The organism is Isoptericola jiangsuensis (assembly GCF_002563715.1).
Taxonomy (GTDB): Bacteria; Actinomycetota; Actinomycetes; order Actinomycetales; family Cellulomonadaceae; genus Isoptericola; species Isoptericola jiangsuensis.
Genome location: NZ_PDJJ01000001.1, coordinates 2,726,788 through 2,783,229 on the forward strand (window position 1 = coordinate 2,726,788; position 56,442 = coordinate 2,783,229).

Here is a 56,442-nt window from a genome sequence, read left to right on the forward strand (position 1 = left end):
CACGTCGTCGGGGAACAGTGCCACGGCAGGGTCGTAGCCGGTGTCGTTCGGCGAGTACAACCAGCCATGCGCCGCCAGGTACTCGGCGATCTCTACCTCGAGCGCGAGCTCGGCCGCCGCGTCTGACATCAGCCGGCCCTCCCTGCCGACACGCCAATCTGGCCTGTGACAGCGGCCGTAATCAGCGCTGACCGCCGCTCCTTCGACAACGCGATGTTGTGCGCGGCCTCGTCCATCAGGCGGTCAATCCTCTGTGTCTGCGCACGCACAAGACCAACGATCTCCTGCTGCTCCTCCAGAGCGGGGACGTGCACGGGAATTCCGGCCACGTCACCCAAGTAGATGCCGGGCTGCGCAGATACTTTGGCACGGAGCCGTAGCTCGTCCTGGAACTTCCGCCCTTGGATCTGAAGCCACAAATAGTACGGGTCAAGCGCCTCCGCTGGACGGAGAAACGCCACGCTCCGCTGAAACGACAGACGCTCATCGCGTTCATGGACGGCAGTCTTGCCGATAGTTGCCCCGACGATAACGAGGAGCACATCACCGCGGCGGGGGTACCCATTCGAAACGATCGAGTCATGATCCGCCTGAGAGATATACGATTCAGCGCCGTCGATCACTACCTGACTACCCATTACGTTTCGCGCACCAAGTAGGGGGAAACCACCTTCGGGACCTGTGCGTTCAAACGAGCCGTGTGTCCCATCCTTCATGCCTTCGAGGACGAGCCCGAGACTCGCCACGAGGGGACCTGTCTCGACCGCGCGGGACACGACCGCGTCCCGGCGTTCGCGGAGGAGGTCGATGAAACGTTCCTGCTCGGCGATGAGGGTGTCGATCTCGGCGGTCTCAGCGTCCAGGAAGTCCGCGATCCGCCGCTGCTCGTCCACCGGAGGCAGCGGCAGGGGCACCTTGGCAAAGGTGGAGTACTTGATGGACTGACCGTCGCGGAGCTGGTCCGTCGTCGACCTGATCTCTTGGATGTACCCCTCAGACTTGAGCACCCATCGAAAGAACTCAGGGACCACCTCGTGGTTCCGCGGCGTCAATACGGTGTAAGCCATTGACACCTTTCCGGCAACACCTGACCACTCGATTCCACCCTGGAAACTGCGAAGGTGGATCACGAAGTCATCTGGCTCGACGTGCTTCATGTTGTCCTGGCCCTCAAGGTTGAGAACCACGCGGTTGCCCGTAATCCTCATGTACTCGTTCTGCGGCAAGACGCCGTAGCTCTGCGACGGCGTGAGGTGGACGTCGTCGGGGCCGCTCTTCTCGCGGCGTTCGATGAACGCACCCTTCGCCGGGACGACCCTCCATCCAGCGGGCACGGTCGCTGGCCACTTGAGACCTGTTGGCCGAAGGTCTCTCACTGTTCGACCTCTCGGAGGAGGCTGAGGATTCGAGCCACGGAGGCTTCGAGGTCGGCGTCGATCTCGGCGAGCGGGCGCGGGGGCACGTACTCATAGAAGTGCCGGGTGAACGGGATCTCGTAGCCGACCTTGGTCTTGCTCCAGTCGATCCAGGCGTCGGGCACGTGGGGTGCGACCTCTTCGTCGAAGTAGGCCTGGATGGTGGTCTTCTCAGCGTCGTGGGTCTTGGGGTTGTCGCCCCAGCCGAAGGGGACGATCTCGGTATCTCGCAGGCTGGTGTCGGGCTCTGGGCGGCCCTTGGTGTCGGTGCAGATGTCGGCGGTCTCGTCGCGCTCGCCGAGCGCGGTCCACAGGGCCTTGCGCTGCGGCGTCGACAACGCGACACTGTGGGAGCCGAGGTGCTTGCCGACGTCGCGCAGGAACTCCTCGCGGTTCAGGTACAGCCTGTCGCCGAACGAGCCGAGCGCCTCGACGAGGCCGTCGACCTTGGCCAGTGGTTTCGACGCCGACAAGTTCTCGAGCCGCTCGGGGGTGACCTGGAAACTGAGCCGCAACGAGCGCTCGACGGTGACGGACCAGTAGGCGAAGTCGAGGTTGTCGAACGCCTTGGACCGCGGACCGCCATCGGCGGCGTCGGAGGGTGCGGCGTCGAACTGATCGTAGGCGCGGACGATCTGCTCGCGGTCCCTGACGCTGATCTCCACACGCTTGGAGCCGAGGGACTTGCGCATCTTGGTGCCGAGCTTGGTCGCGTCGATGAGCTGGACCTTGCCGCGCCGTTCGGGCTGCTTGGTGTTGTCCAGGATCCACAGGTAGGTAGCAATGCCGGTGTTGTAGAACATGTCGTTCGGCAACGCGACGATCGCGTCGATGAGGTCGTTCTCCAGCAGGTGCCCCCGAATCTCGGACGGACCGGAGCCGGCGCCGCCGTTGAACAGTGGGGAGCCGTTGAGCACGATACCGCCGCGACCGCCGTTGCCCCGCGCGTCGGCCGGGCGCAGCTTCGCGAGGAGGTGCAACAGGAACAGCATCGAACCGTCGCCCACGGAGGGCAGACCTGGGGCGAAGCGGCCGGCGGTGCCGCGGGCGGCCTCGGCGCGCACAGCCTTCTCCGACGCCTTCCAGTCCACGCCGTAGGGCGGGTTGGAGAGGACGAAGTCGAAGGTCTCGCCCGCGAACAGGTCCTCGGCGAGGGTGTCGCCCATGCGGACGTTGGCGATGTCCTGGCCCTTGATGAGCATGTCGGACTTGGCGATCGCGTAGGACGACGGGTTGATCTCCTGCGCGTACAGCGCGAGATTCGCCTTGGGGTTGAGGTCGCGCAGGTGCTCCTCGGCGACGGAGAGCATGCCGCCGGTGCCAGCTGCCGGGTCGTACACGCTGCGGGTGATGCCGGGCGCTGCGAGGGCGTCGGTGTCCTCGGCGAAGACGAGATCCACGAGCAGCCGGATGGCGTCGCGTGGAGTGTAAAAGTCTCCGGCCTCGGCGTTGGAGGCTTCGAAGTCCTTGAAGATCAGGTGCTCGAACAGGTCGCCCATGCCCGCGTTGGACACATTGCCGGTGGACAGGTCGACCTTCGCGAAACCTTGGGTGACGGGGATGAGCCGGTCAGCAGCGTCGAGGTGGTGGATGCGTGCCTCGAAGTCGAAGTGCTTGAACACGTCGACTTCGGTGGAGAACCCGTTGACGTAGTCGATCAGATTGGCCGCGAGGTTGTCTGGATCCTCGAGGGCCGTGGCGAGGGTGTACTTCGAGGAGTTGTAGAACGGCAGCCCTGTGGCTCGGCGCACGAGGGCTCGGCGCATTGTCGGGTCCTCGGACTTCGCCACGGCTGCGGCCATCGCCTCCCGCTGCGGGGCCATCACGCACTCCATGCGCCGCAGGATCGTGAACGGCAGGATCACCGTGCCGTACTGGTGCGGCTTGAACGGGCCGCGCAACAGGTCCGCGATCGACCACACGAAGTTGCTCAACTGGCTCAACGACGTAACTCCTTCGGCCCACCCGCGCGGGCAACAGTGCTCTTCGGCGACGGGCGCACGCCTGTCACTCGCGGCACGAGGCCGCAGCAAGGAACTTACCCGGGGCGACCGGCATCGGTGCAGGTGGCGCGCGAACGCGTGGGTGAAACTGGCCGCGATGCCGTGAAGGTGATCGACCGGAGGCGCGCGATGTCCCTCATCCCAGCCGATGCGTACTGCGCCGTCGGGTAGACGGTCGATCTCGGGTTGGTCATTTTGGATGCGACCGCATGGTCGCCCTTTCCCGAGAGTAGGGCGGGGCCGCGCACGGCGCTGGCGACAGCCGCCCTCCTGGGTCTGTCCAGTTTTCGGTGTAACTGGGTGTTTTGAAAGGGTCAGCGGCGGTGCGCGCTGAGGCGCCCGTCGAAGGTGATGTCGAACGCGTTCAGGGCCTGCTTCCACCGCATGGTCCACCTGGCCCTGCCGGTCCCGGTCGGGTCGAGGGCCATCACGGCGAGGTAGATGCACTTGAGCGCGGCCTGCTCGTTGGGGAAGTGGCCGCGGGCCCGGACCGCCTTACGGATCCGGGCGTTGACGGACTCGATCGCGTTGGTCGTGCAGATGATCCGGCGGATCTCGCGGTCGAACGCGAGGAACGGCACGAACTCGGCCCACGCGTTGCGCCACAGCCGCACGATCGCGGGATAGGTGTCTTGCCAGGCCTCAACGAAGTCCTCGAACCTGGCCTCGGCCTCGGCGAGGGTCGCGGCCTGGTAGACGGGCTTCAGGGCGCGGGAGATCGCGTCCCAGTGCGCTCGGGAGGCGTACCGGAAGCTGTTGCGCATCAGGTGCACGATGCAGGTCTGCACGATCGTGTCCGTCCAGACGGTGTTCACCGAGTCAGGCAGCCCCTTGAGGCCGTCGCACACCACCATCAAGATGTCTTCGACCCCGCGGTTCTTGATCTCGGTCAAGACCTGGAGCCAGTACTTCGCACCCTCGCCCCCGTCGCCGGCCCACAATCCGAGGATGTCGCGGTTCCCGTCGACGGTCACGGCCAGGGCGACGTAGATGGGCCGGTTGGCGACCTGCCCGTCGCGAACCTTGACGTGGATGCAGTCGATGAACACCACCGGGTAGACCGGGTCCAACGGACGAGACTGCCACTCGGCCATGCCGTCCAAGACCTTGTCCGTGATCGTCGAGATCGTCGTCTTGGACACCTCGGACCCGTACACGTCTGCCAGGTGCGCCGAGATGTCACCGTGGGTCATCCCCCGCGCCGACAACGACAGCACGATGTCCTCGATACTGCCCAGCCGGCGCTGACGCTTGCGAACCACCGCAGGCTCGAACGTCCCCGCCCGATCCCGAGGCACCTCGATCTGCACCGGGCCGCCCTTGGTCAGCACCGTCTTGGCCCGGGTGCCGTTCCGGGCATTGCCGTCCCTCGATGCGCCCTTCTCGTGCTTGTCGTAGCCCAGGTGCGCGGTGATCTCACCCTCGAGCGCGGACTCCAGCACCAGCTTCGTCAGCTGAGCCAGCAGCCCGTTCTCCCCGTTGATGCCCAGCCCGGACGCCTGAGCGTCATCGACCAGAGCGGCGATCAACGCCTTGTCCAACTGCGGCGCCTGCGGCGTCCTCGTCACCGAGTCCTGCTCCTCCACCACGACCGCTCCCGCGGTCGTCTCCACCTGCATGTTCAACGCGTTCCTCCTGGTCAGGAGTTACACCGAAAACCGTACAGACCCGCCCTCCTTGCCAGAGACGAGTGGCTGGGACTGCTGCAGGGCTGGTTGACACTTCATCTGTCCGATGAGGAAGTGCGAAAGAGCCACTGATCGAACAGACCCATGTGAGGTGCACGGTTGACACCATTGCGGTTCGCGACGAGTCTCACGCCTCGTCATAGGGGATGAGGAGCGCGTCGCGGACCTCGCCGAGGTTCACGCGAATGGCCCGGCCACCGCCGAGCCGGTACGCCGGCAGCACATGCGCGGCGATGCGGCGTCGGAGCGTCTTTACCGACACCCCGACGAGCTCGGCGGCGACGACGAGGGAGACGAAGTGGCCGTCGGTCGGAGCCTTCTTGGCGGTGGGACGCCCTTGACGCCGGGCGTTGCCGTAGCTCGACGCGGCTCGCGGACCGGACTTCGACGCGCCCCGCTCGCCGGTGCGGTCGCGGGCTTCCTGCTGTGCGTTCATCGGAGTCTCCTCGGTGACGGCGGTGCCCATCGACGGTCGCTGGTCACCAAGCACATCGCCGGAGAAACACTCAGGCCCACGCCGATATCGACAGGGGCGTACTCACCTACTGCGCGTGATCGATCTGGACGATCCACTCGTTGACTGCTGCGACGGCATCGTGGAGCGAGATCGACAGGTCGGCGTCCCGAGTCTGCCGCCGCGTAATCGCGCGCCCAGTGTTCATGAGCAGTCACGGTCGGCGGCCAAACACGCTCAGTGCGGCCCAGCGCACGCGCATCCTGAGCGCGCGTCTCCAGTACCGCCACTGCGGCCGGACGAATGTCGGCCAGGGTCGCTTCGCCGTCCGCGTTGAAGCAGGAACCGCAGGAGCACGAGATCGACGACGTCTCGCGACCGGTGCATCCGGGGGATCGCGCGGATGATGAACGCATTCCGAGCCAGAAGTTGTCGGTTGCCTTCGATACGGTGCGTACATGGCTGACGAATGGGACATTGCGACGGGCACCATCACGACACGAAGTGAGGTGTCAGCGCGTTTCGGTGGGTCGATCCAAGGTGGCATCGAGCCTTCCGCCAGGACTCCAAACATCATGGTCTACTCCGACCCCGCGGTCGGGCGCCGCCATGGATACAACTTCGACGGCTTTGCTGCAGACGGCGCCTTTTACTACACCGGTGAGGGTCAGACCGGTGACCAGCGCGAGAGTTCGCGGGGAAATCAGGCGATCATCAAGCACGCGCAGGACGGCCGGGCGCTCCGGGTGTTCGATGCACTCTCTACACCTGCCGGCATGAGGGGCGGGAAGCGCCAGCGATACCTGGGCGAGTTTCGACTCGATCCCCGCAACCCGTTCCGACGCGAGGACGTCCACAGCAACGGTCAGCTACGGACCGTGCTCGTCTTTCGCCTCATCCCGCTATCTGCTGAAGATCCCGAATCCGGTGTCGTCCTCGCTGACGTGCCAGACACGCGACTGTTGCAGGAGTTCGTGCCCGCTGAGAGCAACGAAGTGCGAGCGTTCGACGTCAAGGCTAGAGAGGCGGGGGTTGCCGAACGTCGGGAAGCCGAGCTGATGGCTGAGCTTGAGGCGATCCTCGGCAAGCGAGGACACGAAGTGGGTCGCCTACGGCTTCATGTGCCCAAGTCGAGCACACGCCTCCTCACCGATACCTACGATGCCACGGCACGCGTCTTGTATGAAGCAAAGGCCACCGGGGCTCGTGTTGCCGTACGGCAGGCGATAGGGCAGCTTCTCGACTACAGGCGCTTCGCCGAGCAGCCGGTCACCTGCACGGTCGTCCTTCCCGCAGCACCCGCGACGGATCTCGTCGAGCTCGTGCACGACGTCGGATTCGAACTGGTCGTCCGGGGGCGAAGCGGCAATCTCGTCCGGGTCGCCCCGAACGGCGTCGAATCCGACCTGAGGTAGGTCGTCGATGCCGTGCAGATCAAGCTTCCTGCGCTGGGAGGCGGTGCGTGCCAACGTGACCCCGTTCAGCTGGGTCGTGGAGAGCGCAGGCGCGGACCATCGGGGCGCGGGCCCCGACCTTGTAGTGCTCGTTGTTGGCGCATAGCAGATAGGGCCCTCGATAAATGCCACAAGACAGGAAGCCGCCCACCACGAGCGACGAGTCAAGTTCCTACCACTAGCGGGGGCGTTTTGCCGCCCGCCCTTGTCCAGGGTCGTGCCTGCTCCGGCAGTACACGTCAGAATACTGCCATTTCGGTAAGGTTTTGACACCGCATGACTGAGGCCTCGATTCTCCTCCGCTGCGCGTCAACGCTCGGCGAAGGCACGCGCCAGCTCGTCGTCGACACTTGCGCTCATGCGGGCGGCGAGCTCGATGTCGCGAGCCATCGTCGCCTTCTGGTAGCGCAGCACGACCTTGATGTCGGCGTGGCCGCCGCGGCGCATGAGCTCGGCGAGCGTCGCGCCCTCCTGCGCGAAACGCGTCAGGCCGGTGTGCCGCAGGTCGTGGAACCGGTAGTTCTGCGGCAGCCCGGTCACGGCGACTCGATGCTGGGCCCAGATCGTGTTCCACCGCGATGCCGCCATGTGCACCGAGCCTTTGACCCGGGTCGGGACGACCGGCGATGACGGGGCCGATCCCACACGCTCGTCGATCTGTTCGCGCAGGCGGTCGATCATCAACGGCGGCACCGCCATTGAGCGCACGCCCATCTCGGACTTGGGTTCGGTGAGTGTCCCCGTCGAGCCGTTCTTCTGTCGCCGCACGTGCAGCGTCGCCGCGGTGCGGTCGTGGTTCCACACGATGTCGCGGCGCTGGAGCCCGAGCACCTCGCCGCGGCGCAGCTGGCACCACGCGGCGAGCAGCACGGCGATGCTCCACGGCTGCGGGATCGCCGAGTAGAGCGCTTCGACCTGGGTGGGCGTGGCGACGTCGTCCTCGGGCGCGTGGTCCTGGTCGTGGCGCACGGACTTGCGCTGCGGCGTGGCGACGTCGGGCATCGCGGCGAGCACGCCGTCGCGCACTGCGGCGCGCAGGATCATCTTGAGCACGTCGATCGCGTCGCCGGCGATGCCGTTGTGGGTCGTGCCGGGACGCAGCCGTGACGGGATCGCAACGAGGTCCCGCGTCAGGTCCCGGACGGCGGCGGTGTCGATCTCACGCACCAGCGTGTCCCCGAGCGGCTCGCGCAGGTAGTTGTTCACCCGGCCCCGGTACATCATCACCGTGGCGGGCTTGCGCAGCCTGCCGCCCTTGCCGGGCTCGGTCGCGATGCGCTCCAGCCACCGGTCGGCGTAGTCGGCGAAGGTGACGTCGCGTGCGGCGGCCTCGGCCTCCTCGCGTGCCCGCCGGGCCACGGCGTCGGCGGGTGGCTCCCACTCCCCGCGGGCGATCGAGTCGTGGACGCGGTTGAGCCAGGCGCGCGCGTCGCTCTTCGTCAGGAAGGTCAGCGGGCGGTCGTCCTCAGTCCGCGCCGATAGCAGCGTCCCGTCGGGAGCCGGGTACCGCGCCTGCCACCGCTTGGAGGGGAGCTTGCGCAGCCGGCCCCACGCCTCGCGGCGCCCCGCCGTCGTCCGCTGGGCCATCGTCGCCTCGACCATGAGTGCCCCTCCCCCGAGCCCTTCGTTTGGCCCCGGACGAGATGGGGCACGACACGACGATACGCGCCGTCGTGCCCCCTGCGTGCCCCCCAGAATGAACATTTCTGTCCTCGGCCGACCCCGGATGTCCACCCTGATCGAGGCGCAGAAAGAGGCCTTGACCTGCGGCGATACCGCAGATCAAGGCCTCTCAGCAGGACGGACGAACCTGTCCGTTTTGTCCCTGGTCTCAGAAGTTGATCATGTGCCCCGCGATGCCGTGGATGGCCTCCTGGATGGCCTCGGACAGCGTGGGGTGGGTGTGGACGTTACGGGCGACCTCGTCGGCGGTGAGGTCCCACTTCTGCGCGAGGGTGAGCTCGGGCAGCATCTCGGAGACGTCGGGGCCGATCATGTGGGCGCCGAGGAGCTCGTTGTACTTGGCGTCGGCGACGATCTTGACGAAGCCGGTGGGGTCGCCGAGGCCGTGGGCCTTGCCGTTGGCCATGAAGGGGAAGGATGCGACCTTGACGTCGTAGCCCTCGTCCTTGGCCTGCTGCTCGGTGAGGCCGAACGAGGCGACCTGCGGGGAGCAGAAGGTGGCGCGCGGCATCATGCGGTAGTCGCCGAGGGTCATGGTCTCGGCGCCGCCGATGGTCTCGGCGGCGACGACGCCCTGGGCCTCGGCGACGTGGGCGAGCATGAGCTTGGCGGTGACGTCGCCGATGGCGAAGATGTGCGGCACGTTGGTGCGCATGTGGTCGTCGATGGCGATGGCGCCGCGCTCGGTGAGCTGGACGCCGGTGTTCTCCAGTCCGAAGCCCTCGACGTTGGGGGCGAACCCGACGGCGGAGAGGACCTTGTCGACGACGATCTCGCCGGGCTTGTCGTCCTTGACGCCCTTGTAGGAGACGGTGACGGAGCTGCCGTCGTCCTTGATGGTCTGGACGGCGGTGGAGGTGAGGAGCTTGATGCCGAGCTTCTTGTACTGCTTGGCGATCTCCTTGGAGACGTCGGCGTCCTCGTTGGGCAGGGCGCGGTCGAGGAACTCGATGATGGTGACGTCCACGCCGTAGTTCTTGAGGACGTACCCGAACTCCATGCCGATGGCGCCGGCGCCGACGATGGCGATCGACTTCGGCAGCTCGCGGGTCATGATCTGCTTCTCGTAGGTCACGACGTTGTCGCTGAGCTCGACGCCGGGCAGGAGGCGGACCTTGGAGCCGGTGGCGATGATCGCGTTGTCGAAGGTCACCGTCTCGGTGCCGCCCTTGTTGAGCGTCACCTCGATCGTGTTCGCGTCGCGGAACGTGCCGCGGCCGTCGTACTCGGTGATCTTGTTCTTCTTCATGAGGAAGTGGACGCCCTTGGTCCGGCCGTCCGCGACGTCGCGGGACCGGTCCCAGGCCTTGCCGAAGTCGAAGCTCACGTCACCCGACATGCCGAAGAAGTCGGCCTGCGTGTGGAAGATGTGGGCGAGCTCGGCGTTGCGCAGGAGAGCCTTGGAGGGGATGCAGCCCACGTTGAGGCAGACACCACCCCAGTACTTCTCCTCGATGATGGCGACGGACTTGCCGAGCTGGGCCGCACGGATCGCGGCGACGTAGCCGCCGGGGCCTGCTCCGAGGAGGACGACGTCGTAGTGGGAAGCCATGGGGTCCAGCCTATTCTCGTGGGGGGACTGCTGCGTTGTGACGTCTATCGCACGGAGTCGACGCCGTCGTTGGCGAGCTGGTCGGCGCGTTCGTTGCCGGGGTCGCCGGCGTGGCCCTTGACCCAGACCCAGCGCACGTCGTGGCGGGCGACCTCGGCGTCGAGGGCCTGCCACAGGTCGACGTTCTTGACGGGCTTCTTCGCGGACGTCTGCCAGCCGTTGCGCTTCCATCCGGCGATCCACGTCTTCATGCCGTTCATGACGTAGGAGGAGTCGGTGTGGACGGTGACGGCGCTGGGCCCTTTGAGAGCGCGCAGGCCCTCGACGACGGCGGTGAGCTCCATGCGGTTGTTGGTGGTGAGCTTCTCCCCGCCGAACAGCTCCTTGCGGTGCTCGCCGGAGCGCAGGAGCACGCCCCAGCCGCCGAGGCCGGGGTTGCCCTTGCACGCGCCGTCGGTCCAGATCTCCACGGTGGGGGTGTCGTTCACGCGGGATACCCTATGCCGCTCCCCCGCCACACGGCCCGGTCGGCCGTCGTGCGTGCTGGTTCGATACCCCAAGACGGCCGATGACGTACCGAGCCAGCACGCTCGTTCGTCCGGCGGGGCTTTCACGGGACGTCGGGAGCCTGTGCCGTCGGGGCCGCCGAGTCGGGGCGAGGGCGGTGGCCGTGCGGGCGGATGTCGGGGGCGGCCCGTACGGTCGACGGGCAGGACGACGTGGGCCGACGACGGTCGGACGTCGCGTCCCTCGACGACGGAGGTCGGTATGCGGTTCGGGTTCATCGGCAGCTTCGGGTCGCCGGCGCAGCACGTGCGGCTGGCGCGCGAGTGCGAGGAGCACGGCTGGGACGGGTTCTTCACGTGGGACGGCGTGTCCCTGGACGAGCCGGGGTTCGACGTCGCGACGTGGGACCCGTTCGCGCTGCTGGCCGCTGTCGCCGCGGTGACGGAGCGGATCACGCTCGGCGCGATGGTGTTCGCGCCGCCGCGTCGTCGACCGTGGGAGCTGGCGCAGCAGGTCCTCACCGTTGATCACCTGTCGGGCGGACGCCTGGTGCTCCCGGTGGGCATGGGCGTGCCGAGCGATCGGGCGTTCTCGTCGGTCGCCGGTCAGCCGGCGTCGCTGCGCGACCGTGCCCGCGCGCTGGACGAGGTGCTCGACTGGATGGAACGGTCGTGGTCGGGCGAGGTGTTCGAGCACGACGGCGAGTGGGCCGCCACGGGTCCGTTCCGCTTCCCGGAGCCGCCGGTGCACGGCCGGGTCCCGGTCTGGCCGGTCGGGGTGTGGGACGCGCAGTCCCCGCCGCGCCGCAGCCTGGACCGGGCGCTGCGCTGGGACGGCATGGTGGTGCAGGTCCGCGGGGGCGAGACCCCCGAGGACGCCGAGCCCGGCACCGACGACCTCCGCAGCCTGTCCGCGTGGATCGCGGAGCACCGCAGCCCGGACGCCGGCCCCTTCGACATCGTGCACCAGGGCCGCCTCGACGCGGACCCGGACGTCGCCCGCGAGCAGGCCGCCGAGGCAGCGGCAGCGGGTGCGACCTGGTGGATGGAGTCCTGGTGGGACCCGTCGACCACCCCGGAGTCCCTCCTGGACCGCGTCCGCCAGGGCCCGCCCACGCTCTGAGCACCCGGAGGCGACTCGTCTTCGGCTGGCGCCGTCATCGAGCGCCGAGCCGCGGCAGGTCTGCGCTGAGTCACCGGAACCTGCCCTGACTCACCGGATCCGAGCATTGACTCGACCAAACCAGCGCTGACTGGCGAGGACCTGCGCTGACGGGCGCCCTCGTGCGCTGACTCGACGAGACGTGCGCCGACTCGCGGGAGTTGGCGCTGACTCGCGGAAGCCTGCGCTGGCTGGCGCCGTCGTGCGCTGACTCGACCAAGCCTGCGCTGACTCGCGGGAACGAGCGCTGAGTCACCAGAACGTGCGCTGACTCGCGGATACCCCCGCTGGACAACGAAGAGAGGCCGGTCCGGCAGCTGTTGCTGCCGAACCGGCCTCTCGTCACCGATCAGAACCTGCGCTGGCCCGAACCGCGTGTCCGCGACGTGCCTCAGAGAACGCGAGCCGCCCACGGAGCGAGGGATGGTGGGACTCCGCGCGCGGTCGTCAGACGGGAAGCGCAGGTCGCGCAGCGACCGTGAGCGCGACCGCGCGCGGAGTCCCACCAGCCCTCGCGAACGCACCAGGGCGCGTCCACACGAGCCGAGGGTCAGGACACCGGACGTGCCGGCTCGATCTCCACCTTCGGGAGGTGCTTGGCGGGGAGGGTCTTCGGACGCCATCCGGCACGCTTGGCCTCGAACGCGGCGATGTCGTCCTCGTGCTGGAGGGTGAGGCCGATGTCGTCGAGGCCCTCCATGAGGCGCCAGCGCGTGTAGTCGTCGATCTGGAAGGGCACGGTGACGTCGTCGGCGTGCGCGGTGCGCGCCTCGAGGTCGACGGTGATCTCTGTGCCGGGCTTGGCCTCGAGGATCTTCCAGAGGAGCTCGATGTCCTCCTGCGCGACGATGCCGGCGACGAGGCCCTGCTTGCCGGAGTTGCCGCGGAAGATGTCGGCGAACCGGGAGGCGAGGACGACCTTGAAGCCGTAGTCCTTGAGGGCCCAGACGGCGTGCTCGCGGGAGGAGCCGGTGCCGAAGTCGGGGCCGGCGACGAGGACGGAGCCGGCCTTGTAGGCGTCCTGGTTGAGGACGAACTCGGGGTTGCCGCGCCAGGCGGCGAAGAGGGCGTCCTCGAAGCCGGTGCGGGTGACGCGCTTGAGGTAGACGGCGGGGATGATCTGGTCGGTGTCGACGTTGCTGCGGCGCAGCGGGACCCCGACGCCGGTGTGGGTGGTGAACTTCTCCATGGCGGTGCTCCTAGCGGGGGGTCGGGTCAGACGAACGACGGGGCGGCGAGCGGCGCCAGCGGCGTGCCGTCGAACGTCGTGAGGTCGACGTCGTCGCCGAGGTCGAGGTCGGACACGGACGACAGGGTGCCGCGGATGGCGGTGGCGGCGGCGACCAGCGGGGAGACGAGGTGGGTGCGTCCGCCCTTGCCCTGGCGGCCCTCGAAGTTGCGGTTCGAGGTGGAGGCGGCGCGCTCGCCGGGGGCGAGCTGGTCGGGGTTCATGCCGAGGCACATGGAGCAGCCGGCGTTGCGCCACTCGGCGCCGAAGTCCTTGAAGATGACGTCGAGGCCTTCGGCCTCGGCCTGGAGGCGGACGCGTGCGGAGGCGGGGACGACGAGGACGCGGACGTCGTCGGCCTTGTGGCGGCCCTGGACGACCTTGGCGACGGAGCGGAGGTCTTCGATGCGGCCGTTGGTGCAGGAGCCGATGAAGACGGTGTCGACCTTGACGTCGCGCAGGGGCTGCCCGGCTTCGAGGCCCATGTACTCGAGGGCGCGCTCGGCGGCGACGCGCTCGTTGGCGTCGGCGATCTCGGCGGGGACGGGCACGTTGGCGGACAGGGGCAGGCCCTGGCCGGGGTTGGTGCCCCAGGTGACGAACGGCTCGAGGTCCTCGGCCTTGAGCACGACCTCGGCGTCGAAGGTGGCGTCGTCGTCGGTGCGCAGGGTCTTCCAGTACTCGACGGCCTCGTCCCAGTCGGCGCCCTCGGGGGCGTGGGGGCGGCCCTTGAGGTACTCGAAGGTGGTCTCGTCGGGGGCGATCATGCCGGCGCGGGCGCCGGCCTCGATCGACATGTTGCAGATGGTCATGCGCGCTTCCATGGAGAGGCGGCGGATGGCCTCGCCGCGGTACTCCAGGACGTAGCCCTGGCCGCCGCCGGTGCCGATCTTGGCGATGATCGCGAGGATGATGTCCTTGCTGGTGGCGCCGGGGGGCAGCTCGCCGTCGACGGTGATCGCCATGGTCTTGAACGGGGCGAGGGGCAGCGTCTGGGTGGCCATGACGTGCTCGACCTCGGAGGTGCCGATGCCGAACGCGAGGGCGCCGAACGCGCCGTGCGTGGAGGTGTGGGAGTCGCCGCAGACGACGGTGAGGCCGGGCATGGTGAGGCCGAGCTGGGGGCCGACCTGGTGGACGATGCCCTGGTCGGCGTCGCCGAGGGAGTGGATGCGGACCCCGAACTCCTTCGCGTTGTTGCGCAGGGTGTCGATCTGCGTGCGGCTGGTGAGGTCCGCGATGGGCAGGTCGATGTCGAGGGTGGGGGTGTTGTGGTCCTCGGTGGCGAGGGTGAGGTCGGGGCGGCGCACCTGGCGTCCGGCGAGGCGGAGGCCTTCGAAGGCCTGCGGGCTGGTCACCTCGTGGACGAGGTGGAGGTCGATGTAGAGGAGGTCGGGCGCCCCGTCGGCACCGCGGCGCACGAGGTGCGCCTCCCAGACCTTCTCTGCCAGCGTCCCGGCCATCTCGAGCTCCTCGTCCGCCGCCCTGGTGGCGGCTGTCGTCTTCCTCTGGTGTCGCGACACCGACGCGGGATCTTTCCCAGGACTTGCAATCTCAGCAAGCGAGACGTCAGTATCGACCTATGGACGATACTAGCGGAGTCGGCGTACTGGACAAGGCCGCGTCCGTTCTCGGGGCTCTCGAGGCCGGACCCGCCACCCTGGCGCAGCTCGTCTCCTCGACGGGCCTGGCCCGGCCGACCGCCCACCGCCTCGCCGTGGCGCTCGAGCACCACCGGTTCGTGACGCGCGACATGCAGGGCCGGTTCGTGCTCGGCCCGCGCCTCAACGAGCTCGCGACCGCAGCCGGCGAGGACCGACTGCTGGCCGCCGCGAACCCGGTGCTCACGGCGCTGCGCGACCACACGGGCGAGAGCGCCCAGCTCTACCGCCGACAGGGCGACCACCGCGTGTGCGTCGCGGCCGCCGAGCGCCCCGTGGGCCTGCGCGACTCCATCCCGGTGGGTGCCACGCTCACCATGCACGCCGGGTCCGCCGCGCAGATCCTCCTCGCCTGGGAGGAGCCGGACCGCCTGCACCGCGGGCTGCGCGACGCCGTCTTCACCGCCACGATCCTGTCCGGCGTCCGACGCCGCGGCTGGGCCCAGTCCGTCTCCGAGCGCGAGCTCGGCGTCGCGTCGGTGTCCGCCCCGGTGCGCGGCCCGTCCGGGCGCATCGTCGCCGCCGTCTCGGTCTCCGGACCGGTCGAGCGCCTCACCCGCCAGCCCGGCCGCCTGCACTCCGCGTCCGTCGTGGCCGCGGCGAACCGCCTCACCGAGGTCGTCCAGCGCGCCGGGGAGTAGCCCCGGCACGACGACGCCGCGGCGACCGGGAGGCACCCCGGTCGTCGCGGCGTCGTCGCGAGTGGGCGGCGCGCCGGGCGCGTTTTCACCCACGCGCCCGGAATGTCAGTAGGCTCCCTGGCAGCGTGGCGCTCCTGCCCCGTCGACCGAGAGGCGTGAGGACCCGATGCCGGCCAAGGCCAAGACCGTTCTGATCTGGCTCGTGGTGATCTTCGTGATCTTCGCGATCTACAACAGCCCGGACCGTGCGTCCGAGGTCGTCTCCGCGATCTGGGACGTCATCGTCAACGCGGTCGCCGCGTTCGGCGAGTTCTTGGGCGGACTGCTGAACTGACGTGGAGTCGCCGGACCGGGCCGTCAGGGCGCACCGCCACCTGCGCCGGTACGTCCTGACCAGCGAGCGCGTCACCCTGGCGACGCGCCTGCACTGGTCGTCCCTGCTGGAGCCCGTCGTCACCACCGTGGCGGCGACGGTGCTCGCGGGCTGGCTGCACTCGATCACCGGCACCGGCTGGGTGTGGCTGCTCTGGACGGTCCCGGCCGGCCGGCTGCTGCTGAAGTTCGCCGAGTGGAACTACGAGTGGTTCGTCGCGACGGACAAGCGGCTGATCCTCACCTACGGGTTCGTCATCCACAAGGTCGCGATGATGCCGCTCGCCAAGGTCACGGACATGGGGTACTCCCGCACCCCCGTCGGCCAGCTGCTGGGGTACGGGCGGTTCGTCATGGAGTCCGCGGGCCAGGACCAGGCGCTGCGCCAGATCGACTACGTCCCGGACCCCGACGCCGCGTACCGCACGCTGTGCGACACGATGTTCGTCCCGGCCGCACCGCCGCGGACGCCCACGCCGCCGAGCCCTCCCCCGGCGATCTTCCCGCCGACGCACGGCGGCGACGCGCGCCGGCCGACCACGGCCGAGCTCCCCGTCGTCGGCGGGCCGGGCACCGGCGGACCGACTCCGCCCCCGCGCCCGACGGACCACGACGACGACCGCCCGGCACCGACTCCCCCGCCCCCGTCGGGCGGGTCGTTCCCGGGCGGAGGGTCGGGTGCCGCGCCGAGCGGCGGACCGCGGCGCCGCCCGTGGTGGCGCGGCTCGGACCGCCGCTCCCCGTACACGCCGCCGACGAGCGCCGGCGCCGGTCCGCACGTGCCCGACCCGTTCCTCTGAGGAGCGCCGGTCGAGCCGGCGAGACGGACACGGAGGCGGTCGAGGCGCCGGCCCCGTCGGCGTGCCCCACGGGTGCGCATGACGGGACGGCCACGGAGGCGTCCGCGGGAACGACGAAGGGCCCGGTCCTGGTGGACCGGGCCCTTCTGCTGTACCCCCAGCGGGATTTGAACCCGCGTTACCGCCGTGAGAGGGCGACGTCCTAGGCCGCTAGACGATGGGGGCCGGACTGCGTCCCGTTGCCGGGACAGGTGCTCCGTCCATGACGGACGGTTGCGTACCCCCAGCGGGATTTGAACCCGCGTTACCGCCGTGAGAGGGCGGCGTCCTAGGCCGCTAGACGATGGGGGCCTATGGTTCGTCGTTCCTGAGATCGACTCGCCGGTGAGAACTCTAGCGCACTCCCGGGCCTGATCAGGAGCCCGTCGGTGTGACGTAGAGCGCTGCGCTGGGGTACCAGGACTCGAACCTAGACTAAGTGAACCAGAATCACTCGTGCTGCCAATTACACCATACCCCATGGTGGGTGGACCAACCCGGTCAAAACCGACACCATCCGGCGCCGTTTCGTGGAGGCCCAACGACCGGAAACATTACCGGACCTGCGCCCCGGAACCAAACTCGCGACGACGTGCCGTACGTCACGGCCCGCCGGCCCGGTGCGGCCGGGATCCGGCCGGGCCGCGCGGAGGGACTGACAGCGCGCGGCCGTCCGTGGGACGCTGCCACCATGTCGACGTCGCCCGACCCGCACTCCGTCTCCGACCGCGCCGCCTCGTTCACCCAGGGCGCCGAGGTGTACGCGCGCGTCCGCCCCTCGTACCCGGCCGAGGCGGTCTCGTGGCTGGTCCCGGAGCGGTCCCGCGTGCTCGACCTCGCGGCCGGGACCGGGCTGCTCACGCGCCCGCTCGTGGACGCGGGTCACGACGTCGTCGCCGTCGACCCCGCCCCGGAGATGCTCGCCGAGCTCGCGACGGAGCTGCCCCACGTGGAGGCGCACCAGGGCACGGCCGAGTCGATCCCGCTGGACGACGACGCCGTGGACGTCGTCGTGGTCGGCCAGGCCTGGCACTGGTTCGACGCACCGCGCGCGGCCGCGGAGATCTCCCGGGTGCTGCGGCCCGGCGGCACGCTCGCCCTGTGCTGGAACGACCGGGACGAGCGCATCGACTGGGTGCGCCGGTTCGGCCTGATCCTGCACGACGGCGATCCGTTGCGCGCCCGGACGGGCTCCCGGCACGAGCCCCCGGACCTCGGCCCGTCGTTCGAGCCGCCCGAGACCGCGACGTTCCGCTGGCTGCACCACCTGCCGACGGACCACCTGCGCGACCTCGCGGGCACGCGCAGCTATCTGCTGACCCTGCCCGAGGACGAGCGCGAGGCGCTGCTCGAGCGGGTCGACGACCTCGTGGTGACCCACCCGGACCTGGCGGGGGCGACGGAGGTCGCCATGCCGTACGTCACGGCGGCGTATCGCGCGCGACGGCGGTGAGGCGCCGGGCGGCGGCGGTCGGCGTCGCCCCGTCCCGCCACACGACCCGCAGCCGCCGGGTGAGGTCGACCCCCGCGACGGGGAGCGCCACGAGCCGGCCCGCGGCGACGTCGTCGGCGACGGTGAGGGCGGACAGCACCGCCACGGACCCGCCGTGCTGCACGGCGGCCTTGAGCGCGGCCGTCGAGCCGAGGGTCGGCAGGTGGTCGGGCAGCGGCTCCCCCGCCCGCGCGAGCGCACCCTCGAGGATCTCCCGGGTCCCCGAGCCTCTCTCCCGCAGCACCAGGCGTGCGGCGACGAGATCGGCCGGGTGCACCGTCCGGCGGCGTGCCCACGGGTGGCCGGGGGCGACGACCGCGACGAGCTCGTCCCGGGCGACGGTGCGGCTGCGCAGCCCGCGCCGCACGCCGACGCTCTCCACGAACCCGAGGTCCGCGGCACCGTCGAGCACGAGGTCCGCCACGTCGGCGGAGTTGCGGACGACCAGCTCGATCTCGACGTCGTCGCCGCGGGCGGCGAGGCGGGCGAGCCAGCGGGGCACGAGGTACTCGGCGATCGTGAGGCTCGCGGCGACGCGCAGCGCCGTCGACGGGCCCGCGCGCAGCCCGGCGACGGAGGTCTCGAACCGGTCGGCGGCGACGACGACGTCCCGCGCCCAGCCGGCGCACGCCCGCCCGGTCGGGGTGAGGGTGGTGCCGCGGGGTCCGCGGGCGACGAGCTCCAGGCCGAGGTGACGTTCGAGGCGCCGTAGCCCGGCCGACGCCGTGGGCTGCGCGACGCCGAGCGCGCGGGCGGCCGCGCTGATCGAGCCGTGGGTGTCGAGGGCGACGAGCAGCTCGAGCGCGGCGAGGGTGGTGCGGTCCGCCATAGCCCGAGTCTATGGATGGATCGGCACCTCGGCCTTCCGGCCCCCACCGGGCGCCCGCAGGGTGGGGAGCATGGCCCGACCGCTCCCCGGACTCGCCCTCACGGCGGCCGCCACCGCCGCCCTGCTCGCGGCGGCGCCGGCGCTCGCCCGCACGGCGCCGTCGCTGTCGCCGCTCGTGCTGGCGCTGCTGCTCGGCGCGCTGGCGGGCTCGTTGCTGGGCGCCGGGTCCCGACGCGCGGTCCACGGTCGCGGCACGGCCGGTCCGGCGGCCGCCCGTGTGCTCGCCGCCACCCGGCCGGGCACGGACTGGGCGGCCCGGCACCTGCTGCGCGCCGGCGTCGTCCTGCTCGGCCTGCAGCTCGCCGTCGGGGACGTCCTGGGTCTCGGCTGGCGCGGGCTGCTGGTCGTCGCCGTCACGGTGGCGACCACGTTCACCGCGACGCTCGCCCTGGGCCGCCGGCTCGGCGTCGACCGGGACACGAGCCTGCTCGTCGCCACGGGGTTCTCGATCTGCGGGGCCGCGGCGATCTCCGCGATGACGGGCGTCGTGGACCGTACGCCCCGGGCCGCGCGGGCCCACGCGGACGGGACCACCGAGCCCGAGCACGACACCGCGACGGCCGTCGCCACCGCCCTCGCGCTGGTGGCGCTGTGCGGCACGGCCGCGGTGGTGGTCCTGCCGTGGCTGGCCGGCGTGCTGGGCCTCACGCCGGAGCAGGCTGGCCTGTGGATCGGCGCGAGCGTGCAGGAGGTCGCCCAGGTGGTCGCGGCGGCCGGCACGGTCGCGGGGACGGCGGCGCTGGCGACGGCGACGGTCGCGAAGCTCGCCCGGGTGGTGCTGCTCGCGCCGCTCGTCGCCGCGGTGGGGTCCGCCAGGGGGCGCCGAGCCGCCCTGGCGGCCCCGGACCCCGGTGCGGGGCCACGCCCCCGGGGTGGACGGCCGGCGGCGGTCCCGGGCTTCGTCGTCGGGTTCCTCGGGGCCGTCCTGCTGCGCAGCCTCGGCGTGCTCCCGGCGGGGGTGCTCGACGTCGCCGCGCACGTCACGACGGCGCTGTTCGTCGCGGCGATGTTCGCCCTCGGGCTCGGCGTGGACGTGCCGCGCCTGGTGCGCACGGGGCGGCGTCCGCTGGTGCTCGGCCTGTGCTCGGCGCTGGTCGTGACCGGCACGTCGCTGGTCGCGGTGCTCGCCCTGACCTGACGGGCGGCAAGGAGTCCTCGATCGTGCGCGGCCCGCTCGGCGGGCCGCGCACGCCCTCAGCCGCGCAGCGCGGCCAGCGCCTCGGGCAGACCGGGCACGACGACGATCCCGTCGGCGCGCATCGCGGCCGGGTCGGCGTCGTGCTCGCCGCCGCGCCGGGCGCCGGGCCGGTCGAGCCAGACGCCCAGCAGACCGGCGTCGTGCGCGGCCAGGGCGTCCACGCGCGGCTCGTCGCCGACGTAGGCGGTGCGACCGGGTGCGGTGCCGAGCAGGCGCGCGCCCTCGTGGAACACGTCCGGGTGGGGCTTGCCGAAGCCGAGGGTGTCGACGCCCACGAGGACGGGGACGTCGAGGCCGGTGGCGGTCAGCTTGCGCTCCTGGAGCACGGTGCCGGCGTTCGTCACGACGCCGACGGCGAGGCCGGCGGCGCGCAGGGCGGCGAGGAACGGCGCGGCGTCGGCGAACGGCCGCCAGGACCGCTCGAACGTGCCCCAGAACAGGTCGTCCCACGCGTCGAACGCCTGCTCGCCCACGGGTGCGCCGCCGAACGTGCGGTGCAGCAGGTCGGCGCGCAGACGGCGCTGCGTGCGGTGGTCGGTCTCGCCGCGCGTGTAGCGGGCGTAGTGGCCGCCCGGGTCGGAGCGCCAGTGGTCCAGCAGCGCCGCGTGGTCGACGTCCGGGGGCAGGTGGGCGTCCGCCACGGCGACCAGCGCCGTGGCGAACGCGCCCTTGGTGTCGACCAGGGTGTCGTCGACGTCCAGCAGGACGCCGTCGACGCGCCCCGCGGGCGCCCCCGGGGCGGGCGTCACTGCGCGAGGGCCGCGGGCGGGTTCTCGGCCAGGCGCGCCAGGGCGGCGTCGATGCGGCCGAGGGTGCGCTCGCGACCGAGCACCTCGAGGGCCTCGAACAGGGGCAGCCCGACGGTGCGGCCGGTGACGGCCACCCGGACCGGCGCCTGCGCCTTGCCCAGCTTGAGGCCGTGCTGCTCGCCGACGGTCAGCACCGTCTCCTTGAGCGGCTCGGCGGTCCAGGGCTCCAGGGTCGCGAACGCGGCACGCACGTCGGTCAGGAGCTCCGGCGCCCCGGCCTTCATGGCCTTGTTCCAGGACTGCTCGTCGTCGACGGACGCGTCGAGGAACAGGAAGTCGACGTTGGCGGTGATGTCGCTCAGCAGCGCGACGCGGGACTGCGCGAGCGGCGCGACGGCGGCGAACGCCTCGGCGTCGAACTGCTCGGCCGCCCACGGCGCGTGCGGCGCCTGGAGCCACGGCCCGACGGCGGCGACGAACGCCTCCGTGCTCAGCGCGCGGATGTACTCGCCGTTGAACGCGGCGAGCTTCTTCAGGTCGAAGAACGCCGACGCGGAGTTCACGTCCTCGATGCGGAACCGGGAGATCATCTCGTCGAACGGCAGGATCTCCTCGTCGTTGCCCGGCGCCCAGCCGAGCAGCATGAGGTAGTTCACCATCGCCTCGGGCAGGTAGCCCTCGGCCAGGTAGTCCTCGAGCGCGACCTTGTCGCGGCGCTTGGAGAGCTTCTGCCGCTTCTCGTTGACGATGACGGGCAGGTGCGCCCACACGGGCGGGGTCGCGCCCAGCGCCTCCCACAGCAGCTGCTGCTTGGGCGTGTTGGGCAGGTGCTCCTCGCCGCGGATGACGTGGGTGATGCCCTCGTCGAGGTCGTCGACGACGTTGGCGAGCAGGAACACGGGCGAGCCGTCGCCGCGCGCGACGACGAAGTCCTCCATCGCGGCGTTCGGGAACGTCGGGTTGCCGCGGATGAGGTCGACGACGGCCGTCTCGCCCTCGTCGGGCGTGCGGAACCGCAGGGCGCGGCCGGGGGCCTCGGTCAGCCCGCGGTCGCGGCAGTGGCCGTCGTAGCCGGAGTGCTGGTTGCCGGTGCGGGCCTGGACGTCGTCGCGGGTGCAGTCGCAGTAGTAGGCGCGACCCGCGTCGCGCAGGCGCGCGGCGGCCTCATGGTGCTTCGAGACGTTCTGGGACTGGAAGTACGGCCCCTCGAACGTCGGGTCGTCGGCGTGCATGCCGAGCGCGGCGTGCGCGGCGAGGATGCCGTCCACCCACTCCGGCTTGTTGCGCGACGCGTCGGTGTCCTCGATGCGCAGCACGAACGTGCCGCCCGTCTGCTTGGCCACGGCCCAGTTGAACAGCGCCGAGCGGGCACCGCCGACGTGGAACATGCCCGTCGGCGACGGGGCGAAGCGGACACGGACGGCGGGGTTTCCTGCGGCATTCACGGGGGACAGCCTAGTTGCCCGCCGGGCCGGGCGAGCCGGTGCTCAGCGCGCCAGCACGAGGTGGTGGTCGAACGCGAACCGCTCGGTGCGCACCAGCCGCAGCCCCGCGTCCGTCGCGGCCCGCACGACGACGTCGCGCGGGTGGACGCGGAACCTCCAGTCGCTGCCGCGCAGGCGCGGGTAGACGTTGAGCGCGACGCCCGCGGCCCGCATCCACCAGGTCCGGCGCGGGAAGGCGAGCACGAGGTAGCCGCGGGCACGCTCGGCGGCGGCCGTGACGAGCGCGCGGGCGTCCGGGTAGCAGCAGACCACGCTGTGCAGGGCGACGACGTCGGCCGGCCCGGCCAGGTCGGGGTGCGTGACGACGTCGCCGAGGCGGCGGGTGGCGCGGCCCGTCAGGCCCGCCCCGGCGAGGAGATCGGCCGCGACGGCGTCGTAGCCGGTCGACAGGTCGACGCAGGTGGCGCGCTCGATCCCGGCGCGCAGCATCTCCACCTGGAAGTCGCCGATGCCGCCGCCGATCTCCAGCAGCGTCGCCCCGGTGACCACGCCGGACCGGTACAGCTCCAGGGTGCGGCGCGGCAGCGTGCTCAGACCGGAGCGGGCGTAGCGGGCGGCGGCGCGCCGGGCCTCACGGTCGTCGAAGACCTTCTCATAGCCCTGCGGCTCGCAGCACGACGACACCGGCCCCTCACCGCCCGCCGCTCGGCGTCATGATCAGTCCTGGCGGCGCAGCACCGGGTTGGACAGGACGCCGATGCCCTCGACCTCGCACTCGACGCGGTCGCCGTGGTCGATGCGGCCGACGCCGGCCGGCGTGCCCGTGAGGAGCACGTCGCCGGGCAGCAGCGTCATCGCCTTGGACGCGTACGACACGAGGTAGTTCACGTCGAAGATCATGTCGGCGGTGCGGCCGTCCTGCTTGAGCTCGCCGTTGACGTAGCTGCGCACCGGCACGTCCTCGGGGTCGAGCTCGGTCTCGATCCACGGGCCGAGCGGGCAGGACGAGTCGAAGCCCTTGGCGCGGGCCCACTGGTCGTCGGTGCGCTGCACGTCGCGGGCGGTGACGTCGTTGGCCACCGTGTAGCCCAGGACGTAGGCGCGGGCGTTCTCCGGCTCGACGTCCTTGCACAGCCGGGAGATGACGACGGCGAGCTCGGCCTCGTAGGACACCTCGGCCGTCCAGTCGGGCAGGACGACGGGGTCGTCGGGGCCGACGACGGACGTGTTGGGCTTGAGGAACAGCAGCGGGGAGGCGGGCGCCTCGTTGCCCATCTCCTTGATGTGGTCCATGTAGTTGCGGCCCACGGCCACGACCTTGGAGCGCGGGATCACCGGCGCGAGGAGGCGGACGCCGTCGCCGAGCTCGACCCGCTCGCCCGTCGGCATGGCCGGCATGTAGAGGGGGTCGCCGCTGAGGACGGCCAGGTAGGTCCGATCACCCTCGCTCTGCACGAAGGCGAAGCGGGGGTCGTCTCCGGTGGTGAATCTCGCGATGCGCACGGACCCAGGCTATCCGCAGCGGAGGTGGCGCGACGCCCGGGACGGGTCCTGCGCGCGGGGGTCCGTGCGGGATACGCTCCAAGACCACCTCCGACGACGGACGAAGGACGACCATGAGCACGCCTCCGAACGGTCCGCAGGACCCGTCCGGCCAGCAGCCCGAGCCGCCGCAGCCGTACGCCGCACCGAACCCGCCGAGCGACCCGTACGGGCAGCCGACACCTCCCCCGGCCGCGCACCCGACCGAGCCCCCGCCGCCCGCGTACCAGCAGGCGCCCCCGCCCGGGCAGCCGCCGGCGCCCGGCTACTACGGGCCGCCGCAGCCGCGTCCGGCGTCCGAGCGCAAGGGGCTGGCGATCAGCGCGCTCGTGCTCGGCATCGTCGCCCTGCTGGGCTGCTGGATCCCGTTCCTCAACATCGGCTCGATGCTGCTGGGCCTGGTCGGCCTGGTGCTCGGCATCGTCGCGATCGTGCAGGCCGCCAGGGGCACGGCGGGCGGCCGGGTGATGGCGATCGTGGGCGCGGCGCTGTCGGCGCTCGCGATCATCCTGTCGATCGTGGTCACCGTGCTCGCGGTGACCGCCATCGACGAGTACGGCCCGTCGTTCGAGGAGCAGCTCCAGCAGGAGCTGGAGCGCGAGCTGCAGGACCAGGGCTACACCGACGACCAGTTGGACGAGCTGCTCGGCAACGGCTGATCCTCCGGCACGCGAACGCCCGGTCCACCGCTGCGGTGGGCCGGGCGTTCTCGTGCGTCCTGCGGGGCGACGCGGTCAGGCGCGGGCCAGGACCTCGCCGTGCAGGATGGCGAACCAGCCGTCGGGCGCCTGGGCCCAGGCGAGCCAGTCCTGCGCGAGCTGCTCCAGGGCGACGTCGTCGGCGAGGTTCGACTCGACGGCCTGCCGGGCGAAGTTCGACTCGACGCAGCGCTCGGCCCACACCTGGCCCCACCACTGGCGGTCGGTGGGCGTGGCGTAGCACCAGGAGGACGCGCTGGGCACGGCCCCGGCGACGTCGAACCCGGCCTGCTGGACCCAGGAGAAGAGGCGGCGGCCGGCGTCGGGCTCGAACCCGTAGGCGTGGGTGACCTCGTGGTAGAGGGTGTTCCACTCCGTCAGGCCGGGCGACTCGGGGTACCAGGCCATGGCCGCGTAGTCGGCGTCGCGGACGGCGACGAGCCCGCCCGGCTTGGTCACGCGCTTCATCTCGCGCAGCGCCGCGACGGGGTCGGACAGGTGCTGCAGGAGCTGGTGGGCGTACACGACGTCGAACGTGTCGTCCGCGAACGGCAGCTCGTAGGCGTTGGCCGGCTCGAAGCGGACGTTCTGCGCGCCGAGCGCCTCGGCGTGCGAGCGGGCGGCCTCCAGGACGGTCTCGGAGGCGTCGACGCCGACGACCTCGCCGCCCGCCAGGACGCGCGCCAGGTCGACGGTCACGGTGCCCGGGCCGCACCCGACGTCGAGCAGGTGCAGGTCGTCCTTGAGGTGGGGCAGCAGGAACCCGGCGGAGTTCTGCGCGGTGCGGGCCCGGTGGGCGCGCAGCACGGACTCGTGGTGGCCGTGGGTGTACGACTCGGACTCCTGGCTGGGTACCGTGTGGTGGGTGCTCGGGGCCTCGATCGCGTCCGACAGCGCAGCGCCGGAGGGCTCCCCGCTCGACGGGCCCTCCACGGGGCTGCCGAGGCTCGGCGGGTCCGGGAAGTCGGGGCCGGAGTCGATCGCTGCGTTCATGGACCCAACCTAGGACACGACGCCGTGTCGGGACACGTCCTTCTCACGGGCCGGGACGTCTGGCACGCTGCGGCCATGACGCTGCGCGACCGCCTGCTCGGCGGCCCGGACCGGGTGGTGGGCCTCGACGTCGCGCGCGGCCTGGCGGTGCTGGGCATGTTCGCCGCGCACGTGGGGTCGACCGACGGCGCCGCGTCGTGGCTGGAGATCGCCGACGGCCGCTCGTCGGTCCTGTTCGCGCTCGTGGCCGGGGTGTCGCTGGCCGTGGTGACGGGCGGGCCGCGGCCGCTCGCCGGGGACGCCCTCGTGCGGTCCCGCACCCGCCTGCTGGTGCGGGCGGTGATGCTGCTGGCCGTGGTCGCGCTGCTCGACCTGCTCGGCACGCGGGTGCTGCTGATCCTCGGCTTCTACGCCGCCTACTTCGTGCTCGCCCTGCCGTTCCTCGGCTGGGGTCCGCGCCGGCTGGCCGCGCTGGCGGCGCTCGTGGCGGTCGTCGGCCCGCCGCTGGCGTACTGGGGTCCCGAGGTGCTGGCCCGCGTGGAGCTGCACCTGCCCGACGACGGCTCGGGAGCCGTCACCGACTTCGTGCTCACCGGTCACTACCCGGCCGTGGTGTGGATGGCGTACGTGCTGGCCGGGATGGCGGTCGGCCGCTGCGACCTCACCGCGGCGCGGCTGCCCGAACGGCTGCTGGTCGGCGGGCTCGCGGCCACCGCGGTGGGCTACGCCGCCGCCGGGATGATCGTCGGCTCCCTGGTGATCGACGTGCCCGGCGACGTCATCGCCGGGCCGCCGGGGCAGCTGCCGGGCGACGTCCTCGTCGACGCGCAGGTGGACGCCACGACGAGCGTGCCGGGTGCCGTGCACGCCTGGTCCGACCCGTGGCCGACACCCTGGTACCTCGCCCAGGCGGGCCCCCACGACGACACCTTCTTCGAGGTGCTGGGCTCGGGCGGGTTCGCGCTGGCGGTGCTCGGCGCCTGCCTGTTCGCCCGCGGGGTCGGTGCGTGGGTGCTGTCCCCGCTCGCAGCGGCCGGGTCGATGGCGCTCACCGTCTACAGCGCGCAGGTGGTCGCCATCTGGCACTGGGACCTCGTCGGCTCGCCCACGAACGGCCCGCTCGTGGTGATGGTGCTGGTCACGCTGGTCGGGGCGACGGCGTGGCGGCTCACGCTGGGGCGCGGACCGCTGGAACGGCTGGTGGGGTGGGTGTCCGACCGGGCGGTGTCCCCACCGCCGACCCCCGTCGTCAGAGGGTGACGGTGCCGCCCACCGTGGTGCGGACGTCCCCGCCGACCCAGACGACGCCGGCGCCGTCGCGACGCACGTGCACGCGCCCGCGCCGCCCCAGCACGGTGCCCTGCGCGGCGACGTACGCGTCGGGCAGCACGGTCCCGGCGAGCCACTGGGCGAGGCCCGCGTTGAGGCTGCCGGTCACGGGGTCCTCCACGACGCCGCCGTCGCCGGGCAGGAACGCCCGCACCTCCACGGCGGCGTCGCCGGCGGTGTGCTCCCCCACGACGCCGATCTTCCAGTCGTCGATCACCGCGGGGTCGGGACGCACGGCCAGCACGGCCGCGGCGTCGGCGAGCCGCACCCCGACCCAGCCGGGTCCGTTGTCGATCCAGGCGGCGTCCACGACGTCGTCGGCGTCGACCCGCAGCGCCCGGGCGAGGGCGGCGAGGTCGTCCGGCGCGACGGGGCCGGAGCGCAGCAGCGGGGGCGCGGCGAAGGCGAGCCGTGCGCCGTCGGGCCGCACGGTGACCAGGCCGACGCCGCACTCCTGGACGATGTCGCCCGCGCCGTCCGCGGCCTGCGCCACGCCGCCGGCCTCGCGCCACGCGTGCGCGGTGCCGAGCGTGGGGTGGCCCGCGAACGGCAGCTCGCCCGTCGGCGTCCAGATCCGCACCCGGTAGTCGGCCGCGGGGTCGGTGGGAGCGAGCAGGAAGGTCGTCTCCGACAGGTTGGTCCAGCGGGCGAACGCGGCCATCTGGTCGTCGGTGAGGTCGTCGGCGTCGTGGACGACGGCGAGCGGGTTGCCGGTGAGGGGGCCGGGCGCGAACACGTCGACCTGGCGGAAGGCGAGGGTGTGGGTCACGCCACCCACGCTAGCGCCGCACCCGGGCGCCGGGGTCCGGGCGGCGGCTCGTACCCTGGAGACGTGCCCTCCTCCCCCGCCACGCCGGTAGCGTCCGCGCGCACCGTCCTGCCTGCCGCCGCCTGGCGCCCGCGGGCCGACGGGCACGCCCGCCGCGCCGACGACCTCACGCACGTGTGGCGCCAGGCCCGCGAGCGGGGCGAGAAGCACGCGATCGAGGACTTCCTGTTCACGTACTACCCGACGCGGGTCGCGCAGCTGCGCCGCTGGCACCCCGGTCCGGGCGTCGTGCTGGAGGACGCCGCCGAGCACGTCGGGTGGCGCTGGTACACCGAGGTCGCGCTGCCCGACGGCGGCACGGGCGCGGCCCTCGACACGGCGGCTTTCCTCGCCGACCGCGGCGACACGGTCGCCTACGTGCGCGCGCTCGTCGGCGCGACCGCGTCCCGACCGGGCTCGTTCGGCTGCTTCGGCCTGCACGAGTGGGCGATGGTGTACCGCGACGCCCGCACCGGGCGCGACCACCGCCACCCGCTGCCGCTGCGGCTCGGCCACGACGGCACCGACGCCGTCGTCGAGTCCCACCGCATCGCCTGCTCCCACTTCGACGCGTTCCGGTTCTTCACGCCCGAGGCGCGGCACCGCAACCAGCTCGCCCCCACCCGCGAGCGCCAGCCCGCGATGGAGCAGCCCGGCTGCCTGCACGCGGGCATGGACCTGTACAAGTGGTGCCTCAAGCTCGGGCCCGCGGTGCCGGGCGACCTGCTGCTGGACGCGTTCGCGCTCGCGCGCGACATCCGGTGGACGGACATGGCGGCCGCCCCCTACGACGTGTCCTCCTACGGCGTCGAGGCCGTGCCGGTCGAGACGGCCGAGGGCAAGGCGGAGTACGTGCGCCGCCAGCGCGGGTTCGCCGAGCGTGGCCAGGCGCTGCGGGCGCGCCTGCTGGCCGTGTGCGACGCGCTGGGCTGAGCCCCGGGGCTCAGTCCTCCTCGGCGGCGCGGCGCGCACGCAGGGCGGCCTGGGCGTTGCGGTTGGTGCACGTGGTGGAGCAGTAGCGGCGCGACCGGTTGCGGGAGAGGTCGACGACGACGCCGTCGCAGGTGTCGTCGGCGCAGGTGCCGAGCCGGTCGTGGGCGTCGGCGCGCACCACGTCGATCATCGCCAGGGCGGTCTCCACGAGGATGCGGACGTCGAAGGGGGCGTCGTCGGGGACGGCGTGCAGGTGCCAGTCCTCGGTGTCGTGCCGCACGAGGCGCGGCACGGCGCGGGTCTCGGCGAGGGCGGCGTTGACGAGGTCGGGGGCGTCGTCGCGGGCGGCGAGCAGCAGGGCGCGCAGGCGGGGGGCGAGGGCGAGGACGGCGTCGAGCTCGGCGTCGGTGCCGTCGTGGCGGCCGGTGTAGCCCTGGTCGCGGTAGAAGGCGTCGAGCTCGGCGACGGTGCTGATCGTCAGGGGTGGCAGGACGGCGTTGGCGAGGGCGGCGGCGGACACGAGCGCGGACTCGGTGTCATGCGCGAAGACCATGTTGACACGTTACCAGCACGCCACGTAGCGTCATGCGCCATGACGACGATGGCGCATGACGCCTCCTCCGGGGCGGCCGCGCCCGCCCCCACCGTGCAGCGCTCCGCGACGAGCGTCGGCCTCGCCCTCGCCGTGGTCTCGGCCCTCAGCTTCAGCCTCTCCGGCCCCCTGGCCGCCACCCTCTTCGCCACCGGCTGGTCCCCCGGAGCCGTCGTCCTCGTGCGCGTCGCCACCGGCGCGCTGCTCGTGGCCCCCTTCGGGATCGCCGCCCTGCGCGGCGACTGGTCCCCGGTGCGCCGCAGCTGGCGCGTCATGGTCGCCTACGGCGCGCTGGGCGTCGCCGGAGCCCAGTTCTGCTACTTCGCCGCCATCCAGCACATGCAGGTCGGCACCGCGCTCCTCATCGAGTACACCGCCCCTGCCGCCGTCGTCGGCTGGTTCTGGGCGCGCCACGGCCAGCGGCCCGGCGGTCTCACCCTGACCGGGGTCGGCCTCGCCGCCGCCGGGCTCGTCCTCGTGCTCGACCTGTCCGGCGCCGCACCCTCCCCCGTCGGCGTCGCCTGGGCGCTGGCCGCGATGGTCGGCGCAGCCACCTACTTCGTCATCAACGCCCACCCCGACACCGGCCTGCCGCCCCTCACGCTCGCGGCCGGCGGCCTCACCGTCGGCACCGTCCTGCTCGGGACGCTCGGCGCCGTCGGCCTCATGCCGCTCACCGCGACGTCGACCCCCGCCACCCTGGTCGGCCTGACCGTGCCGCCCGTGGTCGTGCTCGCCCTGCTGGGGCTCGTCACCGCCGGGCTCGCCTACGTCACGGGCATCGCCGCGGGACGCCGGCTCGGGGCCCGCCGCGCCTCCTTCGTCGGCCTGCTCGAGGTCGTCTCCGCCGTCGCGCTGGCCTGGCTCCTGCTGGGCGAGCTGCCCGCCCCCGTGCAGCTCCTCGGCGGCCTGCTCGTGCTCGCCGGCGTCGTCGCCGTCCAGCAGGGCGAGGCCGCGACGGCCCGCCGGGGCGAGCCCGCGCCGCCGGTCGCCGTCGTGCCCACCGACGCCCCCTGAGCGCCGAACCCCTCTACGGGAGATCCCGTACGTCGACAAGAGGCCGAGCGGGTGAAAGATACGCAGTTCACCTGATGCATCGCCGGACGCCGACGCCTAGCGTCGAATTTGTCCAGTTTCCTGACGAACAGGAGTTCCTTATGCGATGGCGTTCAGCCCTGGTCGGCGCCCTGGTCGGCGCGGCCGCCCTGCTCGCCCCCGTCGTCGTGGCCCCGACGGCCTCGGCCCACGGCTGGGTCACCAACCCTCCGAGCCGCCAGGACCTCTGCGCCAGCGGCGCCGTGTCCTTCGACTGCGGAGGCGTCAAGTACGAGCCCCAGAGCGTCGAGGCTCCGAAGGGCTCCATGAAGTGCTCCGGCGACAACGCCGGCTTCGCCATCCTCGACGACACGTCGAAGCCCTGGCCCCGCACCTCGGTCGGCTCCACGGTCACCATGAAGTGGAAGCTCACGGCGATGCACGCCACGAGCACCTGGGAGTACTTCGTCGACGGCGTGCTGCACCGCACGTTCAACGACGGCGGCGCCCGCCCGAACCAGGTCGTCGAGCACACGCTCGAGAACCTGCCCCAGGGCAACCACACCATCCTCGCGCGGTGGAACATCGCCGACACCGCGATGGCGTTCTACTCCTGCGTCGACGTGACCGTCGGCGGCGGCGGCACCACCAACCCGACGCCCACCCCCACGCCCACCGCGACCACCCCTCCGGGTGACTGCACCGGGACGGTCTGGGACGCCGCCACCGCCTACGTCGGCGGCACGGAGGTCACCTACCAGGGCCACGTCTACAAGGCCAAGTGGTGGACCCGCGGCGAGACCCCCTCGGCCTCCGGCCAGTGGGGCGTCTGGCAGGACCTCGGAGCCTGTTGATCCCGCACCGCGGGTGAACCTCTGCTGACCCTGGGGGGTCACGACGAGCGTGCCGGCTGCTTCCTCACGACCACGGTCGCGGGAGGCGGCGGGCACGCTCGTCGTCGTCCGGGCCCGTCGGGGCTCCCCGGCCCCGGCGGGACACCTCGCGCCGGCACCCGGGACCGGCGCCCCGGCTGACACAATGACCGCACGATGACTGCCACCGACGCCGCCCCCACGACCGCCCGCCCCGCCGGCACCCTGCTGCCGTACCTGCCCGCCCCCACCGGCAAGGCGCCGGACCCGGACGCGCTGTTCGAGGGCTTCGGGCAGTGGGCGGCCTCCGGCGGGCGCCCCCTGTACCCGCACCAGGAGGAGGCGCTGCTCGAGCTCATGACGGGCTCGCACGTCGTCCTGGCGACCCCGACCGGGTCGGGCAAGTCGATGGTGGCGATGGGGGCCCAGTTCGCGGCGCTCGCCGCCCGCCGCTCCGGCGGCGGCGGCCGCACGTACTACACCGCGCCCCTCAAGGCGCTGGTCAGCGAGAAGTTCTTCGACCTGGTGGCCGCGTTCGGGTCGCGCAACGTCGGCATGATGACGGGCGACTCCGCGGTGAACGCCGACGCGCCGATCATCTGCTGCACCGCGGAGATCCTCGCCAACCTGGCGCTGCGCGACGGCGCGGGCACCCCCGGCCACGACGACTTCGTCGCGCAGGTCGTCATGGACGAGTTCCACTACTACGGCGACCCGCAGCGCGGCTGGGCGTGGCAGGTGCCCCTCCTGGAGCTCCCCCACACCCAGTTCCTCCTCATGAGCGCCACCCTCGGGGACACCACGCGCCTGCGCGAGGACATCGCCGAGCGCACCGGCCGCGACGTCGCGGAGGTCGCCGGGGCCGAGCGGCCCGTCCCGTTGACGTTCTCCTACGTGCTGGAGCCGCTGGGCGAGGTCATCGACGAGCTCGTGCAGACCCGCCGCGCCCCCGTCTACGTCGTGCACTTCACGCAGAAGGACGCCGTGGACCGTGCGCAGGCGCTGCTCAGCTCGAAGATCGCGACCAAGGAGGAGAAGGACGCGATCGTCGCCGAGATCGGCGCGTTCCGGTTCGGCACCGGGTTCGGCAAGGTGCTGAGCAAGTACCTGCGCGCCGGGATCGGCGTGCACCACGCCGGCATGCTGCCCAAGTACCGCCGGCTCGTGGAGCGCCTCACGCAGAAGGGCCTGCTCAAGGTCGTGTGCGGCACCGACACGCTCGGCGTCGGCATCAACGTGCCCATCCGCACGGTCCTCATGACGTCGCTGGTGAAGTTCGACGGCGAGCGCATGCGCCACCTGTCGGCGCGCGAGTTCCACCAGATCGCGGGCCGGGCCGGGCGCGCCGGGTTCGACACGCTCGGCGAGGTGCTCGTCATGGCGCCCGAGCACGTCATCGAGAACCGCAAGGCCGTGGCCAAGGCGGGCGACGACCCGAAGAAGCTGAAGAAGATCGTCCGCAAGAAGGCCCCCACGGGGTCGGTCAACTGGACGGACTCCACGTTCGAGCGGCTGCGCGACGCCCCGCCGGAGCCGCTGTCCAGCCGGTTCGCCGTCACCCACGCGATGGTCCTCAACGTGCTGGCCCGCACGCGCGGCCACGCGCACGGCGGCGACGTCGACCCGGTCGAGGCGATGCGGCACCTGCTCACCGCGAACCACGACACCGACGCCCAGCAGGCCGAGCACGTGCGCCAGGCGATGCGGATCTACCGGTCGCTACGGGTGGCGGGCGTGGTGGAGAAGGTCCGCGTCCCGGACGCCTCGCGCCCCGCCGGGTACCGGCCGAGCGTGCGGCTGGTCGTGGACCTGCCGCGCGACTTCGCGCTCAACGCGCCGCTGTCCCCGTTCGCGCTGGCCGCGATGGACCTGCTCGACGTGGACTCCCCCACGCACGCGCTCGACGTCGTGTCCGTCATCGAGGCGACCCTCGACGACCCGCGCCAGATCCTCTACGGCCAGCAGAAGAAGGCGCGCGGCGAGGCCGTCGCGGCGATGAAGGCCGAGGGCATCGAGTACGAGGAGCGCATGGAGCTCCTGGAGGAGGTGTCCTGGCCCAAGCCGCTGGCGGACCTCCTGCAGCCCGCGTTCGAGATGTACAAGCGCACCAACCCGTGGGTGGCGGGCGCCGAGCTCGCCCCGAAGTCCGTGGTGCGGGACATGCTGGAGCAGGCGATGACGTTCGCCGAGCTCGTCAGCACGTACGCCCTGGAGCGCACCGAGGGCGTGGTGCTGCGCTACCTCGCGGACGCCTACCGGGCCGTGCGCCAGGTGGTGCCGGAGGAGCACCGCACCGAGGACGTCGCCGAGGTCGTGGAGTGGCTGGGCGAGCTCGTGCGCGGCGTCGACTCGTCCCTGCTGGACGAGTGGGAGCGCCTGCAGAACCCGGTGGACGACGATGCCGACGACGTCGTGGACGGCGAGCTCGCCGAGGCGGGTGCCGAGGCCCCGGCCCGCCCGGTCACGGGCAACCCGCGGTCCTTCCGCCGGCTGGTGCGCAACGCGATGTACCGCCGCGTCGAGCTCGCCGCACGGGAGGACTACGACGCCCTGGAGCGTCTGGACGCCTCCTCCGGCTGGGACGGCGACGCCTGGGCGGACGCCCTCGACCCGCTGTTCGAGGCGCAGGGCGACGAGGCGATCGGCATCGGGCCGCAGTCGCGCGCGTCGTCGCTGGTGACGGTCCTGGAGCCGGGCGCGGAGCTGCCCGCCGGGGCGGTGCCCGCCGACTCGGGCGTGGTGCCCGCCGGCGTGTGGTGGGTGCGGCAGGTCCTCGACGACGTCGACGGCGACCACGACTGGGCGATCACCGCGCACGTCGACCTCGCGGCGAGCGACGAGGCCGGGGCGCCCGTGGTGCGCGTGCTGGGGGTCGGGCGCCTCTGAGCCGTCAGAGGCCGCTGACGCCCCGCACGAGCGTCGCGACGCCGCCGACGTAGGCGAGCGCGACCAGGGCGCGCCGGGTGTGCTCGGCCGACACCCGTGGGGCGAGGACCTCACCGATGCCGAGCCCGCCGAGGATGGCGGCCATGAGGACGACCCACTGCCAGGTGTCCAGGGTGGGGAACGGCGCGTCGGCGAGGACGAGCTTGGCGGTGAGCGCCGCGAGCGCGTTGGCCGCGAAGTACGGCTGCGCGGTCGCGGCGAACTTCTTCGGCTCCCAGCCGCTGAGCACGGCGTAGACGGCCACGGGCGGGCCGCCGATGCCGGCGGCGACGGACCCGACTCCGCTGGACATGCCGGTGACGGCGAGCGGCCAGCGGGCCGCGGGCGACACCGGGTGGGTGCCGTGGGCGCGCAGCCGGGCGGTGACGACGGCGAGCGTCATCGCGAGGATGACGATCGCGCCGACGGTGATCTCCAGGACGGGGGCGCTGACGTCCCGCAGCAGCAGCGCGGCGGGCACGGTGACGACGAGCGAGGACGCGAGCATCCAGCCGAACTTCGCCCACTCGACGTCGCGCACCACGCGGCCGAGGATGACGGTGGACGCGATCGCGCCGGCGAGGTTGACGAACAGCACGCCCTCGAGCGGGCCGACGATGAGCACGATGAACGGACCGGCGACGAGCCCGAAGCCCATGCCGGTGACACGTTGCAGGACCCCGCCGACGAGGATGGCCAGGACGAGGAGGGCGAGCACCCGACCACCGTACGTGAGCGCTCACGAACGCCCGTGCACGGGCGGTGTGCCCTGGGGCACAATCGCGTCCGTGGCCAAGAAGACCAGCCGCGCCCAGGCCGGCACCCCCGCGATCCTGGCGCTGGACCGGGCGGGTGTCCCCTACGCCCTGCACCCGTACGAGCACGACCCGGCGTCCGACCTGTCCTACGGCCTGGAGGCCGCCGCCGCGCTCGGCGCCGACCCCGCCCAGGTGTTCAAGACGCTGCTCGCGGACGTCGACGGCGCCCTCGTCGTCGGGGTCGTGCCCGTCGCGGGCAGCCTCGACCTCAAGGCGCTGGCCCGTGCCGTCGGCGGCAAGCGCGCCGTCATGGCCGACCCGGGCGTCGCCCAGCGCGCCACGGGGTACGTGGTGGGCGGGATCTCCCCGCTCGGGCAGAAGCAGCGGCTGCGCACCGTGCTGGACTCCTCGGCCACGGCGTTCGACGCCGTCTACGTGTCGGCGGGGCGGCGCGGGCTCGACCTGTCGCTCGCGCCGACCGACCTGCTGCGGCTCACCGGGGGCGTCACGGCCGACGTCGGACGCTGACGCCCGCCCGTCGCCGCCCGGGGTTCGCCGCGCCGACCCCGCGACCCGGCGCTACCGTCGGGTCATGACCGCTCCCACCAGCGACGGCGCCGGTACGACGGGCCCCGACGACGCCGCGCTCGACGACTCCGTGCTGCGACCCAAGATCGCCGGCCTCATGCCCGACGTCCTCGCCGAGCTCGAGGCGCTCGTCGCGATCCCGTCGTGCGCGTTCCCCGGGTTCCCCGCCGAGCCGGTGCACGCCGCGGCGCAGCGCGTCGTGGACGCGTTCGGCCGGTACGGCGTCGAGGCGCACGTGACCCCCGTCGAGGGCGGCTACCCGGCCGTCACCGCGGAGATCCCCGCGCCGCCCGGGCGACCCACGGTGCTGCTGTACGCCCACTACGACGTCCAGCCGGTGCCGTCGTCGCAGAAGTGGTCGACCGACCCGTGGACCCCGACCTGGGTGGACGGGCGCCTGCACGGCCGCGGCGCCGCCGACGACAAGGGCGGGATCGCGATCCACCTGGCGACCCTGGCGGCGTTCGACGGCCGCCCGCCCGTGGGGGTGCGGCTGGTCGTGGAGGGCGAGGAGGAGACCATCTCCCACCTGGAGGCGCACGTCGAGTCCCACCCCGACGACTTCCAGGCGGACGTCATGGTGGTCGCGGACATGGGCAACCTGGTGGTCGGGGAGCCGGTGCTCAGCGTGGGGCTGCGGGGGCACGTCAAGGCCGTGGTCGAGGTGCAGACCCTGGCCGCCCCGGTGCACTCGGGGCTGTTCGGCGGCGCCGCGCCCGACGCGCTCATGGCCCTGATCCGGGCGCTCGCGACGCTCGTGGACGACGACGGGGCGTGCGCCGTCGAGGGTGTCGCGTCGGGCGAGTGGGAGGGCGCCGACCACTCCGAGGAGCTGCTGCGCGCCAACGCGGGCGTGCTGGACGGCGTGGACCTGGTGGGCACCGGCCGGGTGGCGTCCCGGCTGTGGGCGCGCCCCAGCGTGAGCGTGCTGGGCATGGACGTCACGAGCACCGCGGAGGCGTCCAACGTGCTCCAGCCGACGGCGCGCGCCGTGGTGGCGATGCGCATCCCGCCGGGCCAGGACCCGCGCGGCGCGATGGACGCGCTGGTGGGGCACCTGCGCGCCGCGGTGCCGGGCCACGCCCGCGTCACCGTGACCGAGGACAAGATGTCGCCGCCGTTCTCCCAGCCCACCGACGGGCGGGCGTTCGGCCTCATGCGCGACGCGCTCGCGACCTCGTACGGCCGCCCGGTGGAGACGGTCGGGTCGGGCGGGTCCATCCCGCTGCTGGACACCCTGCGGTCGGTGGCCCCGCAGGCCGACTTCGTGCTCGTCGGGCCGGAGGACGCGCAGCACGCGAACATCCACGGCCCCGACGAGAGCGTGGACCCCCGGGAGATCGAGCACATGGCCCTCGCCCAGGCGCTCCTGCTCCAGGCGCTCGCCCAGGACTGACCCTCCCCCGCACGGCCCGTCGGGCCGTGCCGGACCGTGCACCGCCGACCGGAAGGAGCGGGCGTGGACACCCTCGTCCTCGTGCTGGAAGCGCTCGTCGTCGTCGCCGCGATCTACCTCGGCGTGCGTCTCGGCGGCGTCGGGCTCGGCCTGTGGGGCGCCGTCGGCGTCCTGGTGCTCGTGTTCGTGTTCCACGAGCAGCCCGGGTCGATCCCGTGGGAGGCCATCCTCGTCATCCTCGCGGTCATCACGGCGGCGTCCGCCATGCAGTCCGCCGGGGGCATCGACTACCTCGTGGTGCTCGCGGAGAAGGTGATCCGGTCCCGGCCGAGCATGGTCAACTTCCTGGCGCCGCTCATGACGCTGCTGTTCTGCGCCGGGTCCGGGACGGGCAACATCATCTTCCCGCTGCTGCCCGTCATCTACGAGGTGTCCTACGAGCGCGGGATCCGCCCCGAACGGCCGCTGGCGACGTCGGTCGCGGTGTCCGGGTTCGCCCTCGCGGCGAGCCCCGTGGCCGCGGCGATGGCGGCGTTCGTCGGCCTCACCGGCAACCGGGACGACGCGCTGTCCCTCGGCGAGATCCTGCTCATCACGCTGCCCGCCGTGCTGCTCGGCACGATCGTGGCGGCCGCCGTGCAGTCCCGGGTCGGGCACGAGCTCGCGGACGACCCGGAGTACCAGCGCCGCCTCGCCGAGGGCATCGTGGCGCCGCCCCGCTCGGGCGCCGCGGGCGGCGCCCCCGCGACGACGACCACCACGACGGTGGAGCCCCGCGCCAAGCGGGCCGCCGGGGTGTTCTTCCTCGGCGTCCTGCTGGTGGTCCTGCTCGGTGCGTTCGACGGCCTGCTGCCGTCCTGGACGGTCGACGGCGAGACCGTCACCCTGTCCCTGACCACGCTGCTCACCATGGTGATGCTCGCCGTCGCGCTGGTCGTCATGCTGGTCGGGCAGGTCAAGCCCGCGGACGTGCTCGACGCGCCGCTGACCAAGTCCGGGCTGACGGCGATCATCGCCCTGCTCGGCATCGCGTGGCTGGCGAACACGTTCATCTCCGGCAACGAGGACACCGTCATCGGCGGGCTCACCGACATCGCCACCACCTACCCGTGGTTCCTCGCTGTGGGCCTGTTCCTCGTCGCGGCGGCCACCACCAGCCAGTCGGCGTCGGTCAACACGATGATCCCGCTCGGCATGAGCCTGGGCCTGCCGACGGCGACGCTGGCCGCCTACCTGCCCGCGATGGGCGGCGTCATGACGCTGCCCGCCAACGGCTCCCAGCTCGCCGCCGTCGAGATCGACCAGACCGGGTCCACGCGGATCGGCAAGTACGTGGTGAACCACTCGTTCATCCTGCCGACCCTCGTCATGGCGGTCGTGTCCGTGCCGACGGCGCTGCTCATCTCCACTCTGTTCTGACCCGGTGGCGCTGCGGGCGTCAAGCTCGTGCCGCACCCCACGGGGTATATGACACCGAGGTCTTGATCCGGAGGACTCTCGGTCGGACGTCTTGGCAAACTTCGCCATGCGTTGGCGACAGGCGTACTTCCGGCGGGCGTCGCGTACTTCACGTACCGCCGTCGTCTCGTTGCCGTTCGATGACAAGCCTTGCGGGACTGCTCCACCTCAGCGGCGGACAACGTCCGCAAACAACGCGCGCACGTGGGTCCCCACTGTCCGGCCGAGGACCACCCGCCCCTGCGGCGTCTCGACGATCAGTGAGCGGAAGACGCGGCCCGATCGCCTGTAACGGCCCTCCAAGTAGCCGACCGCGACCAGCAGGAGCTCGTCCAGAGAATCCTTGATCTCTTCGTCGTCCGGACGAAGAGTAGGGTTGATGAGGATGAACTCGTCCGCGACGCGGAGCCCGAACCAGTCGTCCCCGGGCGTCGATATCACCACCCAACGTGTCGGGTCCCCCACGGGACTCATCCGTAGCAGAGCCATCCCGTCGCGTCGCTCTGTGCTCGTTTCGCAGTCCGACAGCTCGGAGGAGATGAGGCGGAGGTAGTCCTCGATCTCACGCAGGCTCAACGTCCCGTCCCTCCTCCGTGTCGCTGATCGCGCGCTTGTCGGGCCGTCAGTGCTGGTAGGTCGGGTACCGGGCGTCGCTGGGCACGATGTCCTTGCCGAGCGGCAGCAGCGAGATCGGGATGAGCTTGAGGTTCGCGATCGCGAGCGGGATGCCGATGATCGTGATCGCCTGCGCGATCGCGGTGGCCACGTGACCGAGCGCCAGCCACCAGCCGGCGAACACGAACCAGATCACGTTGCCCAGCACCGACCAGCCACCCGCCTGCGGCTTGTCCACCACCGTCCGGCCGAACGGCCACAGCGTGTACCCCGCGATGCGGAACGACGCGATGCCCCACGGGATGGTCACGATCAGCACGCAGCAGACGATCCCCGCCACGACGTAGCCCAGGGCGAGCACGAACCCGCCGAACACGAGCCAGATGATGTTGAGCAGCGCCTTCATGCCCCCGATTCTCCCCCGGCGGGCCCCGCGGGCGCATCGGGGACCTCCCGGAGCCCGACCCCGAGGTTCCTAGACTGACCCCATGCCCTCCACGCTCCACGACCGGGTGCTCGCCGCGCGTGCACGCCTCGACGCCGCCGCCACGGCCGCGGGCCGCGACCCGGCGTCCGTCCGGATGATGCTCGCCACCAAGACGCAGGACGCCGCCACCGTGCTCGACGCCGTCGCCGTGGCGGCCGACGTCGCTGCCGCCCGGGGCGACGACGCGCCCGTCCTCATCGGGGAGAACCGCGTGCAGGAGCTCGTCGCCAAGGCTCCCGCCCTGGCGGACCTCGTGGCGGCGGGACGCCTCGAGGTGCAGATGATCGGCCCGCTCCAGCGCAACAAGGTCAACCAGATGCTCCCCGTGGTCACCGGGCTGGCGAGCCTCGACCGTCTGCCGCTGGCGCAGGCCGTCGCGGAGCGGTGCGTGCGCGCCGGGCGCACCCTCGACGTGCTGGTGCAGGTCAACGTCTCCGGCGAGGAGACGAAGTCCGGCGTGACGCCCGACGAGGCCCCGGCGCTGGCCGCCGCGGTCGCCGGGCTGGACGGCCTGCGCCTGACCGGGTTCCTCACCATCGGCGCACGGTCGGACGACGAGGCCCTGGTCCGTGCGGGCTTCGCGCGGCTGCGCGACGTCCGCGACGAGGTGCTGGCCTCGGGCACCCCCGGGACGGTCGACGCCCGCGAGCTGTCCATGGGCATGTCGACCGACCTGGAGCTCGCCGTGGCCGAGGGCGCCACGGTGGTGCGCGTCGGCACGGCCGTGTTCGGGGCGCGCCCGCCCGCGTAGCCCTCGCCGCTCAGACGGTCGCGGCCACCGCGTCGGCCGCGACCTCCAGCACGTGCCGGTACGTGCGGCCGGTGGCGCGGGACATCGCGATCTCGCACGCCCGGTTGCACGACGCGTGCTCGACGGAGTCGAGGCGCGCCACGTCGGCGGCCTCGGCGGCCGTCGCGGCCGCGGTGAGCTCCGGGTGGAGCATGCCGCGGTCGCCCGCGAACCCGCAGCAGCCCGCGTCCACGGGGACGCGCACGTCGTCGGCGACGGCCGCCGCGACGGCCCGCAGGTCGTCGTCGGTGCCGGACCGCACGGACGAGCACGTGGGGTGCAGGGTGAGCGAGGCGACGGACCGGATCCGCGCGGGGTCGATGCGCGGCAGAACGGTCCGGGCGACGAACGTCACGGCGTCGACGACGTCCACGGCGCGCGGGTCGCCCTGCGCGCGGGCGTCCGCCATGACGCGGGCCACACCCTCGGTGCAGGACGTGGCGTCGACGACGACGGGCACGTCGTGGTCGGCGGCGTCGCGGGCGGCGGACACGGCCGCCAGCACGCGCTCGGCCATCGCGGCGTGCCCGTCGGTGTACCCCTTGGACGACCACGGCGTGCCGCAGCACAGCGAGTCCAGCCCGTCGGGCACGACGAGGCCGACCCCGGCGGCCGCGCACAGCCGCGCGAGCGCCGCCTGCACGCCCTGGCCCGCCCCGTCGGGTCCGTCCGCGGCGGCGAACATGGCGCCCTGGCAGCTCGGCAGGAACACGGCCGCGACCTCGCCGGGCACCCCGGTGCCCCCGGCGGTGCGGCTGCGCCGGCGACCGCCCGCGGGCAGGTCGGGGCTCCACCGCGGCACCGTGTCGGCACCGAGCGCCGCGCGGACGACGTCGTTGGGCTTCTGCACAAGCGACGCGGGGACGCGTGCGGCGACGTCGAGCCCGCGGGCCGCCGTCGTCGTGACTGCGGACCAGTGCCCGGCGGCTCCGCGCCAGGCCCGCTGCTCGACGCGCCCATGCCCCTCGGCGCGCAACCGCTTGACCAGCGACCCGGTGTCGATGCCGACGGGGCAGGCGGTCGCACACATCCCGTCCGCGGCGCAGGTCTGCACGCCGGCGTACTCGAACGCGGCGTCGATCTCCCCCACCAGGACGGCGTCGCCGTCGCCCTCGGCGCGGCGACGCACCCGCCGGGCGACGATCCGCTGGCGCGGCGTGAGCGTGAGGTCCCGGCTCGGGCACACCGGCTCGCAGTAGCCGCACTCCACGCAGCGGTCGACCTCGGCGTCCACCCGGTCGACGGGCTTGAGGTCGCGCAGGTGGGCGCGGTCGTCGTCGGTGAGCACGACGCCCGGGTTGAGGACACCGGCCGGGTCGAACGCGTCCTTCACCGACCGCATGACGGCGACCAGCCTCGCCGAGTACTGGCGCGGGACGAAGGGCGCCATGGCGCGCCCCGTGCCGTGCTCCGCCTTGAGGTTGCCCCCGTGGCGCAGCACGAGCTCCACGAGGTCCTGCGTGAACGCCGCCAGCCGCGCGAGCGCGACGGGGTCCTCGAGGTCGTCGGTGAGCATGAAGTGCAGGTTGCCGTCCTTGGCGTGGCCGAACACCACGGGGTCGGCGTAGCCGTGCCGGGCGAGCAGCGCGGCCAGCTCCCGGCACGTGTCGGCGAGCCGTTCGACGGGCACGACGACGTCCTCCAGCAGGGCGGTCGTGCCGGCCGGACGGGCGCCCGCCACCGCGGCGTACAGGCCCTTGCGCACCGCCCACAGGGCGCGACGCTCGGCGGGGTCGGAGGTCAGGTCGACGGGCGCGACGGCCGGCAGCGCGTCGAGCACGGGTCGGGCGGCGGCGGTGGCCGCGGCGAGGCCCTCCTCGTCGTCGGCCCGGTACTCGACCAGCACCGCGGCGTGCTCGACGACGTCGAGGTCGCGCAGCGCCGCGGGGACCGTGGCCGCGCGCTGCGCGACCCGCAGGGAGGTGGCGTCCATGAGCTCCAGCGCGGCCGCGCCCGTGGCCACCAGTGCGGGCAGCGCGGCCGCCGCCTCCTCGACGCCGTCCAGCACGAGCAGCCCGGTGGCGGCCGCCCGCTGGACGGGGACGGTGCGGAACACGGCCTCGGCGACGAACCCGAGGGTCCCCTCGGAGCCGATGAGCAGCCCCCGCAGGATCTCGACCGGGTCGTCGGCGTCGACGAACGCGTTCACCCCGTAGCCCATCGTGTTCTTCATGGCGAAGCGCGCCGCGATCTCGGCCGTCGCGGCCGGGTCGGCCCGGACCTCGTCGCGCAGCCGCTCCAGGGTGGCCACGAGGTGCGGCTCGGCGGCGCGCAGGCGCTCGGTCGCGTCGGGTGCGGCGGTGTCCACGACCGTGCCGGACGCCAGCACCACCGTCATCGACTCGAGCGTGCGGTAGCTGTTGTGCTCGGTGCCGGCGGCCATGCCGGACGAGTTGTTGGCGACCACTCCCCCGACGGTGCACGCCGACTCGCTCGCCGGGTCGGGGCCGAGCGCGCGCCCGTACGGCGCGAGGCGCGCGTTGACGGCGCGCAGCGTGACGCCCGGCTGGACGCGCACGCGCCGGCCGTCGTCGAGGACCTCGACGTCACGGAACCCGCGCCGCGTGTCGAGCAGCACGCCGTCGCCGCTCGCCTGGCCGGACAGGCTGGTGCCGCCGGAGCGCAGCGTCACCGGGGCGGCGTGCCGTCCGGCGACCGCGAACGTGCGCGCCACGGCGGCGGCGTCCGGCGCCACGACCACGGCGGCGGGCACCAGGAGGTAGTGGGAGGCGTCGTGGGCGCGCACGTGCCGGTCGAGGGAGCGGCGCAGCACCCGGTCGGTGCCGAGCGCGGCGACGAGGTCGTCGATCAGGTCCACAGGAACCCCTCCTGGGTGGTCGCCCGGCCGTCGGCCGCGCGGACGGCGAGCGCGAGCGCGCCGTCGAGCGGGTCGCCGGCCGCGGGGCGGACGACGACGTCGGGGCGCAGGGCCGCGACCGCGGTCCCGAACGCCGCGGTGAGCGCGCCGCCCGCCCGGGCGACGCCTCCCGCCAGGCAGACCTGCGCGGGGGCGTCGGGCGGCAGCGCCGCCACGACGCTGTGCGCCGCGTCCGTCCCCGCGTCGGCCGCGATCCGCGCGGCCACCGGGTCCCCCGCGGCCGCGGCGCCGAGGACGTCGACGGCGAACGACGCGAGCACGCCGGCCCGGTCGGGGCGCGGGTAGAGCTGGCGGGGCCACGTGGCCGGGTCGCCGAACCGCTCCCTGGCCGCGGCGAGCAGCCCGGCGCCGGACGGGTCGACGCCGTCGTGGGCCAGCAGGGCGGCCCGCAGGCCGTCCGTCCCGATCCGGGCGCCGCTCGCACGGTCCCCGAGCAGGTGCCCCCACCCGTCGACCCGGCGCCACGGCGTGCCCGCGTCGGGGTCGGCGCAGCCGACGGCGATCGCGCCGGTACCGAGCACGACGACGGCACCGCCCGCGCCGTCGAGGGCGCCGAGGTGGGCGGTGACGGCGTCGATCGCCACCGCCGCCGGCGCACCGGTACGGTCCGCGACGGTCCGCGCGAGGGCGGCCGGGTCCGCGACCAGGCTGCCCAGCCCGGTGGCACCGACCCCGACACCCCGCACCGCGGCCACCTCGCGGGGCCAGCGCGCGGCGGCCGCGGTCAGCAGCGCCTCGACGAGCGCCGGCACGGAGGCGCCGTCCGCGCCCACCGACACCCGCTCGCCCGCGAGCTCGTGGCGCGGCCCGTCGTCGGCCCGCACCGCGACCCGGCTGCCGGACCCGCCGACATCGATCGCGAGCACGGTCATGCGCCGGTCGCCCCCGCGTCCCGGATCGGCTCGCGCGCCGCCGCGAGCGCGGCGCGCACCGAGCCCGCGGTCGCGGCGAGGAGCTCGTGCGCGCGGGCGGGCTCCACGTCCGCGAGGGCGGCGACGACGGCGGCCTTGAGGTCGCCGTCGGACCGCTCCAGCAGGATCCGGGCGTCGTCCTCGGCCAGGTCGGTCGCCTCGCGCAGGATCCGCACCGTCCGCTCGCGGAGCTTGGCGTTGGTCGCCACGACGGACACCATGAGGTTCCCGTAGGTGCGGCCCACGGCGATCATCAGCGCCGTCGAGAAGCTGTTGAGCACGAGCTTCTGCGCGGTGCCCGCCTTGAGCCGGGTCGAGCCCGTGACCACCTCGGGGCCGGTGTCGAGCGTGATGTTGACGTCGACGCCGGCGGCCAGCGGCGTGGCGGGGTTGGACGACACCAGCACGGTGAACGCGCCGCCGGCGCGGGCCGTGGCCAGCGCCCCGCCCACGTACGGGGTGGTGCCGCTGGCGGCCAGCCCGATGGCGACGTCGTCGGGGCCGAGCCCGGCCGCGTCGCGCGCTCCCTCGGCCGTCGAGTCCTCGGCGTCCTCGACGGCACGGACGAGCGCGTCGCGCCCGCCGGCGATGTGCCCGACGACGCGGTCCGGCTCCAGGTTGTACGTGGGCAGGAGCTCGCTGGCGTCGAGCACGCCGAGTCGGCCCGAGGTCCCCGCCCCGAAGTAGTGCACGGCACCGCCGCGGCGGAACCGGGCGGCCGCCTCGTCGACCACCTCCGCGAGGGCCGGCAGCACGGCGCGCACGGCGTCCACCGCCACCCGGTCCTCGGTGTTGAGGCGCGTGAGCACCTCCAGCGTCGGGACCGCGTCGATGTCCTCCGTGCCCGGGTGACGACGCTCGGTCGGCGACAGCGCGCCGTCGGCCGCCCTCATCGGACCTGCTCCGCGAGCTCGGCGTCGACGTCGGCGGCGGGGCCGGACGGGTGACGCAGGGACAGCAGGCCGCCGACGGCCAGCGTGACGAGCACGCCCAGCAGCGGGTACCACTGCCACGCCACCCAGACCTCGCCGGTGACGTACTTCTCCATGACGAAGAAGAACAGGTTGACCGCGACGGCCGCGACGAACGCGACGTTGGCGTCCAGCGCCCGAGCCCGCCGGTTGACGATCCCGAGGACGAACGACCCGAGCAGGCCGCCGTAGGTGATGCCCGCGATGCCGAGCGCGAGGACGACGATGTTGCCCTCGTCGGACTGGAAGAACACCGCCGGCGCGATGAACGCCAGCCCCCAGCCGATGGTCGCCCAGCGCCCGACCCGCAGGCCCTGCTCGTCGGTGACGGGGGTGCGGCGCAGCTTGGCGTACACGTCGGTCACGGTCGACGAGGACAGCGCGCTGAGCGAGGACGACAGGGTGCTCATCGCCGCGGCGAGGATGGCGGCGAGCAGCAGCCCGGACACGCCGGCGGGCAGTCCCTCGACGATGAAGCGCGGGAAGATCTCGTCGTTGCGGGTCAGGCCGAGCTGGTCGGGCGTCGCGTGGTCGTAGTAGCCCCACAGCGCGAGCCCGACGAGCAGGAACACGGCGAACTGGACGAGGACGACCACGCCGGACCAGATGAGCGCCTTCTGCGCCTCGACCTTGCTGCGGCAGGCCAGCAGGCGCTGCACCACGAGCTGGTCGGCGCCGTGCGACGCCATCGCGAAGACGGCACCGCCCAGCAGCGACGCGACGAACGACGACGAGTCGGAGATCGGGTTCCCGGAGAACACGAACATCTGCAGCTTGCCGGCGTCGGCGGCCTCGGTGAGCCAGCCGCCCCCGGTCTGCACGGAGATGACGACGATCGCCAGGACGCCGCCCAGCACGTACAGCAGCATCTGGGCGACGTCGACCCAGACCACCGCGCGGATCCCGCCGATGAACGTGTAGAGGATCGTCACCACGGCCAGCACGACGATGATCGTGAAGTAGTTCGTGGTGATGCCCAGCCCGTCGAGGATGAGCTTGAGCGGGATGGCGGCGGCCAGGACGCGGACGCCGTCGGCCAGGAGGCGCGTGAACAGGAACGTCACCCCGGCCGTGGTCTGCGTGCTCGACCCGAACCGCTTGCCCAGGTAGGCGTACGCGGTCACCATCTCGCCGTCGTAGTAGCGCGGCAGCATGAGGAACGCCACGACCACGCGCCCCAGCAGGTAGCCGAGCGCCACCTGGAGGAACGAGATGTTCCCGACGAACGCCATGACGGGCGTGCCCACCACGGTCAGGGCGCTCGTCTCGGTCGCGACCACCGACAGGCACACCGCCCACCAGGGCAGGTTGCGGCTGCCGAGGAAGTAGTCCCGCAGACCCTTCTGCTTGCCGCTGAGCCGCAGGCCCAGCCAGGCGGTGGCCGCCAGGTACGCGACGATCACCACCAGGTCGACGGTGTGCAGCATGTCGTTCTCCCTCGTCGTTCGGTGGGGTCGGGGGGTCTCACCGCACCCGGAGGGCGGTGGGCGAGGTGGTCAGGGGTGCGGGCAGGCGCAGCGGGCCCGCACCGGGGGTGAGGCGGCCGGCGATCGTGGGGTGCGCCGCCCCGGTGACGCTCGGCAGCGTGCCGGGCAGGCCGTGCCAGGCCAGCCAGCCGACGAGCGCCATGAGGCACGCCTCCTTGGCGCCCTCCGGCAGGCCGAGCGTCTCGTCGGTCGTGGTGAGCGGGACGTCGGCGCCCAGCTCCCGGCGCAGCGCCGCCACGAGGACGGGGTTGCGGGTGCCGCCGCCGGACGCGACGACCGACCGCACGCCGTGCGCGCGGCAGGCGTCCGCGACGGTCCGTGCCGTGAGCTCGGTGACCGTGGCCGCGACGTCGTGCGGGTCGAGGTCCGGGTACCGGGCGAGGAACCCGTCGAGGTAGGCGCCGTGGAACAGCTCCTTGCCGGTCGACTTCGGGGCGGGCAGCCCGTAGTAGGGCTCGGCGAGCAGGTCGGCCAGCAGGCCGGCGTGGACCGTGCCGCGGGCCGCGAGCAGCCCGTCGCGGTCGAACCCGCGCGGCTCGCCCGTGATCCGGCGGGCGACGACGTCGATCAGCGCGTTCGCCGGCCCCGTGTCGAACGCGAGCGTGTCCGCGCCGGGGGCGACCACCGTGACGTTCGCGATGCCGCCGAGGTTGAGCGCGGCGACCGGCTCGGCCGCGCCCGCGAGGAGCAGGTGGTCGAGCAGGCCCGCGAGCGGCGCGCCCTGCCCGCCGGCCGCGACGTCGCGCGCACGCACGTCCGACAGCACCGGCACCCCCGTGCGCTCGGCGACCCATGCGGGCTGGCCGAGCTGCCACGTCGACGTCACGACGCCGTCGGTGACGTCGTGACGGACCGTCTGGCCGTGCAGCACCACGAGGTCGCACCCGGTGCCCGCCTCCGCCAGGACCGTCGCGACGGCCTCGCCGCAGAACCGGCCGAGGCGGCCGTCCACGTCGCTCACCAGCGACAGCGGGACGTCGCGCGGCTCGAGCAGGCGCAGGAGGTCCAGCGCGAGGTCGGGGGGGAGGTCCACCTCGCGGTGGTCCAGCAGGCGCATCGACAGCTCCGCACCCGTGGCGTCGGGTTCGAGGTCCACGAGCGCGACGTCCAGGGCGTCGGCGGAGGTCCCGGTCATCAGTCCGGCGACGATCATCGGTCGGTCCCTCCCAGCAGGTCGACGGCGGCGTCCGCGGTGGCGCGGCCCGCTCCCAGCGTGAGCACGACGTCCGGCCGCACGCCGCCGGAGCGGACGAGCCAGCCCTCCAGCGCGGAGGCCACGCCCGTGTGCAGGACGACGGCGTCCGGGCGCGCCGCGAGCAGCGCCGCGCACCGGTCGGCGTCCGCGTCGTGCTGCGGCGGCTCCCGGGTCAGCAGCACCACCGGGTGCCCGTCCTGCCCCGGACCGGCGGCGAGCATCGCGGCCGCCACCTCGTCCGGTCCGACGACGGTCGTGCCCGGCCAGCGCTGCGCCAGGGCGTCGGTGACGTGCCGGCCGCGGTCCCCCGCGGCGTGGTCGGTGCGCCGGCGCAGGTCCACGACCAGGGGTGCCGCGCTGAGCCGCGACTCCCCCGTGCGGGAGACGGTCGCGCGGGCGGCGCGTCGGCCGACCTGCCGCAGCACGTCGAGCGCACGGAGGGCGGCCTCCGGCCCCCGCTCGACCCCGGTGCGCGCCCGGCGGTCGTGCTGCACGGCCGCGCAGCGAGCGGTCCGTGCGGCCGACCCCGCCAGCCGCTCCACGGTGACGCGGCCGTCCGACACGGCGGCGGTGAGGGCCGCCACGGCGTCCTCGAACAGGGCGCGGTCGTCGCGTGCGGCCGTCGTCCCGAGGCACAGCAGGTCGGCACCCGCCTGCACGGCGCGCACCGCGGCCTCGCCGACGTTCCGCCCGTCCGAGACGGCGCGCATGTCGAGGGCGTCGGTGATGACCGGGCCGTCCATGCCCAGCTCGCGGGCGAGCGCCACCGTCGCGGGCTCCAGCGACGCCGGGCCCGGGCCGAGCTCCGGCACCACGACGTGCGCCACCATGACGGCGTCCAGGGCCGGGCCGGCGTCGTCGTCGCGGTGCGCCGCGACGTACGGCACGAGGTCGCGCTCGCGCAGCTCCGCGACGGACGCGGTGACCCGCGGGAGCCCGACGTGGGAGTCCACCGTCGTGCTGCCGTGGCCCGGGAAGTGCTTCGCGCACACCCCGACACCGCCCGCGTGCAGGCCCTCGACGACCGCGCGGCCGTGCCGGGACACCCGGTCGGTGTCGTCGCCGAACGCGCGGGTGCCGATCACCGGGTTGGCCGGCGCGTCGACGTCGAGCACGGGCGCCAGGTCCAGGTCGACGCCGCACGCGGCGAGCAGACCGCCCAGGGCGCGTGCGACCTCCCCCGTCAGCGCCACGTCGTCGAGGGTCCCCAGCGCCGCCGGCGACGGGACGGACGAGCCGGTCGCCGCCTCCAGGCGGGTGACGTCGCCGCCCTCCTCGTCGATCGTGACGAGCAGGTCGGGGGCGACGTCGTGGAGCTGTGCGGTCAGCCGTGCGGTCGTGGCGACGTCCGGGGTGTTGTGCCCGAACAGCACGACCCCGGCGAGGCCGTCGCGTGCCGCGTCGAGCAGCCAGTCCGGCGCGGTGGTGCCGGAGAACCCCGGCAGCAGGACGCCGAGCACGGCCCGGCGCAGCGCGGCGCCGTCCGGCGCCGCGCTCGGGTGCGTGGCGGTCATCCCTTCACCGCTCCCGAGGTCAGGCCCGCGGCGAGCTTGCGCTGGACCATGATGAAGAAGATCATCACCGGCACCGTGATGATGGTCGAGGCCGCCATGATGGCGCCCCACTGGTTGGAGAACTGCCCGAAGAACGACCGCAGGCCGATGGCGACGGTGTAGTGCTCCGTCGCGCCGCCGAGCAGGGTCATGGCGAACAGGAACTCGTTCCACGCCGTGATGAAGCTGAAGATGCTCGTGGCGACCAGCCCCGGGGCGACGAGCGGCAGCAGGACGGAGCGGAACATGCGACCCCAGCTCGCGCCGTCGATGTAGGCGGCCTCCTCCAGCTCGACCGGCACGGCCGCGACGAACCCGCGCAGCATCCAGATGCCGAACGGCAGGGCGAGCGCCACGTACACGATGACCAGGCCGAGGAGGGTCTCCAGGAGCTGCAGGTTGCGCACCTGCACGAACAGCGGGATGACGAGGGCCTCGAGCGGCACCATCTGCACCACGAGGACCATGAGCAGGATCTGCGTGCGGAACCGGAAGCGGAACCGGGCCACCGCCACGGAGGCGAGCAGCGCGAGCAGCGCCGAGACGAGCACGGTCGCCAGCGCCACGATCGCGGAGTTGCGCAGGAAGACGTCGAACCCGCCCTCGGTCAGCACGAACCGGAAGTGGTCCAGCGTGGGCTCCGCCGGGACGAACGAGGTCTGCAGGCCGGCCTTGGCGTCGAACGCGCTGACGAGCATCCAGTACGCCGGGAACAGGGTGAACACGAGCAGCAGGGCGACGGCGACCGCCTTGCCGGCCTGTGCCCGGCGGGTCGGCCGCCGCAGGGAGAGGGCGCTCACAGCTCGTCCTCCTTGAGGATGGTGCGGACGTAGACGGCGGTGACGACGAGCAGCATCACGGTGAGCAGCACGGCGATGGCCGAGCCGAACCCGTAGCGGTTCTGCCCGAACGACTCCACGTAGGACCAGACGCCGAGGTTGAGCACCTCGCGGTTGGTCCCCGCGCCGCCCGGCATGAGGAAGACCTGCGCGAACACCTTGAAGTCCCAGATGGTCGACATGATGACGACGACGGCGAACACCTGCCGCAGCTGCGGGACGATGATCGAGAAGAAGCGCCGCCACGGGCCGGCCCCGTCCATCTCCGCGGCCTCGAGCAGCTCGCGCGGCACGCCCAGCAGGGCCGCCAGGACGGTGACCGCCACGAACGGGAAGCCGTGGTGGACGATGTTGAGCAGCACGATGGCGTAGAAGCTCCACCGGTCGGTGAACCAGTTCACCGGGGCGTCCTGCAGGCCGAGGGCCTGGAGCACGTGGTTGAACACGCCGCGGTCCGCGTCGAAGATCCAGACCCACACGTACGTGCCGGTGACGGCGGGCATCGCCCAGGCCGCCATGATGCAGCTCGACACGATGGTGCGCCACACCGTGCCGAGGGAGGCCAGGAGGACGGCGACGGCCGTGCCGAACGCGACGGTCGCCGTCACGGCGATCACCGCGAAGCCGACGGTGTTCGGCAGGACGACCGCCCAGAGCTGGGACGAGGTGAGGACCTCGGTGTAGTTGCCCAGGCCGATCCAGTTCGGCTCGCCGGAGACGATCTCGCGCAGGCCGTAGTCCTGCAGCGAGAACAGCACGACACGGACCAGCGGCCAGAGCATGAGCACGGCCAGGACGAGGAGGCCGGGGGCGAGCAGGAGCCACGGGCGGGTGCGGGCCACCCACGAGCGGCCGGGTCCTCCGCCGGAGCGGGGCGACGACGTGGTGCCGCCGCCCCGCTCCGGGGCCTGAAGGGTCGAGGCCATGCGTCAGCTGCCGCCGTTGAGCAGGCCGGTCATCTCCTCGGCCGCCTTCGTGCTGGCCGTGGCGACGTCCTCCTTGCCCGAGAGGATCGACTGCATCATGGTCGACGTCGTCGCGCGGGCCTGGACGGCGCCGAAGTTCGGCGACACCGGGACGGACGCGCCGCCGTCGACGAACTGCTGGGCGAACGGCGCCACGAGCGGGTCGGTGCTCTGCAGCGTCTCCTCGAGCAGCGACGTCTGGCCCGGGAAGTAGCCGGCCTGCTCGCCCCACTTCGTGGCGAACTCGCCGGTGGTCATCATCTCGACGAACGCGAACGCGAGGTCCTTGTTCTCCGCGGTCTCGAACATGCTCAGGTGCGAGCCGCCGAGCACCGACGGGGAGATCCCGCCGTCCTTGCCCGGGATCGGCACGGCGGCGAACTTGCCGTCCATGTCGGCGTTGGCCTCGAGGATCGCGCCGGGCGTCCAGGAGCCCATGACGGCCATGCCGACGTCGCCCGCGGCGAACGCGTCCAGGACGTCGGTCTCGCGCCAGGTCGTGGCGCCGGCCGACGACAGGCCCTCCTCGGCGAGCCCGGTCCAGAACTCCAGGCCCTCCTGCGCGGCGGGGCTGTCGAGCTGGGAGGTCCAGGTGTCGCCGTCGAGCGAGGCGACCTCGCCGCCCGCGCCCCAGATCCAGGGGTAGACGGTGAACTCGGCGTCGCCGGGGACGGCCACGGCGATCTTGTCGGGCATCGCGGCCTTGATGGCCTTCGCGGCCTCCTCGAGCTCGGCCCAGGTGGTCGGCGGCTCGACGCCGGCCTCCTCGAAGATCTCGGTGTTGTAGACCAGCGCACGCACGCCGGCGTACCAGGGCATGCCGTACAGGTCGCCGTCGTAGGTGCCCGCGTCGACGAGGCCCTGGACGAGGTCGCCGTCCAGGCCGGCCTCGGCGACGTAGTCGCCCAGCGGGGCGAGCGCACCCGCGTCGGCGAACTCCGGCGTCCAGGTGGTGCCGGTCTCGGCCACGTCCGGCGTGGTGCCGCCGGCGATGGAGGTGACAAACCGGTCGTGGGCGTCGCCCCACTCGACGAACTCGACGTTGAGCTCGGCGCCGGTCTGCTCGGTGAACGCGGTGCCGACCTCGTCGAAGAAGTCGTCGGCGCTGGGGTTGGTGCCCTGCATGATCCAGACGTCGAGCGTCTGGCCCTCGGCGCCGGTGGCGCCGCTCGTGCCGCTGTCGTCGGACCCCGAGCATCCTGCCGTGGCCAGAGCCACCGTCGCCGCCACCGCGGCAGCAGCCGCACGCCGCGAGTCGAGCCGCTTCATCGCGTTCCTCCGTCTGTCGGTCGGTGTGCGGGTGGGTGACGGACGCCGCCGTCACACCCCCGACACATGAAAGTAACTTTCGCTGTGATGCCTTGCGTTGGAGATTAGTGCCACACGCGCCGGAACGGAAGCCCCTCGCCACACCGTGACCCGAGCGTGACCTCCGACGCCCCCGGACGGCCCGTCAGGGCACCCGGTGGATCCACTCCGGCGTGTCGAACTTCGTCCGCACGAGCTCCTCGGCCCGCGCCAGCTCGTCCGGGCGCAGCCCCGACGGCACCGTGCGGTGGTGCTCCGCGAAGTACCGGGCGAACGCGTCGACGACGTCGTCACGCGCCATGCCGGTCTGCGAGCGCAGCGGGTCCACCCGCTTGTTCGCGCTCTTCGTGCCCTTGTCCGACAGCTTCTCCCGGCCGATGCGCAGCACCTCGAGCATCTTGTCGGCGTCGATGTCGTACGCCATCGTCATGTGGTGGAGCACCGCTCCCCCGGCCAGCCGCTTCTGCGCCGACCCCGCGATCTTCCCCGCCGGGGACGCCACGTCGTTCATGCCCGCGAACCGCGCCTGCACGCCCAGCTCCGCCAGCGCACCCAGCACCCACGAGTCCAGGAACGCGTACGACGCCTCGAAGCTCAGCCCGTCCACCAGCGACGCCGGCACCACCAGGGAGAACGTCACGCAGTTGCCCGCCTCCATGAACATCGCGCCGCCGCCCGAGATGCGCCGCACCACCGTGACGTCGTGCCGGGCCACGCCCGCGTCGTCGATCTCGTTGCGGTACGACTGGAACGACCCGATGAACACCGCGCGCTCGTCCCAGTCCCAGAACCGCAGGGTGGGGCCGCGCCGCCCCTCCGCCAGCTCCTCGGTGAGGACCTGGTCCAGGGCCGCCAGGGTGCGCGGGGGCAGCGGGCCGGGACGGATCACCTCGAACGTGTGGTCGTCCCAGGTGGTCGCCAGCCCGAGGGCGCGGCGCACCGCGACCGCCACCGCGCGGGCGTCGAACCCGACCATCGCGACCGGCCCGGGCACCGCGCCCGACGACTCCGCCTCCTCGAGCGCCTCGGTCACCGCCCGCGCCAGCTCGGTGGTGGACGTCGTCACCGGCATCCCGGTCAGCGCGTCCTGGATGACCTCCAGCGCGTCGTCCGGCTCCAGGAAGAAGTCGCCCGAGACCCGGACGTCCTCCAGCCGGCCGTCCGGGACCGCCAGGTCGACCGCCACGAGCTTGCCACCGGGAACCTTGTACTCTCCTCGCACCGGGCAACCGTAACCCCGCGGGACGCCGTCCCCCCTGTCACACTGGGGCCGCACGACCGGCGTGCACGAACTGCGAAGGGGACGATCGTGGACGGAGACCTGCTGGTCCGGCTGCGCCAGATGCTGCCGAACCTGCGACCGGCGGAGGCGCGGATCGCCGAGACGGTCCTCGACGACCCGACCGCGGTCGTCGGGGCCACCATCGCCGAGCTCGCGGGCCGCGCCGGGGCGTCCCAGGCCAGCGTCGTCCGCTTCTGCCGGACCGTCGGCTACACCGGCTACCCCGGCTTCCGCATCGACCTCGCCCGCACGACCAGCCGGCGCGCCGCCGAGCACGAGCGCTCCGGCGTCGCCCAGGGCGAGATCGGCCGCTCCGACGACGTCGCCGAGGTCGTCTCGAAGATCGCGTTCCACGAGGCCCGCACCATCGAGAGCACGGCCCGCGCCATCGACCTCGACGCGCTCGAGGAGGCCGTGCGGGCCGTCGCCGGGGCCGACCGGGTCGACGTCTACGGGGTCGGGGCGTCCGGCCTCACCGCGCAGGACCTCGCGCAGAAGCTGTCCCGCATCGGTATCGCCTGCGTCGCGCCCGTCGACTCCCACCAGCAGCTCCAGTCGGCCGCGCTGCTCGCCCCCGGCTCCGTCGCCATCGGGGTGTCCCACACGGGCCGCACCGTCGAGGTGCACCAGTCGCTCACCCTGGCGCGTGCCCGCGGCGCGACGACGGTCGCCGTCACCGGGTTCCCGTCGTCGCCGCTGGCCGACACCGCCGACGTCGTGCTGGCTACCTCCGTGCGGGAGACGCAGTTCCGCACCGGGGCGCTCGCCAGCCGCATCGCGCAGCTCGCCGTCGTCGACTTCCTGTTCGTCAACGTCGCGCAGCGGCGGTTCGACGCCACCACCGAGGCCCTGCGCCTCACCTACGACGCCGTCCAGCAGCACCGCATGGCGCCGGGCGCCTGACGCCGACGGTCATCGGGCCGCCCGGCGCCCGGTCGACCGGACGCCGGGCGCTCCGGTCAGAGCGCCTCGACCCCGGCGTGCAGCAGGCCGTAGACGTGCGCGTCGATGAGCGCCTCCCAGGCGGCCTCGATGATGTTCGGGCCCACGCCCACCGTCGACCAGGTGTGCTCCCCGTCGCTGGTCTCGACCAGCACCCGCGTCGTGGCGTCCGTGCCGTGCTCGGCGTCGAGGATCCGCACCTTGAAGTCGATGAGCTCGAACTTCTCGATCGCCGGGTACACGCGGGTCAGCGCGTGGCGCAGCGCCTGGTCGAGGGCGTTGACCGGGCCGTTGCCCTCCCCCGTGACGACGATCCGCTCGCCGCCGGCGTGGAGCTTCACCGTGGCCTCCGCCACGGCCTCCGCGTCGTGGCGGTCGGCGTTGCCCGCGTCACCCGTCGTCTCGACGATGGTGCGCCACGACTCGATGCGGAAGTAGTGCGGCCGCCGCCCGGTCAGCTCCTCGCGCAGGATCAGCTCGAACGACGCGTCGGCGGCGTCGAACGTGTACCCGCGGGCCTCCGAGGCCTTGACCCGGTTGGTCACGCGGGTCAGCAGGTCGCCCTGGCCGGCGAGGTCGAAGCCCAGCTCGCGCCCCTTGAGCTCGATGGACGCGCGGCCCGCCATGTCGGACACCAGCATCCGCATGTCGTTGCCCACCGCTGTCGGGTCGATGTGCTGGTAGAGGTCGGGGTCGACCTTGATGGCGCTGGCGTGCAGGCCGGCCTTGTGCGCGAACGCGCTGGCCCCCACGTAGGGCTGGCGACCGTACGGGGAGATGTTGGTGATCTCGGCGACGGCGTGCGCGATGCGGGACGCCTCCGCCAGGCCGTCGCCCGCGAGCGTGTCGATGCCGCTCTTGAGGGCGAGGTTGGCCACGACCGTCACGAGGTCGACGTTGCCCGTCCGCTCGCCGTACCCGTTGACGGTGCCCTGCACGTGCGCGCACCCGGCGTCGACCGCGGCGAGCGTGTTCGCCACGGCGCAGCCGGAGTCGTTGTGGGCGTGCATGCCCAGCAGCGGGTCGCCCGCGCGGGCCTCGCGCCCGTGGACGAGGCCGAGGGCCTCGCGCAGCTCCGCCACCGTGTCGGTCACCCAGGACGGCAGCATGCCCCCGTTGGTGTCGCACAGCGCCACGACCTCGGCCCCCGCCTCGAAGCCGACGCGGACCGCCTCCGTGGTGAACGCGGGGTCGAACCGGTACCCGTCGAAGAAGTGCTCGGCGTCCACCACGACGCGCCGCCCCTCGCGCACCAGCAGCTCGACCGTGTCGCGGATCATCGCCAGTCCTTCGGCGGGGGTGGTGCGCAGCGCGCGCTCGACGTGCCGCACGTCCGACTTCGACACGAGCGTCACGACGGGCGCGCCGGAGTCGAGCAGCGCCCGCACCTGCGGGTCGTCCTCGGCGCGCACGCCCGCCTTGCGGGTGGACCCGAACGCCGCGAGGACCGCGTGCCGCAGCCGCAGCTCCGCGGTCGCCCGGCGGAAGAACTCCGTGTCCTTCGGGATCGCGCCCGGCCAGCCGCCCTCGATGAACCCGACGCCCAGCTCGTCCAGCAGCGGGGCGATGGCGAGCTTGTCGGCGACGGAGAGGTTCATCCCCTCCTGCTGCGCACCGTCGCGCAGGGTGGTGTCGTACACGTGGAACGGGGCGGTGACCATCGGGGGCTCCCCTGGGGGCTGAAGCGGTCGGGACAACAAAAAAGACCCTCCGGGTAGGGAAGGTCTGCGCGTCCGGTCGGGTGGGCCGGACGCGCTAGCTAATGATGCGGCAGCACGGTACGTGCCGCTGCGGACGCTGGTGGGCGCGAGTCATGCCTCACATCGTGCCACACCGTCCAGGCACCGGTCACGCGGTCCCG

At 72.8% G+C, this 56,442-nt stretch carries 50 protein-coding genes and 3 tRNA genes (1 of these 53 only partly in view); 18 read left to right on the plus strand and 35 right to left on the minus strand.

The features are described 5' to 3' along the window. From ATJ88_RS12470 to ATJ88_RS12490, 5 genes are all read right to left on the minus strand, one after another. A protein-coding gene (locus tag ATJ88_RS12470; RefSeq protein WP_098464102.1) for a type I restriction endonuclease subunit R crosses the window boundary here: on the minus strand, positions 1-129 show its 5' portion. The gene continues 3,015 nt to the left of window position 1, outside the view; 129 of the gene's 3,144 nt are visible here — the first part of the coding sequence; the start codon lies at positions 127-129; its stop codon lies beyond the left edge, outside the window. Then, positions 129-1,334, minus strand: a complete 1,206-nt coding sequence (locus ATJ88_RS12475; protein ID WP_098464103.1) for a restriction endonuclease subunit S — start codon at positions 1,332-1,334, stop codon at positions 129-131. The genes ATJ88_RS12470 and ATJ88_RS12475 overlap by 1 nt, the downstream gene beginning before the upstream one ends. 38 nt (positions 1,335-1,372) lie before the next feature. Further along, positions 1,373-3,337, minus strand: coding sequence for a type I restriction-modification system subunit M (locus tag ATJ88_RS12480; RefSeq protein WP_245852403.1), 1,965 nt, complete (start codon positions 3,335-3,337; stop codon positions 1,373-1,375). Positions 3,338-3,732: 395 nt separating this feature from the next. Continuing rightward, the gene (locus ATJ88_RS12485; protein WP_425432702.1) at positions 3,733-5,037 is read right to left on the minus strand and encodes an IS256 family transposase; all 1,305 of its coding nucleotides are present in this window, start codon (positions 5,035-5,037) and stop codon (positions 3,733-3,735) included. Between the two features lie 196 nt (positions 5,038-5,233). Further along, complete coding sequence (locus tag ATJ88_RS12490) at positions 5,234-5,572, minus strand: helix-turn-helix domain-containing protein (protein WP_098464105.1); 339 nt, start codon at positions 5,570-5,572, stop codon at positions 5,234-5,236. Positions 5,573-6,018: 446 nt separating this feature from the next. On the opposite strand from ATJ88_RS12490, the gene ATJ88_RS12495 reads away from it, so the two are divergent. Next, entirely contained in the window at positions 6,019-6,975 is a 957-nt protein-coding gene (locus ATJ88_RS12495; protein WP_141538683.1) for an SRA domain-containing endonuclease, read from the plus strand. Positions 6,976-7,323: 348 nt separating this feature from the next. On the opposite strand, the gene ATJ88_RS12500 is transcribed toward ATJ88_RS12495, so the two are convergent. From ATJ88_RS12500 to rnhA, 3 genes are all read right to left on the minus strand, one after another. Continuing rightward, on the minus strand, positions 7,324-8,616 hold the full coding sequence (locus ATJ88_RS12500) for a tyrosine-type recombinase/integrase (RefSeq protein WP_245852405.1): 1,293 nt from the start codon (positions 8,614-8,616) through the stop codon (positions 7,324-7,326). Between the two features lie 229 nt (positions 8,617-8,845). After that, complete coding sequence (gene lpdA, locus ATJ88_RS12505) at positions 8,846-10,249, minus strand: dihydrolipoyl dehydrogenase (RefSeq protein WP_098464107.1); 1,404 nt, start codon at positions 10,247-10,249, stop codon at positions 8,846-8,848. Between the two features lie 44 nt (positions 10,250-10,293). Continuing rightward, positions 10,294-10,737: a ribonuclease HI gene (rnhA, locus tag ATJ88_RS12510; RefSeq protein WP_170023622.1), complete on the minus strand. Its 444-nt coding sequence runs from the start codon at positions 10,735-10,737 to the stop codon at positions 10,294-10,296. Positions 10,738-11,017: 280 nt separating this feature from the next. Between rnhA and ATJ88_RS12515 the strand changes: the two genes are divergently transcribed. Then, complete coding sequence (locus ATJ88_RS12515) at positions 11,018-11,878, plus strand: LLM class flavin-dependent oxidoreductase (RefSeq protein WP_098464108.1); 861 nt, start codon at positions 11,018-11,020, stop codon at positions 11,876-11,878. A 589-nt stretch (positions 11,879-12,467) separates the two neighbouring features. On the opposite strand, the gene leuD is transcribed toward ATJ88_RS12515, so the two are convergent. Next, entirely contained in the window at positions 12,468-13,106 is a 639-nt protein-coding gene (gene leuD / locus ATJ88_RS12520; protein WP_098464109.1) for a 3-isopropylmalate dehydratase small subunit, read from the minus strand. 26 nt (positions 13,107-13,132) lie between these two features. Then, on the minus strand, positions 13,133-14,608 hold the full coding sequence (gene leuC / locus ATJ88_RS12525; protein WP_098464110.1) for a 3-isopropylmalate dehydratase large subunit: 1,476 nt from the start codon (positions 14,606-14,608) through the stop codon (positions 13,133-13,135). A gap of 119 nt (positions 14,609-14,727) precedes the next feature. Here leuC and ATJ88_RS12530 point away from each other — a divergent pair, with 119 nt between their 5' ends. The 3 genes from ATJ88_RS12530 to ATJ88_RS12535 all read left to right on the plus strand — a co-directional run bounded on the left by ATJ88_RS12530 (position 14,728) and on the right by ATJ88_RS12535 (position 16,619). Beyond that, complete coding sequence (locus ATJ88_RS12530; RefSeq protein ID WP_068200245.1) at positions 14,728-15,447, plus strand: IclR family transcriptional regulator; 720 nt, start codon at positions 14,728-14,730, stop codon at positions 15,445-15,447. A gap of 166 nt (positions 15,448-15,613) precedes the next feature. After that, the gene (locus tag ATJ88_RS18375; protein WP_170023624.1) at positions 15,614-15,781 is read left to right on the plus strand and encodes a hypothetical protein; all 168 of its coding nucleotides are present in this window, start codon (positions 15,614-15,616) and stop codon (positions 15,779-15,781) included. Between the two features lies 1 nt (position 15,782). Continuing rightward, a complete protein-coding gene (locus ATJ88_RS12535) occupies positions 15,783-16,619 on the plus strand; it encodes a PH domain-containing protein (protein WP_098464111.1) in 837 nt (278 codons plus the stop codon). Between the two features lie 152 nt (positions 16,620-16,771). On the opposite strand, the gene ATJ88_RS12540 is transcribed toward ATJ88_RS12535, so the two are convergent. The 3 genes from ATJ88_RS12540 to ATJ88_RS12550 form a co-directional block, all read right to left on the minus strand. Then, positions 16,772-16,844: transfer RNA gene (locus ATJ88_RS12540), tRNA-Glu, on the minus strand. A gap of 53 nt (positions 16,845-16,897) precedes the next feature. Beyond that, positions 16,898-16,970 (minus strand) — tRNA-Glu (locus ATJ88_RS12545). A 97-nt stretch (positions 16,971-17,067) separates the two neighbouring features. Continuing rightward, positions 17,068-17,139 (minus strand) — tRNA-Gln (locus ATJ88_RS12550). A gap of 210 nt (positions 17,140-17,349) precedes the next feature. On the opposite strand from ATJ88_RS12550, the gene ATJ88_RS12555 reads away from it, so the two are divergent. Then, entirely contained in the window at positions 17,350-18,111 is a 762-nt protein-coding gene (locus ATJ88_RS12555) for a class I SAM-dependent methyltransferase (RefSeq protein WP_098465329.1), read from the plus strand. On the opposite strand, the gene ATJ88_RS12560 is transcribed toward ATJ88_RS12555, so the two are convergent. Next, the gene (locus tag ATJ88_RS12560) at positions 18,080-18,979 is read right to left on the minus strand and encodes a LysR family transcriptional regulator (protein WP_098464112.1); all 900 of its coding nucleotides are present in this window, start codon (positions 18,977-18,979) and stop codon (positions 18,080-18,082) included. The two genes, ATJ88_RS12555 and ATJ88_RS12560, sit on opposite strands and share 32 nt — an antisense overlap. Before the next feature lie 70 nt (positions 18,980-19,049). Between ATJ88_RS12560 and ATJ88_RS12565 the strand changes: the two genes are divergently transcribed. Continuing rightward, positions 19,050-20,177 carry a YeiH family protein gene (locus ATJ88_RS12565; protein WP_098464113.1) on the plus strand — a complete coding sequence of 376 codons (1,128 nt, stop codon included), beginning with the start codon at positions 19,050-19,052 and terminating at the stop codon, positions 20,175-20,177. Between the two features lie 56 nt (positions 20,178-20,233). On the opposite strand, the gene ATJ88_RS12570 is transcribed toward ATJ88_RS12565, so the two are convergent. The 4 genes from ATJ88_RS12570 to ATJ88_RS12585 are packed head-to-tail and all read right to left on the minus strand — an operon-like array spanning position 20,234 to position 23,934. Next, positions 20,234-20,986: an HAD family hydrolase gene (locus tag ATJ88_RS12570; RefSeq protein WP_098464114.1), complete on the minus strand. Its 753-nt coding sequence runs from the start codon at positions 20,984-20,986 to the stop codon at positions 20,234-20,236. After that, positions 20,983-22,431, minus strand: a complete 1,449-nt coding sequence (gltX, locus tag ATJ88_RS12575) for a glutamate--tRNA ligase (protein ID WP_098464115.1) — start codon at positions 22,429-22,431, stop codon at positions 20,983-20,985. Before gltX ends, ATJ88_RS12570 begins: the two co-directional genes overlap by 4 nt. A 42-nt stretch (positions 22,432-22,473) precedes the next feature. Next, positions 22,474-23,115 carry a class I SAM-dependent methyltransferase gene (locus ATJ88_RS12580; RefSeq protein ID WP_098464116.1) on the minus strand — a complete coding sequence of 214 codons (642 nt, stop codon included), beginning with the start codon at positions 23,113-23,115 and terminating at the stop codon, positions 22,474-22,476. Between the two features lie 33 nt (positions 23,116-23,148). Further along, positions 23,149-23,934: a fumarylacetoacetate hydrolase family protein gene (locus tag ATJ88_RS12585; protein WP_098464117.1), complete on the minus strand. Its 786-nt coding sequence runs from the start codon at positions 23,932-23,934 to the stop codon at positions 23,149-23,151. A 113-nt stretch (positions 23,935-24,047) separates the two neighbouring features. On the opposite strand from ATJ88_RS12585, the gene ATJ88_RS12590 reads away from it, so the two are divergent. Then, positions 24,048-24,632, plus strand: a complete 585-nt coding sequence (locus ATJ88_RS12590) for a DUF4190 domain-containing protein (RefSeq protein WP_098464118.1) — start codon at positions 24,048-24,050, stop codon at positions 24,630-24,632. Between the two features lie 75 nt (positions 24,633-24,707). Here the strand turns inward: ATJ88_RS12590 and ATJ88_RS12595 are convergent, their stop codons facing one another. Beyond that, positions 24,708-25,664, minus strand: coding sequence for a methyltransferase domain-containing protein (locus ATJ88_RS12595; protein WP_245852406.1), 957 nt, complete (start codon positions 25,662-25,664; stop codon positions 24,708-24,710). 75 nt (positions 25,665-25,739) lie between these two features. Between ATJ88_RS12595 and ATJ88_RS12600 the strand changes: the two genes are divergently transcribed. Further along, positions 25,740-26,924, plus strand: a complete 1,185-nt coding sequence (locus tag ATJ88_RS12600) for a heparan-alpha-glucosaminide N-acetyltransferase domain-containing protein (RefSeq protein ID WP_098464119.1) — start codon at positions 25,740-25,742, stop codon at positions 26,922-26,924. Here ATJ88_RS12600 and ATJ88_RS12605 read toward each other — a convergent pair. Further along, entirely contained in the window at positions 26,914-27,762 is an 849-nt protein-coding gene (locus ATJ88_RS12605; protein WP_098464120.1) for a PhzF family phenazine biosynthesis protein, read from the minus strand. The two genes, ATJ88_RS12600 and ATJ88_RS12605, sit on opposite strands and share 11 nt — an antisense overlap. Before the next feature lie 63 nt (positions 27,763-27,825). On the opposite strand from ATJ88_RS12605, the gene ATJ88_RS12610 reads away from it, so the two are divergent. Then, a complete protein-coding gene (locus ATJ88_RS12610; protein ID WP_425432678.1) occupies positions 27,826-28,734 on the plus strand; it encodes a 3-methyladenine DNA glycosylase in 909 nt (302 codons plus the stop codon). 10 nt (positions 28,735-28,744) lie between these two features. Here ATJ88_RS12610 and ATJ88_RS12615 read toward each other — a convergent pair whose 3' ends face one another. Next, positions 28,745-29,287: a CGNR zinc finger domain-containing protein gene (locus tag ATJ88_RS12615; protein ID WP_098464121.1), complete on the minus strand. Its 543-nt coding sequence runs from the start codon at positions 29,285-29,287 to the stop codon at positions 28,745-28,747. Between the two features lie 39 nt (positions 29,288-29,326). On the opposite strand from ATJ88_RS12615, the gene ATJ88_RS12620 reads away from it, so the two are divergent. The 3 genes from ATJ88_RS12620 to ATJ88_RS12630 all read left to right on the plus strand — a co-directional run bounded on the left by ATJ88_RS12620 (position 29,327) and on the right by ATJ88_RS12630 (position 34,119). Beyond that, entirely contained in the window at positions 29,327-30,343 is a 1,017-nt protein-coding gene (locus tag ATJ88_RS12620; RefSeq protein WP_245852409.1) for an EamA family transporter, read from the plus strand. A 140-nt stretch (positions 30,344-30,483) separates the two neighbouring features. Continuing rightward, entirely contained in the window at positions 30,484-31,215 is a 732-nt protein-coding gene (locus tag ATJ88_RS19035) for a lytic polysaccharide monooxygenase (RefSeq protein WP_098464122.1), read from the plus strand. 195 nt (positions 31,216-31,410) lie between these two features. Further along, on the plus strand, positions 31,411-34,119 hold the full coding sequence (locus ATJ88_RS12630) for a DEAD/DEAH box helicase (protein WP_098464123.1): 2,709 nt from the start codon (positions 31,411-31,413) through the stop codon (positions 34,117-34,119). 4 nt (positions 34,120-34,123) lie between these two features. Here the strand turns inward: ATJ88_RS12630 and ATJ88_RS12635 are convergent, their stop codons facing one another. After that, the gene (locus ATJ88_RS12635) at positions 34,124-34,876 is read right to left on the minus strand and encodes a sulfite exporter TauE/SafE family protein (RefSeq protein ID WP_098464124.1); all 753 of its coding nucleotides are present in this window, start codon (positions 34,874-34,876) and stop codon (positions 34,124-34,126) included. Positions 34,877-34,946: 70 nt separating this feature from the next. Here ATJ88_RS12635 and ybaK point away from each other — a divergent pair, with 70 nt between their 5' ends. From ybaK to ATJ88_RS12650, 3 genes are all read left to right on the plus strand, one after another. Continuing rightward, on the plus strand, positions 34,947-35,444 hold the full coding sequence (gene ybaK / locus ATJ88_RS12640) for a Cys-tRNA(Pro) deacylase (RefSeq protein ID WP_098464125.1): 498 nt from the start codon (positions 34,947-34,949) through the stop codon (positions 35,442-35,444). A gap of 64 nt (positions 35,445-35,508) precedes the next feature. After that, positions 35,509-36,900: a M20/M25/M40 family metallo-hydrolase gene (locus ATJ88_RS12645; protein WP_098464126.1), complete on the plus strand. Its 1,392-nt coding sequence runs from the start codon at positions 35,509-35,511 to the stop codon at positions 36,898-36,900. 63 nt (positions 36,901-36,963) lie between these two features. After that, complete coding sequence (locus ATJ88_RS12650) at positions 36,964-38,319, plus strand: anaerobic C4-dicarboxylate transporter family protein (protein WP_098464127.1); 1,356 nt, start codon at positions 36,964-36,966, stop codon at positions 38,317-38,319. 207 nt (positions 38,320-38,526) lie between these two features. Here the strand turns inward: ATJ88_RS12650 and ATJ88_RS12655 are convergent, their stop codons facing one another. Then, on the minus strand, positions 38,527-38,934 hold the full coding sequence (locus ATJ88_RS12655; RefSeq protein ID WP_098464128.1) for a hypothetical protein: 408 nt from the start codon (positions 38,932-38,934) through the stop codon (positions 38,527-38,529). A gap of 46 nt (positions 38,935-38,980) precedes the next feature. Next, positions 38,981-39,379 (minus strand): YccF domain-containing protein, encoded by a 399-nt coding sequence (locus tag ATJ88_RS12660; protein ID WP_098464129.1) that lies wholly within the window; start codon positions 39,377-39,379, stop codon positions 38,981-38,983. Positions 39,380-39,461: 82 nt separating this feature from the next. Between ATJ88_RS12660 and ATJ88_RS12665 the strand changes: the two genes are divergently transcribed. Beyond that, the gene (locus tag ATJ88_RS12665) at positions 39,462-40,211 is read left to right on the plus strand and encodes a YggS family pyridoxal phosphate-dependent enzyme (RefSeq protein WP_098464130.1); all 750 of its coding nucleotides are present in this window, start codon (positions 39,462-39,464) and stop codon (positions 40,209-40,211) included. Between the two features lie 10 nt (positions 40,212-40,221). Here ATJ88_RS12665 and ATJ88_RS12670 read toward each other — a convergent pair whose 3' ends face one another. The 10 genes from ATJ88_RS12670 to lplAB all read right to left on the minus strand — a co-directional run bounded on the left by ATJ88_RS12670 (position 40,222) and on the right by lplAB (position 53,579). Next, entirely contained in the window at positions 40,222-43,068 is a 2,847-nt protein-coding gene (locus tag ATJ88_RS12670; RefSeq protein WP_098464131.1) for an FAD-binding and (Fe-S)-binding domain-containing protein, read from the minus strand. Beyond that, positions 43,059-44,000, minus strand: coding sequence for a BadF/BadG/BcrA/BcrD ATPase family protein (locus ATJ88_RS12675; RefSeq protein WP_098464132.1), 942 nt, complete (start codon positions 43,998-44,000; stop codon positions 43,059-43,061). Before ATJ88_RS12675 ends, ATJ88_RS12670 begins: the two co-directional genes overlap by 10 nt. Continuing rightward, on the minus strand, positions 43,997-44,932 hold the full coding sequence (gene murQ, locus ATJ88_RS12680) for an N-acetylmuramic acid 6-phosphate etherase (RefSeq protein WP_098464133.1): 936 nt from the start codon (positions 44,930-44,932) through the stop codon (positions 43,997-43,999). Before murQ ends, ATJ88_RS12675 begins: the two co-directional genes overlap by 4 nt. Continuing rightward, positions 44,929-46,437 (minus strand): sodium:solute symporter, encoded by a 1,509-nt coding sequence (locus tag ATJ88_RS12685; RefSeq protein ID WP_245852411.1) that lies wholly within the window; start codon positions 46,435-46,437, stop codon positions 44,929-44,931. Before ATJ88_RS12685 ends, murQ begins: the two co-directional genes overlap by 4 nt. A 37-nt stretch (positions 46,438-46,474) precedes the next feature. After that, complete coding sequence (locus ATJ88_RS12690) at positions 46,475-47,650, minus strand: anhydro-N-acetylmuramic acid kinase (RefSeq protein WP_098464134.1); 1,176 nt, start codon at positions 47,648-47,650, stop codon at positions 46,475-46,477. Then, complete coding sequence (locus tag ATJ88_RS12695) at positions 47,647-49,206, minus strand: glycoside hydrolase family 3 N-terminal domain-containing protein (protein WP_098464135.1); 1,560 nt, start codon at positions 49,204-49,206, stop codon at positions 47,647-47,649. Before ATJ88_RS12695 ends, ATJ88_RS12690 begins: the two co-directional genes overlap by 4 nt. Beyond that, on the minus strand, positions 49,203-50,045 hold the full coding sequence (locus tag ATJ88_RS12700) for a carbohydrate ABC transporter permease (protein ID WP_245852413.1): 843 nt from the start codon (positions 50,043-50,045) through the stop codon (positions 49,203-49,205). Before ATJ88_RS12700 ends, ATJ88_RS12695 begins: the two co-directional genes overlap by 4 nt. Continuing rightward, positions 50,042-51,010 carry a carbohydrate ABC transporter permease gene (locus ATJ88_RS12705; protein WP_098464136.1) on the minus strand — a complete coding sequence of 323 codons (969 nt, stop codon included), beginning with the start codon at positions 51,008-51,010 and terminating at the stop codon, positions 50,042-50,044. The genes ATJ88_RS12700 and ATJ88_RS12705 overlap by 4 nt, the downstream gene beginning before the upstream one ends. Before the next feature lie 3 nt (positions 51,011-51,013). Beyond that, the gene (locus tag ATJ88_RS12710; protein WP_098464137.1) at positions 51,014-52,318 is read right to left on the minus strand and encodes a sugar ABC transporter substrate-binding protein; all 1,305 of its coding nucleotides are present in this window, start codon (positions 52,316-52,318) and stop codon (positions 51,014-51,016) included. Between the two features lie 184 nt (positions 52,319-52,502). Then, positions 52,503-53,579 carry a lipoate-protein ligase LplAB gene (gene lplAB, locus ATJ88_RS12715; RefSeq protein WP_098464138.1) on the minus strand — a complete coding sequence of 359 codons (1,077 nt, stop codon included), beginning with the start codon at positions 53,577-53,579 and terminating at the stop codon, positions 52,503-52,505. 87 nt (positions 53,580-53,666) lie between these two features. On the opposite strand from lplAB, the gene ATJ88_RS12720 reads away from it, so the two are divergent. Next, the gene (locus ATJ88_RS12720) at positions 53,667-54,542 is read left to right on the plus strand and encodes a MurR/RpiR family transcriptional regulator (RefSeq protein WP_098464139.1); all 876 of its coding nucleotides are present in this window, start codon (positions 53,667-53,669) and stop codon (positions 54,540-54,542) included. Positions 54,543-54,598: 56 nt separating this feature from the next. Here ATJ88_RS12720 and cimA read toward each other — a convergent pair whose 3' ends face one another. Beyond that, positions 54,599-56,242, minus strand: coding sequence for a citramalate synthase (gene cimA, locus ATJ88_RS12725; protein WP_098464140.1), 1,644 nt, complete (start codon positions 56,240-56,242; stop codon positions 54,599-54,601). Positions 56,243-56,442 lie beyond the last annotated feature (200 nt).

Coding starts and splice junctions, on each gene's coding strand:
- ATJ88_RS12710 (WP_098464137.1), bottom strand. CDS start 52,318: ATGAAGCGGCTCGACTCGCGGCGTGCGGCTGCTGCCGCGGTGGCGGCG.
- cimA (WP_098464140.1), bottom strand. CDS start 56,242: ATGGTCACCGCCCCGTTCCACGTGTACGACACCACCCTGCGCGACGGT.
- ATJ88_RS12685 (WP_245852411.1), bottom strand. CDS start 46,437: ATGCTGCACACCGTCGACCTGGTGGTGATCGTCGCGTACCTGGCGGCC.
- ATJ88_RS12600 (WP_098464119.1), top strand. CDS start 25,740: ATGACGCTGCGCGACCGCCTGCTCGGCGGCCCGGACCGGGTGGTGGGC.
- ATJ88_RS12555 (WP_098465329.1), top strand. CDS start 17,350: ATGTCGACGTCGCCCGACCCGCACTCCGTCTCCGACCGCGCCGCCTCG.
- ATJ88_RS12500 (WP_245852405.1), bottom strand. CDS start 8,616: ATGGTCGAGGCGACGATGGCCCAGCGGACGACGGCGGGGCGCCGCGAG.
- ATJ88_RS12695 (WP_098464135.1), bottom strand. CDS start 49,206: ATGACCGCCACGCACCCGAGCGCGGCGCCGGACGGCGCCGCGCTGCGC.
- ATJ88_RS12630 (WP_098464123.1), top strand. CDS start 31,411: ATGACTGCCACCGACGCCGCCCCCACGACCGCCCGCCCCGCCGGCACC.
- ATJ88_RS12645 (WP_098464126.1), top strand. CDS start 35,509: ATGACCGCTCCCACCAGCGACGGCGCCGGTACGACGGGCCCCGACGAC.
- lpdA (WP_098464107.1), bottom strand. CDS start 10,249: ATGGCTTCCCACTACGACGTCGTCCTCCTCGGAGCAGGCCCCGGCGGC.
- ATJ88_RS12690 (WP_098464134.1), bottom strand. CDS start 47,650: ATGATCGTCGCCGGACTGATGACCGGGACCTCCGCCGACGCCCTGGAC.
- ATJ88_RS12675 (WP_098464132.1), bottom strand. CDS start 44,000: ATGACCGTGCTCGCGATCGATGTCGGCGGGTCCGGCAGCCGGGTCGCG.
- leuC (WP_098464110.1), bottom strand. CDS start 14,608: ATGGCCGGGACGCTGGCAGAGAAGGTCTGGGAGGCGCACCTCGTGCGC.
- murQ (WP_098464133.1), bottom strand. CDS start 44,932: ATGAGGGCGGCCGACGGCGCGCTGTCGCCGACCGAGCGTCGTCACCCG.
- ATJ88_RS12515 (WP_098464108.1), top strand. CDS start 11,018: ATGCGGTTCGGGTTCATCGGCAGCTTCGGGTCGCCGGCGCAGCACGTG.
- ATJ88_RS12495 (WP_141538683.1), top strand. CDS start 6,019: ATGGCTGACGAATGGGACATTGCGACGGGCACCATCACGACACGAAGT.
- ATJ88_RS12530 (WP_068200245.1), top strand. CDS start 14,728: ATGGACGATACTAGCGGAGTCGGCGTACTGGACAAGGCCGCGTCCGTT.
- ATJ88_RS19035 (WP_098464122.1), top strand. CDS start 30,484: ATGCGATGGCGTTCAGCCCTGGTCGGCGCCCTGGTCGGCGCGGCCGCC.
- ATJ88_RS12665 (WP_098464130.1), top strand. CDS start 39,462: ATGCCCTCCACGCTCCACGACCGGGTGCTCGCCGCGCGTGCACGCCTC.
- ATJ88_RS12565 (WP_098464113.1), top strand. CDS start 19,050: ATGGCCCGACCGCTCCCCGGACTCGCCCTCACGGCGGCCGCCACCGCC.
- ATJ88_RS12705 (WP_098464136.1), bottom strand. CDS start 51,010: ATGGCCTCGACCCTTCAGGCCCCGGAGCGGGGCGGCGGCACCACGTCG.
- ATJ88_RS12560 (WP_098464112.1), bottom strand. CDS start 18,979: ATGGCGGACCGCACCACCCTCGCCGCGCTCGAGCTGCTCGTCGCCCTC.
- leuD (WP_098464109.1), bottom strand. CDS start 13,106: ATGGAGAAGTTCACCACCCACACCGGCGTCGGGGTCCCGCTGCGCCGC.
- ATJ88_RS12485 (WP_425432702.1), bottom strand. CDS start 5,037: ATGCAGGTGGAGACGACCGCGGGAGCGGTCGTGGTGGAGGAGCAGGAC.
- ATJ88_RS12595 (WP_245852406.1), bottom strand. CDS start 25,664: ATGAACGCAGCGATCGACTCCGGCCCCGACTTCCCGGACCCGCCGAGC.
- ATJ88_RS12490 (WP_098464105.1), bottom strand. CDS start 5,572: ATGGGCACCGCCGTCACCGAGGAGACTCCGATGAACGCACAGCAGGAA.
- ATJ88_RS12660 (WP_098464129.1), bottom strand. CDS start 39,379: ATGAAGGCGCTGCTCAACATCATCTGGCTCGTGTTCGGCGGGTTCGTG.
- ATJ88_RS12620 (WP_245852409.1), top strand. CDS start 29,327: ATGACGACGATGGCGCATGACGCCTCCTCCGGGGCGGCCGCGCCCGCC.
- ATJ88_RS12615 (WP_098464121.1), bottom strand. CDS start 29,287: ATGGTCTTCGCGCATGACACCGAGTCCGCGCTCGTGTCCGCCGCCGCC.
- ATJ88_RS18375 (WP_170023624.1), top strand. CDS start 15,614: ATGCCGGCCAAGGCCAAGACCGTTCTGATCTGGCTCGTGGTGATCTTC.
- ATJ88_RS12590 (WP_098464118.1), top strand. CDS start 24,048: ATGAGCACGCCTCCGAACGGTCCGCAGGACCCGTCCGGCCAGCAGCCC.